The sequence below is a fragment of the Acinetobacter sp. YH1901141 genome (assembly GCF_013416935.1).
Taxonomy (GTDB): domain Bacteria; phylum Pseudomonadota; class Gammaproteobacteria; order Pseudomonadales; family Moraxellaceae; genus Acinetobacter; species Acinetobacter towneri.
Genome location: NZ_VPEY01000010.1, coordinates 57672 through 98910, shown reverse-complemented (window position 1 = coordinate 98910; position 41239 = coordinate 57672). Strand labels below are relative to the sequence as shown.

The following is a 41239-nucleotide window of genomic DNA, read 5'->3' as shown; positions in this document are numbered from 1 at the left end:
GCACAAACCAGATTGGCTAAATCAGTGCTAGATGCCAGTTGGACAACACTAAGAACCATGCTCAAGTATAAATGCGAGAACGCAGGGGTATGTTATGAAGAAGTCAATGAAGCCTATACCACCCAAACTTGTTCGTGCTGTGGCTCACGCTCCAGTAGTCCGGAAGGTAGAGCAGGACTTGGAATAAGAGAATGGCAGTGTGTGGAGTGTGGTACGCTCCATGATCGGGATGTAAATTCCGCACTGAATATTCTTGCGCTCGGACATGAGCGTCTAGCAGTAGGAATCTCCGTCCTTTAGGTCGGGGAGGATGTCAACTAAATCCTATATTGTTTTTTGTGCTTGCACAGCCACAATTTTTAGCTAAGGTTTAAATAGCTTTGCGTAGGCATCTTCCTACTTTGGCAAGACCCAAAGTAGGCAAAAGTCTTTTGTTACCCATACACGACATCCTTGTCGTGATGGGTAACGTGGGGCATCCGTGCCCCACATTCGCGTATCGGAAGTTTGTCAAAATTTAATTGGAAAAGAACTCATTTTTAAATTTTTGGGTGATATTTCAGCAGAAATAGAATGAGGTTGCTGTAAAAGTAAACATTTGCACTGAAAAGCGAAAAAGACTATTGACGATTTACAGCTGAAACTGTTTAATACGCGTCATTGGCGTGATAGCTCAGTCGGTAGAGCAACGGATTGAAAATCCGTGTGTCCCCAGTTCGATCCTGGGTCTCGCCACCATATTCAAAACGGTTAAACGTTTTCAATCCCTGATCCCATCAGGGATTTTTTTTGCATAAAATTTATGCGATCAAATAAAAAAGTGATGATTTTTATTGACTATTCAGCCGAGATACGGCTTAATACACGGCATTGGCGTGATAGCTCAGTCGGTAGAGCAACGGATTGAAAATCCGTGTGTCCCCAGTTCGATCCTGGGTCTCGCCACCATATTCAAAAAGCCTCAAACACTGTTTGAGGTTTTTTTTTCGCCTCTAGGTTGGTCATAGAGAATTATAATTACATGCAAAGCGCATTAAAATTCCAAGAAAAATTGCATACCCATAATAGATTTAAGAAAGTGAAAAAGACCGTTTATCCGAGTCAAGGTGAGCCAAAATTGATTTTCAGGTAGGCTATAAAACGTATACGGTTGCAGTGAAAAATTTTTTTCTTGCATGGTGTAAAACTGCATTGTCCTGAAATTACGTTGCGAGACAAGTTTATGAAATTTATAAAAATATATCCTTTGCTGCTGATATTGGGCTGTCCATGGAGCATGATGGTCCACGCGGATGACGCGGATGACGCGGTGACCTTACCCACCCTGCACGTACTGGCCGAGCCAGAGTTACGTACAGAAACCGGGATTGTGCCGTATCAGAATGATGAAAAAAATCTCCGTGCTTTACAGCATCAAGTTATTCGTAATTCACGTGAAGCACAAAACTTTATGATCGACAGCTATGTGGTTGCCAATCTGGAAATTCAGCCCTTACAAGCACAACCCGACCTAAATTCGTTATCGCCCTTTCTACAACAGTATGTATTGAGTATTGCTCAGGGTTTACAGTCGAGTGATCCTACACAAGGCTTGTATATTATGTTGCAACCCTTTGGTATAAACCGTAGCAACAGTATGCAGCATATTGATCGTAGCAATAGCAACAGTATGCAGCCCATCGATCGTGATATGCATATACAGCTCGACCTGAAAAATGTCAGCATTGGTACGATTGAACCTTCTATAAATAATTTTTCTGTACCTGAGCTACCGACACCGAAAAAGTAATCATTTTTCTTTTGAAAAAATCCTTAGCTTTGCCAGCGAAGCCTATATTTGCCGCCGCGAGAAAGTGGCAAATGCCTGCGCAGTTGAAAATTGGGGCTGTTTTCAGCCTGTGAGCTAGTCATGTTCTTCAGAGATCATTACTCCGTTATATGCTCAGCCAGTCGGGAACCACCGGGTCAGTTTTAATCCTGCCCAGAGCTGGAAATTGGCTCCATACGATGTTAAATATTATCAATTGAATGATCAGCGGGTGCTCATTGCCCAGACCAGTTTTAGAATTGATCAGGTCATTGATTAAATTTATAAATATTATGAGCATCGTTAAATGAAAGATCTGTTTTCTGATGACAGCTTGCGCTATAAACAGGCCCGTCCGGCTTATTCTGCAGAAATTGTCCAGGAAATTTTAAAGCATGTACCTGAACGAACTTTTGCCTGGGATTGTGGTGCCGGTTCGGGGCAGTTTACCCAGTTATTGGTACCACATTTTCAGCAGATTTTAGCCACAGATTTAAGTCAAGCACAGTTGGATTTGGCACCGCAGTGGGCAAATGTGAGTTATCGTATCTGCTTGGCGCAAGACAGCGGATTGGCAGATGCGAGTGTGGATTTAATTACCGTTGCACAAGCGATTCACTGGTTCAAGTTTGATGCCTTTTATGCCGAAGTGCATCGGGTGCTAAAACCGAGTGGAATATTTGCTGCGGTGGGCTACGGTCTGATTCAAGCTGTAGATCCTGAGGTGAATACCGCAATTCAACGCTTGTATTTTCAGACCTTAAAAGGTTGTTGGGATGCTGAACGTCGTTATATTGATGACTTATATCGCACGATTCCTTTCCCATTTCAAGAAATCGTGACACCCGAACTTTGCCTGAAATATCGTTGGTCGGCAGCACAATTGCTGAATTATTTAAACACTTGGTCGGGACTGCAGCATTATTTAAAGCAACATACTGATACGCCCTTGCTTGAATTACAACAATTGTTGCAGCAGCAACCTGCTCAGGGCTTGGAAATTCAGTTTCCAGTTTTGCTGCGTTTAGGTCGCTTGGTATAAAAAGTCAATGTATTGAGTGATTTTTGAACTTAAAATATAAGTTGGTGAAAAAAGGATGTTTCTCCACAGGTGTAATTTACCTATGTGCGAGGTGTCCAATGTTAAAATTTTCTCTCCCTATTTTATTCAGTCTTGCGCTGAGTCTCCCTGCGACTGCTTTTGCCAATCTTGATCAGCCTTTACAGGTCTTGGATGATTGTGCATTAAGTGCAGAATATGGGCAATCCAACAGCTTAAATTTGCTGCATGATCAATACCGTTTTACCGCGCAAGATGTGGTGAATCAAGTTCGAGCTGAACAAAACCTAGACTTAGCAAGCAAATTTGCAACTTTGGGTTCTCGTTTTTATATCAACCCGCAAGGTCAAACTGTGCTGCAAATTCAACGTGATGTGGTGTCTTTGGGTGTGATTGAAACCACACTCAGTGTGGATGGTTTACGCCAGTTAGGGCAGCATTTTATAGATGAATTTAAAGCTTTGGCATTTGAGTAAAATGGAGTGCGTTGTCGCAAATGACCTTGTGACAATCTAAGACATAAAAACTTAAGACATAAAAAAACGCCCTGAAAAATCAGGGCGTTTTTTTATTGCACGCGAATTATGCTGGTTGCGCAGATTCTTGTTGTGCAGGAGTCAACATGTGACCGTGTTCTTCGAAGTTTGCATGCCAAGATAATGCTTCACGAAGTAGGTGAGGAGTGTGACCACCTTTTGCACATGCACGCTCAAAGTAATCATTCAATGCATTGCGGTACATTGGGTGTACACAGTTGTCGATAATCGCACGAGCGCGTTCACGTGGTGCAAGACCGCGTAAATCTGCTAAACCTTGCTCAGTAACCAAAATGTCAACGTCGTGTTCGTTGTGGTCTACGTGCGCAGCCATTGGAACGATAGATGAAATGTCACCGCCTTTCGCAATTGATTTAGTCACGAAAATCGCCAAGTGTGCGTTACGCGCGAAGTCACCTGAACCACCAATACCGTTCATCATTTTGGTACCGCATACGTGGGTTGAGTTCACGTTACCGTAAATATCAAACTCAAGTGCAGTGTTAATGCCAATGATGCCTAAACGACGTACTAACTCAGGGAAGTTAGAGATTTCTTGTGGACGTAAAATGAATTTGTCTTTGTAGTGTGCAAGATTACCAAATACGCGATCGCCACATTTTTCAGACAAAGTCATTGAACAGCCAGAAGCGAACTTCATTTTGCCTGCATCAATCAATTCAAACGTACAGTCTTGGAGTACTTCTGAGTACATCACCAAGTCTTCAAAGTTAGAGTGTTTGAAGCCTGTTAATACTGCATTTGCAATTGAACCGATACCTGCTTGTAAAGGTGCCAAGTTTTTCGGTAAACGACCTTGTGCTACTTCGTTTTCAAAGAATGCGATCAAGTGATCTGCAATTGCTTGAGTTTCGTCATCTGGATCGGTCACGTTAGATGGAGAGTCAAGCAAGGTATCGTTAAATACAATACCCACAACTTTTGCAGGGTCTAACTGAATACCTTTGGTTCCAATACGTTGTTCAACGTGAGTTAATGGCACTGGACCACGTGTTGGACGTGCTTCAGGAATATAAATGTCGTGTAGGCCTTCAAATTCTGTGCTTACAGTGGTGTTGATTTCGATAATGACTTTATCTGCATATTCAACAAAGCTTGCAGAGTTACCTACAGAAGTTGTTGGAATAATTAGGCTGTCTTCAGTAATTGCAACTGCTTCAACAATCGCGATGTCTGGGCGTTTTAGCGTATTGTTACGCATTTGCTCAACAGTTTCAGACAAGTGTTGGTCAATGAACATAACTTGACCTTGGTTAATTGCTTTACGCAAAGTGTTGTCTACTTGGAACGGCATACGACGAGCCAAAACACCTGCTTCAGTCAATTGCTTGTCTAAATCATTACCAAGACTTGCCCCAGTAATTAAGTCAATTTTTAAAGGATTGGTTTTAGCGCGTGCCACCAATGCAAGTGGAACAGCTTTTGCTTCACCCGCACGAGTAAAGCCACTCATACCTACGGTCATACCATCTTGAACGAATTCAGCAGCTTGTTCTGCGCTGATTACTTTGTCGTGGAGGGAGGCTAAACGGATGCGATCTAAAGACATGGCGAACTCTCGTAAAATACTAGACTGATACCGATTGTACCGATCAAAAAAGGTATTTTGCATAGGTGTTAGGCTAAGGTCTAATTTTTTGCCTAAATGGTGGTATAAAAATATAAAATAATACATAAATAATTGAATTTAATCGTTTATTTATATATCAAAAGGTAAATATTACAATTTGTTTGATATATTTTTATACAATTTTGATATGCACCATCTGAATTTTTTACTTTGATCGTCCATCCGATTTGCTGTTGGTCTGAAATTGGTATATAGCAAGCCAGATAGAGATCAAAAGCGTCAGCCGTTTAGAAGTGTTCACTCAAACTTTGTTTGATTTTTTCCAGCGTGCCAACATTATTTTTTTCTTCAACGATTTCAGGTTGTAACGGCAGGGTAATGATGGCTTCAAGACCACCGTGTTCACGGTTTTGAATGGTGAGCTCGCCCTGATGAATATCGACAATACGTTTTACAATTGCCAAACCTAAGCCACTGCCTTGTACAGTACGTGCTTCATTGCCGCGTACAAAAGGCTGCATTAAATCGGCAATTTGGTCTTCTGGAATGCCTGTACCGTTGTCTGCCACGCTAATCCGAATGTGTTCATCCAGCACTTCTGCAGACAACTCAATTGGCTCTGCACCATAGCGTTTCGAGTTATTAATCAGGTTGCCAATCAGACGTTTCAGCGACAAACTGCGCGCCTGAATTAAAGGTAATTCTTGTGCGTTAAAGCGAATATCCAACGGTTTAAATTGAATAATCAATTCCTGCAGCAAAACATTTAAATCGGTTTCTTGTAATTCTTCATCGGAACCATCACGCATATAAGAAATGAATTGATTTAAAATCGCATCCATATCTTCTACATCGTAAATTAAGCCTTCTTTTAAAAAATCATCATCGGGCATCATTTCGGCACTTAAACGAATCCGTGTCAGTGGCGTGCGCAGGTCGTGTGAAATACCTGCCAACATGATACGACGGTCACGTTCAGTCTGTTCCAAGGTATAAATCATGTGATTAAAGGCTTGGTTGACCTCACGAATTTCCTGCGGACCGTGATTGGTTTCTAAATAAGGTGCTTTGCCTGTTTTACTGTAGCTATTGGCGGCATTTTGCAGACGACGCAAAGGACGATTCAGCTGACGTACTAGAGTTAAAATAATCGCTGCAGCAAAAAGCGGAATACCCAAAAGCCAGCCAAAGACCAGTTCAGGGCTGTAGTTGGCATAGGTTTTAAGGGGTTCACGTACCCAGTTGCCATTCATTTCTGGGGTTTGAATCCAAATACGCGGGCTTGGTTTGAACTGGAAATAGACCGTGACATCCTGCATTTTTAATTCAGTTGCCAGTTTCTTTTCTATTTGTTGGGTAAAAAACTCTGCAATGACTTTTTCCCGTACATTAGGAAACTCACGTGGATCGGTTACATATTCAATGCCGACCCGATTTTTAAGCCACGCATCGACATCGACTTCGGCTTCATTGTGAAAAATGCGCAAATCTGGATTGTTTAAAATTTCCAGTTCAACCGCTAAATAGCGGGCGTGTTGTTGAATTTCAGGTAAATACAAGGTGCGCCAAAAGAACCACAACGACATAAACAGGCTAAACAACACCACAAAAACCACCAGTACCGTGGTGCGCATGGCTGCAGAGCGTGGTTTGATTTTGTCCAGAAAACGCTCCCAGCGGGTACGTTTCTTTTCAGAATACGCCACATAGTCGGTAAATTCTTGTGGGTCGATGGGTTCGAGTTTCACATCTTGTCCTGTGGCAGAGGTTGTAAAGCGAATTTAGTAAGTGAAATTTTATGATGAATATACTTGTTATTGGAATGTCTGTTCTTTAAATCTAGCACAATGATCGGTGTGCATAAATGTTGATCATTGCATGAAGATGTGAGGCTGAAGCCTCACATCATTTTCAACTTATTCCGCACCATCTGGAACAAATACATAACCGACACCCCAAACCGTTTGAATATAACGTGCACGGGCAGGGTTTTCTTCAATTAAACGACGTAAACGTGAAACCTGAACATCAATCGAACGCTCCATCGCACCCCATTCACGACCACGCGCCAAATTCATTAACTTGTCACGGGTTAAAGGCTCACGAGGATGTTGTACCAACGCTTTGAGTACTGCAAATTCACCTGTAGTTAGGGTCACGACCTGACCTTCACGTGTCAAAGTACGGGTCGATAAATCTAGTGACCATGGGCCAAAACCAACCACTTCCATTTGCTGACTTGGTGCACCTGGTACCTCGCGCACTTGACGACGCAATACAGCACGAATACGCGCTAACAGCTCATTTGGATTAAACGGTTTTGGTAAATAATCATCTGCACCTGCTTCAAGTCCTGCAATACGGTCAGAGTCACTGCCGCGAGCCGTCAGCATAATAATTGGCGTGTCGATGTTAGATTGACGTAAACGACGGCAAATACTTAAACCATCTTCAACAGGCAGCATAAAATCAAGCACGATTAAAGAGAACAGTTCACGCTGTAACAAACGATCCATTTGTGTCGCATCGTGGGCAGTTTTGACCACAAAGCCCTTATCTTCCAAGAAACGCTGTAACAGGGTACGTAAACGCACATCATCATCGACAACGAGAATGCGTTCAACGCGGTCAGTTTCGCTGTGTACGGTATCTGTTTTTTCAGCAGGTACAACTAAACTCATGATGTGCTCCTTTATTCTTTATTGTCATCGTAAACAAAAAGTTGAGTTGGCTTTGAGTATACGATTCATTGGTATCTATTGCCTATGCTCTAAAGCAACAAATATTGCAGATAAAATCAAGACATAGATACCAAATATATACAGCATTCCCATGCGAAAAACTGACATATTTGTCCGTTTGAGTCTAACATAAGCCTGAATTTTATTTAGATTTATAAAATTTAGCCGAATTGGCAAAAATCGCCAAAAAACCACCATTTATAAAATTCATAAAACAATTGTGGATTTTATAGTCTTGGTCTTTATAATCATGGCTTTTAGTACTTATCCTTGTAGGATCACACACGATGACTGACTTAGTTCAGCAGTTAGCAAAAGAACTTGCCGTACGACCAAATCAAGTAGAAGCTGCCATCAAACTTATTGATGAAGGTGCTAGCGTTCCATTTATTGCACGTTACCGTAAAGAAGTGACGCAAGGTTTAGATGACACGCAGCTACGTCAGCTCGATACACGTTTATCGTATTTACGTGATTTATATGAGCGTCGCGAAAAAGTAATAGAATCACTCAAAGAACAAGATAAATTATCTGATGATTTATTGGCACGGGTTAACGCTGCTGAAACCAAAAATGCTTTAGAAGAAATTTACGCGCCTTACCGTCCAAAACGCACCAGTAAATCGTTTAAAGCTAAAGAAGCAGGTTTAGGCTCAATTGCAGCGCAAATTTTTGCAGAACAGGTTGAGCCAAGCGAAGCTTTAGCAGGCTTTAGTCATGCAGACTATCCTGATGCAGACAGTCAGCTAGATGCGGTACAACACATTCTGATTGATGAATGGGCACAAAATATTGCCTTAACCACAGAATTAAAAGAAATTTTTGCCAAAACAGCGGTATTAAAAAGCTTGGTTGCTTCTGAAGAGAAAAAAGAAGTGGGCAAAAAATTCCGTGATTACTTCGATTTTTCAGAAAACCTCAACAAAGTACCATCACATCGTCTATTGGCGATGTTGCGTGGTCGCCAAGAAAACGTCTTGGGCTTAAAAGTTGATGGTGAAGACAGTGCGCCTTTGGCACGTATTGAAACTGAATACAATTTAGATCAGATTCAGCCGCAAGCACGTCAGGACTTTTTAAAGCAAACGGCAAAATTGTTCTGGTTGGGCAAAGTGCGTCCACAAATCGAACATTCATTATTGACTGAAAAGCGTTTGGCTGCTGAAGCTGAAGCGATGGATGTCTTTGCAGAAAACTTGCGTCATTTATTGCTTTCTGCACCTGCAGGCGCACGTTGTACGCTGGGTGTAGACCCTGGTATCCGTACAGGTGTCAAACTGGCTGTGGTGAACCAATCTGGCGATGTGGTTGCACATAGCACGGTTTATCCATTTGCACCTAAAGAAGACAAAGCAGGCGCGATTGAAGAACTTGCTCGTTTATGCCGTGAGCACAATGTTGATTTAATCGCGATTGGTAACGGGACTGCAAGCCGTGAAACTGAAGCGGTTGTGGCAGAAATGATGGCGGCGCACAGTGACTTGAAATTAACACGTGTGTCTGTATCTGAAGCGGGTGCATCTGTGTATTCAGCTTCTGAATTGGCATCGCAAGAGTTGCCAGAACTAGATGTGTCGATTCGTGGTGCAGTGTCGATTGCACGTCGTTTGCAAGACCCATTGGCAGAGTTGGTAAAAATTGATCCAAAATCAATCGGTGTGGGTCAGTATCAACATGACGTGAATCAGGCAGGTTTAGCAAAAACCTTAGAAGCTGTGGTAGAAGACTGTGTGAACTCGGTCGGTGTCGATGTCAACACGGCATCTTCAGCAATTTTGGGTTATATCGCAGGTTTGAATAAAGCCATTGCACAGCAAATTGTTGAATACCGTAAAGAACATGGTCGTTTTGACAATCGCCAAGCTTTGAAAAACGTACCGCGTTTAGGCGAACGTACTTTTGAACAAGCAGCAGGTTTCTTACGTATTCAGGCAGGTTCTGAGCCTTTGGATGCTTCTGCAGTGCACCCTGAATCTTATGGTTTAGTAGAAAAAATTGTGGCTGCCAAAGCGACCACGGTTAAAGATATTATTGGTAATACTGAAATTATCCGTTCGGTGAATGCTGAAGAATTTGTGGATGAGCAAGTCGGCTTACCAACTATTCAGGATGTTTTGTCTGAATTGGAAAAACCAGGTCGTGACCCACGTCCTGAATTCCGTACGGCTAAATTCCGTGAAGATATTACTGAAGTGGCACAGTTGACTGAAGGCATGCAGCTTGAAGGTGTGGTGACCAATGTGACGAACTTTGGTGCATTTGTAGATGTTGGCGTGCATCAGGATGGTTTGGTGCATATTTCTGAGTTGGCCAATGAATTTGTGGCCGACCCGCATAAAGTGGTGAAACCAGGTCAAATCGTGCAAGTGCGTGTGTTACAGGTTGATGTAGAACGTAACCGCGTGAATTTATCGATGCGTCCTGAAGGTTCGGCTGCACCTGCAAAAGCGGCGCGTGCGCCACGTCGTGATCAAGAGCAACGTACAGAGCGTAAGCCACAGGCGAAACGTCCACAGCAGTCACGTCCTCAGTCAGACCGTTCACAAGTGAAAAAACCACAAGCCGCTAAACCACAAGAAAATAAAATTGGTGGTTTAGGCGCATTGTTGTTACAAGCAGGGATTAAAGGTTCGAAGTAAGTTTTAATTACGCAAACAAAAAGCTCCCGAAATTCGGGAGCTTTTTGTTTTGCAGGAACATTTTTATATACAGATTTTTTGATGGATTTTAAATCAACGGTACAATCCAACTCACCAAAATCAGCATAATTCCCAAATGTCCAAGTTTACGAGTCACTGCGACTAGTTTTGATGGTGGTGCTTCAAGTTGGCGAGCATATTCCTGAAGATTTAAACCTTGTGAGGCTTTGCTGCTAAATAAAAATACGCCCAAATCAATACAAATTAAAATCGTGCCGACATCGGCAACAACCTCTAAAAGTTCATATTCTTGCTGATAAAGCGCCGTTGCAACCTGATAACTCAGAAACAAGGCAAAGGCAAAACAGCCATATTGTAAAATGAGGGCTAGGGCTCGCATAATTCATTCAAACGACTTAAAACAGCTGTGTTATAGCATAAAACAATCCATCAATTGAATGTTTTGTCGGATTACACGTGGTGGTTTAGATTGTTGGAGGAATTGTTTTAAGCCATCCAGCTTTGCACAATAAAACAGGTAGCAATACTGCTTGCTGCCAATTTAGAACACAGATAAGCATAGTCTGTTGGAGCATCTGCTTGTGTTGCAGAGCTTGCAGGAACAGAAGTTGTAAGTCGACTGCGATAGCCGAGCTCCGATAGCACCACAATTAAACCTGCCAAAGTAATCACTTGGAAAATATTTATAGGATTGTGCATCAGCTCAGTATATAAGTGATAAAAACTTAAGCCCGCAGCAGAAAAACAAAATAGCTTAAACAGATACAGAGTTTTCATGTGTTGTACCTTTCATTATTGTAATGTCATTTTGAATGCTATTTCTTAAACCAATATTAAAATCACATGAAAAGTTGCGGCTGCACAATTTAAAAATTGTTGAAGTGATGTTGTATTGTTGTGCGCTGTTCAACCTAAGCTGTAAAAACAAATAGGCGACCCGTAGGTCGCCTAAAGCAAAACTTGAATTGTGTATAAATTACCAGTGTTCACCTGGGAACAAGCGCGCATACGCTTTTTGTACCCAGTTCAGTTTTTGCTGCTCGCCCACAGACGCGGTAGAGCTTGGGAATAAGTTATAACCAATCGACATGAGTTTGTTGTTAATGTCTGGTGCAATCGCATAAGTGATTGAAGCCAAACGACCCAAATGTGTCGCAATTTTCTTCGGACGTTTCACAATCGCATAAGCAATTAAATCTGCCGCTTGCTCAGGTGAAAGGGTGGGCACGTACTTATAAATTTTGGTTGGTGCGATCATTGGGGTACGAACCAATGGCATATACACCGAAGTAATCGCAATTTTGTGTGTATGCGCTTCTGCAGATAGACAGCGACTAAACGCATCCAATGCGGCTTTAGATGCCACATAAGCCGAGAAACGCGTTGCGTTGGCTAATACACCAATCGAGCTGATGTTGATGATGTGACCATCTTTACGGTGCATCATCTGCGGCAAAATATTGAGTACCAAACGCACAGCACCAAAATAGTTGAGCTGCATGGTACGTTCAAAGTCGTGGAAACGATCAACCGACTCATGTACTGCACGACGGATTGAGCGGCCTGCGTTGTTAATTAAAATATCAATATGATCGACAGAGGCAAGAATTTGTTGCGATACAGCATCAATAGAGTCCATATCGTTTAGATCACAAGGGAAAACTGAAGCCTTGCCACCACGTGCTTCAATTTCAGCTTTGACTTGTTCGAGCGTTTCCTGAGTACGTGCCACCAAAAGCACATGCGCACCTGCATCGGCTAGCTTATGTGCCACGGTTAAACCAATACCACTCGATGCACCTGTAATAAGGGCAACTTTACCATTTACACGCTGTTGAAAAAGTTTCTCTAATTTTGGCTTCACGCTAATATTCCTGATTTAGATTCCTGAGTTGTCATTTTTATTGAGATTGACGATTCAAATTTCAGACTGAATTTGAACTGTTTTACTTGGCTTTATGATAGCCGATTGCACAAAAAAAGCTATGGAATAAGTGGTTGAATTTAAAAATGAATTTAGAGTAATTGCTCTATTTTTGTGAGCTGTATATCTTTATTTTTACCATGAAATAAAGCTAATGCAAAGACATACAAAGAAAAATTAAAATAAAAAAGCATCCTGTTGAAATTAATCAGCAGGATGCCAGTACAAAGTTTGAACTGATGAGTTTTATACGGCTGCTAAAGCTTGCTCTAAATCGGCAATTAAGTCATCGGCATGTTCAATCCCGATGGATAAACGCACCATATCTTCACTCACACCAGCCGCTTTGAGTTCATCTGCACTCAACTGACGGTGAGTGGTGGTTGCAGGGTGGCAAGCCAGACTCTTGGCATCGCCAATATTGACCAAGCGTGTGAATAATTGCAGTGCATCAATAAAGCGGGTTCCGCCTTCACGGCCATCTTGCACACCAAAAGACAGAATTGCAGAAGGTTTGCCTTTCACATATTTTTGTGCCAACGCATGTTGCGGGTGATCTTTCAAACCTGCGTAATTGACCCATTTCACTTTTGGATGTGCCTGTAAATATTCCGCTACTTTTTGCGCGTTTTCAGTATGGCGTTCCATACGCAGGCTTAAGGTTTCTAAACCTTGTAAAATTAGGAATACGTTATGCGGGCTAATCGCTGCACCTGTATTGCGTAGTGGTACTACACGTGCACGTGCAATAAATGCTGCAGCGCCTAAGGCTTCTACATAGTTCACACCATGGTAACTTGGGTCAGGTGTATTTAAGGCTTTAAAACGCTCAGGATATTTGCCCCAAGGGAATTTACCGCTATCGACAATAATGCCGCCAATAGACGTACCGTGACCACCAATATATTTGGTCAGTGAGTGAATGATGATGTCTGCGCCAAAATCAAATGATTTTTGCAAGACAGGCGTGGCTACAGTGTTATCCACCACCACTGGAATGCCGTATTCGTGCGCAATTTTCGCAATCGCTTCAAGGTCAATAATATTGCCCAATGGGTTACCAATGGATTCTACAAAGACCAGTTTGGTTTTGTCATCAATCAGGTCGCGTAAGCTTTCAGGCTGTTGATAATCGAAGAAACGTACTTCAATGCCTTGTTTAGGCAAGGTGTGGGCAAATAAGTTGTAAGTACCGCCGTATAAAGTTGATACTGAAGCAATGTTATCGCCTGCTTCGGTAATGGTCTGAATTGCGTAGGTAATTGCAGCCATACCCGATGCTAAAGCCAATGCGCCAATCCCGCCTTCAAGTGCTGCAACACGTTGCTCCAATACTGCAGTGGTTGGGTTCATAATACGGGTGTAAATATTGCCTTGTACTTTTAAATCAAATAAATCGGCACCATGTTGCGTATTATCAAAGGCATAAGAAGTGGTTTGGTAAATAGGCACAGCCACGGCTTTGGTGGTTGGTTCTGGGCTATAGCCTGCATGAATGGCCAAAGTTTCGTCTTTATAGGTCATGTTTACTTCATCTTCGTGAGTTAAATTAGTTTGAGTCTAGCACTTTTAAATATGAAAGAAAGTGTAAAAATGCTGCAATATTTAGCTGTTAATTTGATATAGCAGGCAAAAAGTCCTGTGCTTATCCGCTGATCGCTAGAGTTGTAACAAAGCATGCAAGATGTTTGTGGTGTCTTATTTTTTCTCCGTATTCAGGTATAATACCCGATTATTTTTTCGCTCATTAGAGCAGGGGCTGCTCATCTGAGCCCCAGATTTGGTTTTCTATTGAGGAGTCCTACGTGGCCCAATATATTTATACGATGAACCGAGTGTCGAAAATGGTTCCGCCTAAGCGCGAAATCTTGAAAGACATCTCCTTATCATTTTTCCCAGGTGCGAAAATTGGTGTGCTTGGTTTAAACGGTGCAGGTAAATCGACTTTGCTCCGTATTATGGCGGGCGTAGATAAAGATTTCTCTGGTGAAGCTCGTGCACAGCCAGGCATCAAAATTGGTTATCTTGAGCAAGAACCACCACTAGACCCGAGCAAAGATGTACGCGGCAACGTGGAAGATGGTGTGCGTGAAGCTTTAGATGCTTTAGAGCGTTTAGACCAAGTTTTTGCAGAATATGCAGATCCAGATGCAGATTTCGACAAACTTGCAAAAGAGCAAGAGAAGTTAGAAGCGATTATCCAAACTTGGGATGCACACAACCTGAACAATCAGCTTGAACAAGCAGCGGCAGCATTAAATTTGCCAGCTTGGGATGCTGATGTTAACAAATTATCGGGTGGTGAGCGTCGTCGTGTGGCTTTATGCCGTTTGTTATTGTCTAAACCAGACATGCTGCTTCTAGACGAGCCGACGAACCACTTGGATGCAGAATCTGTATCTTGGTTAGAGCGTTTCTTAAAAGACTTCCCGGGTACGATTGTGGCAATTACCCACGACCGTTACTTCTTGGATAACGTTGCAGAATGGATTTTAGAACTTGACCGTGGACATGGTATTCCATATCAAGGTAACTACTCTTCATGGTTAGAGCAGAAAAATAACCGTTTAGAGCAAGAACAGAAGCAAGAAGAATCTTTTGCTAAAGCCTTGAAAAAAGAATTGGAATGGGTACGTTCTAATGCGAAAGGCCAGCAAAAGAAAAACAAAGCGCGTATGGAGCGTTTTGAAGAGCTTAACTCGCGTGAATTCCAACAGCGTAACGAAACTTCTGAAATTTATATTCCACCTGGCCCACGTTTAGGGAACAAAGTGGTGGAAGTGGAAAACATCAGCAAGTCATTTGGTGATCGCTTACTTTACGAAAACCTTTCCTTTACTGTGCCGCCTGCAGCGATTGTGGGGATTGTCGGTCCAAACGGTGCGGGTAAAACGACTTTATTCCGTATGATGACTGGCGAGCAGCAACCTGATACGGGCAGCGTGACTTTAGGTGACTCGGTAAAAGTGGCTTATGTCGGTCAGATTCGTGACACTCTAGATGATGACAAAACTGTTTGGGAAGAAGTTTCTGGCGGTTTAGACATTTTGAAAGTGGGCGATTATGAAATTGCATCGCGTGCTTATATTGGTCGCTTTAACTTTAAAGGTCAGGATCAGCAAAAACGCGTTGGTGAATTGTCGGGTGGTGAGCGTAACCGTTTACAACTGGCAAAAATTCTACAGCAGGGCGCAAACGTGATCTTGCTGGATGAGCCATCAAACGACTTGGATATTGAAACTTTACGTGCACTGGAAGATGCAATTTTAGTCTTCCCAGGTACAGTGATGGTGGTATCGCACGACCGTTGGTTCCTAGACCGTATTGCAACGCACATCTTGTCATTCGAAGATGAGCAACCAGAATTCTTTACAGGTAATTATACTGAGTTTGAAGAATATCGCCGTAAGAAATATGGTGATGATCTGGCAACCAAACGTAGCAAATACCGTAAAATTGGCGCTTAAGTCTAAAAACTTGAGTTCTCATTAAAAAAACCAGCCGAGAAGGCTGGTTTTTTTATATTTGCTCGATGATGTGGTCTTGTGATCAACCTAGCAACATTTTTCTTAATCTAGATGTAGACCAGTGAGGTTTAAACTTCCCACTCATGTGCACATTCACGGCACTTCCATTTTTTTTGTGACTGCATAAAGGCTTGCATAGAAATTTTGAAATCAGGCAAATCACGATAAAATAAGAAACCTGCAATTACACACAGCACAAATACCGCCACAGTAATGCTTTGTAAGGTTGTGCCTGCACCATCACCAAAAATCCACATGGCGATACTGATCAAGACAAGAAGTAATAAGACAAATACCGCTGGAATAAGCATCACCAAGCTTTTTGGCACCACAGGACGCGGTGTTGTTTGACCTGCCTGCGCAACAGGCATGATTTTTGGGCTTTGACATTTAGGGCATCGGTATTGCATTACAACTCCAAAATTCTAATCTGATCGTTATTCTAACCAAATGTACGGCAAATCAAAAACAGTCTGTCAGAAAACAGGGCAATAAAAAAGCCCAAGTCATTGCTTGAGCTTCTTTATAAGATGAAGATAAGTGCTTTATATTCATCTTGAATATGGCGTCCCTACGGGGATTCGAACCCCGGTTACCGCCGTGAAAGGGCGATGTCCTAGGCCTCTAGACGATAGGGACTTGATGAGGCAACACAGGTAAAGCCTTATTTAAACTTGGTGGAGTCAAGCGGGATCGAACCGCTGACCTCTACAATGCCATTGTAGCGCTCTACCAACTGAGCTATGACCCCAGTCTGTGTGAGCGCAATATTAGGGCTATTGCGCTCACACGTCAACAAAAAAATGAATTAAGCTGGATCAATTGCATCATTTTTCGGCAATTTGATGCTTTCATTCAGTTTTTCCCAGACTTTAACTTCTTTTTTGCTTGGTCCGCCAACCACTTCTAAGGCATGACGCAAACGCGCAAAGGTCAGGTCTGGACCAATGGTGACCATGGTTTGCATCACAGGTGTAGATGCGGTTGAACCTGCAATTGCAATAAAGAACGCAGGCATGAAATCACGCAATTTGATTTCCATTTGGTTGGCTAAATCCATTAGGGTTTGGCTCACCGTGTCGTTGTTCCAAGTAAATAGACTTTCTAAACGCCAAATTGCAAATTGTAGGCTTTGACGCACTTGTTCTTCAGACAGTTTTTTACTTTCAAACTGTTCCTTGCTTAAGCTTGGGAAATGGTTGAAGTAATGTGCAGACCAATTGACCGCTTCTGAGAGTAAATTAATACGCGGTTGAATCGCGGCAGCAATCTCTTCCAATTTGGCACGATCTGCTTTCCAAGCCAATAAGGTATCTAACAGCTCAGCAGGTGAAAGCGCTTTAATCCATTGACCATTCAGCCAATTGAGTTTTTCCACATCAAAGATAGGGCCGCCTAGTGAAACACGTTGAATATCAAAGTATTCAATCATTTCGGCTAAGGTGAATTTTTCACTTTCATCTGGCATTGACCAACCCATGCGACCTAAATAGTTCAGCAAAGCTTCAGGTAATACGCCAATGTCTTTGTAGTAGTTGATTGAAGTTGGGTTTTTACGTTTAGATAATTTTGATTTGTCTGGGTTACGCAACAATGGCATGTGGCATAACACAGGCATATCCCAACCAAAATATTGATAAAGCAATTGGTGTTTCGGTGCCGATGGAATCCATTCTTCACCACGAATCACGTGAGTGATTTGCATCAAATGGTCATCGACCACGTTGGCCAAATGGTAAGTTGGCAAGCCATCTGTTTTCAGCAAAATTTGCATATCGACTTGCGCCCATGGAATTTCCACTTCACCGCGCAGCATGTCATTAAATTTACATACGCCTTCGGTTGGCACTTTCATACGAATAACATGCGCTTCGCCTGCCGCTAAACGACGCTGCACTTCATCTGCAGACAAGTTTAAACCACGACCATCGTAGCGCGGGCTTTCACCACGTGCTTGTTGTTCTGCACGCATTTGATCTAGTTCTTCGCTAGTAGCGAAGCAATAGAAAGCATGCCCTTGTTCAACCAATTGCAAGGCGTATTGCTTATAAATATCCATACGTTCAGATTGGCGATACGGTGCATGTGGGCCGCCGATATCTGGACCTTCTGCCCAATTTAAGCCTAACCAACGCAATGAATCCAAAATCATTTTTTCAGATTCAGGGGTTGAGCGCAGTTGGTCAGTATCTTCAATACGAAGAATAAATTCACCACCGTGTTGTTTGGCAAAACATAAGTTAAACAAGGCGATATACGCTGTTCCCACGTGCGGGAAACCAGTAGGAGAAGGCGCGATACGAGTACGAACAGTCATAAGCAAAAATTAATTCAAAATGTAAATTGCAACCATTATAACGAAAAAGCCCAAGTACTTAATGTTAAATTCAACATTCTGTACTTGGGCGTTTCAACTGCATTTGAAAAGGGGATCAAAGGCAGTGAATTTAATGCGGAGTTATGAGTTATCTTGCGGGAATAAGGCTTGTACAAAACGGCTAAAACGCTGATTTTGCAAGGCAAAGAAATTTTGAGTTGGAGCGACATGAATGGAAGTCAGCACTTTTAAATCATTATTTGATTCAAACTTTTGCTTGTCTGCCTGTTTTTGTTGGGTAAGGGCTTTTTCAATTAAAGACCCCTTTTCCGCAGTTAAATGGGTTTTACTTTCAGCAGATTTGATCACTGCACTGTGACCGACTGTACTTAAGCTGAGTAATACTGCGAACATGAGTTTAGATTTCATTTTGATTCCCCCTTTCCTTTATGAGTGAACTCACAATTTATAAATTGTTTTAATCACTTTAATATTTAATCACAAAAATCATAACAAAAGTAGATTTGCGTCACACTCTTAATAAGATCTTTATCATCATTTACTCACTATATACCGATTTTTCAGATGATCTTTGATTTAGAACATGTTGTAACAAACAACTGTGGAGATATCGTGAAGATTGTTACAAAAGTCACAATAAAATAGTTTTGAAGCGGGTTTGATTGCTGTGATGTCGCTTATTTTACCGTTGAGTCTAAAAACGGATCAAAGTTTTATTCACTTTTTATATATCTAATCCATAAAAAGGTATAAATTTGGAATAAACGCCGCATCTTGAATTAAATTGATTAAAAACAATTAATTAAAGCTAAATTATTTGAATTTAATCATTTTTTGCATGTTTTTTACAAATTGCGCAGCGCCTGAGCATTGCATATATTGAGCGACAGATTAAAGGTGATGTGTGCTGTAATGAAAACTCAATTGAAAGCTTTATTGGCTGCTGCGCTATTGGCAACAGGTTTTGCTGCAACGACTGCTCAGGCTGCAGATCGTCAGTTTTTAAATGTATCGTATGATGCGACCCGCGAATTTTATGATGAATTTAACAAGTCGTTTGGTCAGTACTGGAAAAAACGTACAGGTTTAGACGTCAACTTTAAACAATCACATGGTGGTTCAGGCAAGCAAGCGCGTTCTGTGGTCGATGGTTTAAAGGGCGATGTCGTAACTTTGGCATTGGCGAATGACATTGAAGAAATTGTAAAGTCAGGTCAAATCCAAGCAGGTTGGCAAAAAGAATTTCCTCATAACTCTGCGCCTTATACCTCGACCATCGTCTTTATGGTGCGTAAAGGCAATCCGAAAAACATTAAAGACTGGAATGACTTAACCAAACCAGGCGTACAAATTATTACCCCTAACCCGAAAACAGGTGGTTTGCCACGTTGGGTGTATTTATCGGCTTGGGGTTATGCAGAAAAGCAGCCAGGCGGCTCTAAGGCCAAAGCGCAAGAATTTGTGGGCAAGATGTACCACAATGTAAAAGTGATGGATTCGGCAGCACGTGCGTCGATGACTACATTTGCTGAACGTGGCATTGGTGATGTGTTGTTGACTTGGGAAAATGAAGCCCTTGTAACTTTAAAAACCTTAGGCAAAGACAAGTTTGATATTGTTTATCCATCTATTTCTATTTTGACTGAACCTTCGGTGGCAATCGTAGACCGCACAGTAGAAAAAAATGGCAATAAATGGTTAGCGACAGGCTATATCAACTATTTATATTCACCTTTAGGTCAGGAAATGGCGGCTAAGCATTTCTACCGTCCACGTAATGAAAAAGTCCTTGCAAAATATGCAGCACAATTCCCGAAATTAAAAACCTTCACGATTGATGAAGTGTTCGGTGGCTGGGAAAATGCACAAAAAACACATTTTGTGAATGGTGCGATTTTCGACCAAATTTATAATACTAAGCGTTAAACAGATATCCATTTTCGGCTAATCTTTTATTGGATTGGCACACAAAAAAATCTCTACGGAGATTTTTTTGTGCTTTAAAAAAGTCAAAAACGGTTTTCCCTATGGAAAGTAATATTTATCTACAAAAAGACGTTTGGAGCTTTGCCAAAACAAGGTAATAATGTGCAGTTACATTTTAGCTGTATTGATTGAACCTTATGTCGCATATTTCTGTATTACTTCATGAAACTGTTGATGCCGTGTTGGCAGATCGCAATACAGGAATTTATGTCGATGCCACCTTTGGACGAGGTGGACACACGCGTTTGTTGTTATCCAAATTGGATGCGCAGGCACGAGTCTATGCCTTTGATAAAGATCCACAAGCTTTGGCCGTGGCAGCAGAATTGGCGCAGCAAGATTCGCGCTTTCAGATTATTCATGCCAGTTTTGCCGATATGCAGCAAGCGTTGAATGATTTGGGCGTCACTCAGGTCGATGGTGTGATGGCCGATTTAGGCGTGTCGTCACCACAGCTAGATCAGGCAGAACGCGGTTTTAGCTTTATGAAAGATGGCCCGCTTGATATGCGTATGGACAACTCACAAGGCCCGACTGCGGCAGAATGGCTGGTGGATATTGAAGAAGAAGCCTTAGCCAATGTGATTTTTCAATATGGTGAAGAGCGTTATAGCCGCCGTATTGCCAAAGCCATTAAACAGGCGGGTTATATTGAAACTACCGCACAATTGGCTGAAATTGTAAAAGTTGCCCATCCGAAGTGGGAAAAAAACAAACACGCTGCAACACGTACTTTTCAGGCAATTCGTATTGCGATTAATAAAGAATTAGAAGATATTGAAAACTTCTTGCCGCAAGCCGTTGAGGTGTTAAAACCCGAAGGTCGTTTGGCGGTAATTAGCTTCCATTCTTTGGAAGATCGTTTAATTAAACAGTTTATTCAAAAAGAATCGAGCCTGCCTGAAGATTCGGGTTGGGGCTTGCCACAACAGCAACAAGATACACGTCGATTGAAAAAAATATCACGTGTGCGTGCCAGTGATGAAGAAGTCAAAGCCAATCCACGCTCACGCAGCGCATGGCTACGTGTTGCAGAACGATTAGCTTGAAAAGGCCAATAATGAAAACTGAAAGCGTTGAAAAAAATCAATCTCAAGTGCGACTGAAAAAAATGGTCGCCTATTTTATTTTATTGGCGCTGGTGTTTATCAGCGCGATTATGGTGGTGTTTCAAGTGTTTGAATATCGCCATGATTATCGTGAGCTGAGTTCTTATATGCGCGAGCGAGATGACTTAAATGCCGAATGGGGACGTTTGTTAATTGAACAGCAGACCTTTGGTGCAACTGCACAAATTGGCACCCGTGCGGTGACGCAACTGCGTATGTATTCACCGCCTGCACCGCAAACAGTGGTGATTTCTTTGCCGACAACCTCAGAACAACAATAAGGCGAGTTGCACATGGTCGATACGCGTAAAAAGCAAACCCGAAAGAAACAGCAATCGGTAACTGGAAAAAATGCCATTCATGTAGAAATGTGGCGTTTTTACTTAATGTGGGCTGTGGTACTGCTGGTGTTCGTGGCACTGGTGGGACGTGCTTTTTATGTGCAAATTGTGAACCATGACTTTTTACAAAACAAAGCCAATGCCAATATTTTAAGAACAGAAAAGCTCAAAGCTATGCGCGGGGTGATTTATGATCGCCACGGTGTGCCTTTGGCAATTAGTACTCCTGTAATGAAAGTGGTGATTGATCCACGTGATTATTTTGACAATAAAAAACTGTTTGAAGAAATTACAGCCGAGTTGGAAAAAAATCCGACCGGTCGTAAATTGCAGCGTCAATTGCCAGATAAAAACTTGAATTTAGATGAACTTGCCGATGCAGTTGGGATGGATCGCCAAGAACTGAAAAATAAAATGAACGAGCGTCCGCGTTCACGTTATTTGGTTTTACAAAAAGAAGTGCCGCCGCAACAGGCAGAGCTGATTCTAAAACGTAATTTCCAAGGGGTATATACCGAGAAAAACTATAAGCGTTATTACCCGCAGCCACAGCCGAATGCACAAATTATTGGTTTGACCAATAGTGAAGGCACAGGCATTGAAGGCTTGGAAATGCAGCTAAATACCCGCTTGGCAGGCGTGGATGGCGAACAGCAAATCGTGCGCGATAAAAAGGGTAACCGTGTCAAAGACCCAGAAGTGGTGAGAGAGGTTGAACCAGGCGAAAATATTACCCTGAGTATCGACTCACGTTTGCAATACATTATGTATCGTGAATTGACTGCAGCAGGGGTGGCAAATAATGCCCGTTCAGCCACAGCAATTGCGGTAGATGTGAAAACGGGTGAAATTTTGGCGATGACCAGTTGGCCGTCGTATAACCCGAATGACAAAAAAAGTTTGTCCAATAAAGATGCCATGCGTAACCGTGGTGCGGTGGATTCTTTTGAACCGGGTTCGACCATGAAGCCTATGACGGTGGCAATGGCACTAGAAAGTGGCAAATATTCACCGAATACCGTGGTCAATTTAAGTGGTGGTTCAATGCGGGTGGGTAATCATACCATTCGTGATACTCACAATTATGGCTCACTGACTTTGGCGGGAATCATCCAAAAATCGTCAAACGTGGGTGTGGCGAAAATTGCCTTATCTTTACCGTATGCGACCTTGCCGACTTTTTATAAGCGTTTAGGGTTTGGTGCGCGTTCTGCAGTGAAATTTCCGGGTGAAAGTGCAGGTTTAATTTTGCCGCCAAGCAAGTGGAATGTGTCGGAAGTGGCGACCATGTCTTATGGTTATGGTTTGAACGCCACTGTGCTGCAATTGGCAGATGCCTATGCCATGCTTGCCAATAAAGGCGTAAAAATGCCGCTGAGTTTATACAAATTAGAAGAACAGCCTAAAGGCGAACAAATTGTTGATGCTAAAATTGCCGATCAAGTTCTACTGATGATGGAAGCCGTAACGTTACCCGGTGGTACGGCACGTCAAGCCAATATTCCAGGCTATCGGGTTGCAGGTAAAACGGGAACAGCGCATAAACTTCGTGCAGACCGCAAAGGCTATTCACAGACTGAATATCGTGCCTTGTTTGCTGGGGTTGCGCCAGTCAGTGATCCGCGTTTAGCCATGGTGGTCGTGGTGGAAAATCCAACAGGACAGTATTATGGTGGTTTGGTGGCAGCGCCTGTATTTGCTCGTGTGATGCAAGAATCTTTACGTTTAATGAACGTACCTTTAGATAAACCTTTAGAAACTCCCAACATCCAATAACAGGTGACGCATGTCTATCAGCTTTCAAAATATTTATCGCAGTTCCCGCGTTGCAGATTGGATGATACAAGACTTTCAGGGCTTTCAACTTGACAGCCGCCATGTGACAGCAGGGCAAATTTTTATTGCCCTGACCAGTTTGTCGCAGCCTGAAAAAACCGCACAATTTGCACAAGCAGCTTTAGATCAAGGTGCTTTGGCGGTGATTTCGGAAACTGAACTGGCAGTTGCCAATAATTTGGTGGTGCCAGATGTGCGTCAGCGCATGGGACAGTGGCAAAAACAATATTTACAAGCACGACAGCCTGTACCTTTAGCGCGTATGCTTGCAGTCACGGGCACCAATGGTAAAACCACGATTTCCCGCTTAATTGCTGAGTTGTTAATGTTACAAGCCCAACGCTGTGCGGTAATGGGCACCACAGGCAACGGAATTTTGCCTAATTTGGAAGCTTCAACACATACCACTTTAGATGCCTTACAACTGCAAAATGCTTTATACAGCTATGCACAACAGGGGGCAAAATTTGCCGCAATTGAAGCCAGTTCACATGGTTTGGAGCAAGGGCGCTTAAATGGCTGCGATATTGAAATTGCGGTATATAGCAACCTGAGCCGTGATCATTTGGATTATCACGGTACTTTAGAGGCGTATGCTGCAGCCAAAGCCATGCTGTTTCAGTTTGCCAGTTTAAAAGTTGCAATTGTCAATTTAGATGATGAATATGCTGGGATCATGTTGCAAGCGGCGCAACAGAACCCTGCGCAACCGAAAATTTTGACTTATTCCACGCAGCAAGCGGCAGACTATCAAGTACAGCAGATTGAATACAGTCTGAATGGTGTACGTTTCCATCTACAAACTGCTACGGCAGAATATGTGGTGCAAAGTCCGTTGCTCGGACATTTTAATGTTGAAAACTTGGTCGCGAGTTTAATCGCAGCAGAGCAAGCAGGTTTTGCATTACAGGATTTAATACACACGACTGCACAACTCAAAGGCGCACCGGGGCGTATGCAAGTGTTGCGTGATGCAGAGCGTTTATTTGTGGTGGATTATGCACACACGCCAGATGCCCTAATTCAAGTGTTGCAAACCTTAAAACGCCATGTTAGCGCACAGCTTTGGGCGGTGTTTGGCTGCGGTGGAGATCGGGATCGTGGTAAACGCCCACTGATGACCCAAGCGGCATTGGACTATGCCAATGTTGTGCTTTTGACTTCTGATAACCCGCGTACAGAAGATCCTTTGCAAATTTTTGCCGATATGCAGACAGGTGTCGATTTGTCGGTGGCACAGAGCCATGAAATTCATGATCGTCGTGAAGCGATTAAATATGCAGTCAAACATGCACAGTCAGGCGATATTGTCTTGATTGCAGGCAAAGGTCATGAAAACTATCAAGAAATAGATGGGGTAAGACACTGGTTTGACGATGTGGTTGAAGTGCAATCTGCGATAGATGCACAGCATTGTTCACCTTCTGCTTATCCTGCCCAATAAGGAATTTGTATGCACACTTCCACCACCAGTACCGCAATTTTAGAACCTTGGACTGCCGAACAACTCAAACAGGCAACACAGGGTTATTGGTTCAATGGGCAAGCACCGCAAGGCGAGATTAAACGTATTTTAACCGATTCACGCCATGCTGAAGCAGGCGATGCCTTTTTGGCTTTAAAAGGTGAGCGTTTTGATGCGCATGATTTTGTGGCACAAGTAGCGACTCAGGGCTGTTCTATGGCAATTGTCAGCCAGCCTGTAGACGCAGATATTTGCCAATTGGTCGTGCCTGATACCCGTTTAGCTTTAGGACACTTGGGCGCATTTCGTCGTCAGCAACATCCTCAATTAAAAGTGATTGCGTTAACAGGCAGTAGCGGTAAAACCACCACTAAAGAAATGCTCGGTAGTATTTTGTCACGTTTGGCACCGACTTTAATTACCCGTGGCAACCTGAATAATGACTTGGGTGTGCCGATGATGTTGTTGGAGTTGAATGCAAGCCATCAATATGCAGTGATGGAATTAGGCGCCAGTCATCAAGGTGAAATCGATTACACCTCAAACTTGGTGCAGCCGCAGGTGGCAGGCATTATCAATATTGGTACTGCGCATTTGGGTGAGTTTGGTGGACGTGAGGGCATTTGTCGGGCTAAGTCTGAAATTTATGCACATATTGCCCCACAAGGCACGGCCATTGTCCCTGCTGCCGATGATTTTGCCGAACAGATTCAGCAAGCGGTTCAGTCGGAACATCGTCTAAGTTTTGGTGCAGGCGGTGATGTGTTTGCGACAGACATTCAGTTGCAGCCACAATCGGCAAGTTTTTGTTTAAATACTGCCCAAGGTGTGCGTCAGATTCACTTGCCATTCGCGGGTGAACACAATGTACAAAATGCTATGGCTGCTGCTGCTTTTGCACTGGCAATTGGTGTGAGTTTAGATGATATTGTCGCAGGCTTGGAACAGGCACAGGGGGCAAAAGGCCGTTTGAACTTTATTCAGCAAGGCACACATTTATTCATTGATGACACCTATAATGCCAATCCAACCTCTATGCGTGCTGCAGGTGAAGTCCTTGCACAGCAAACAGGTGTGCGAGTTATGGTAATTGGTGATATTGGTGAGCTGGGCAATAGCGCAGCACAACAGCACTATATGTTGGGGCGTGATTTGGTGTCTATTCGTGGCATCAACTTTGTGGTGGCAGTCGGTGAATTTGCACCTGCGACCCAAGAAGGTGCGCGCAGTACCCAATATGGAAAAAAATTACAGGCTTTTGTCACTCAAGAACAAGCCTTGCCGTTTTTAATTGATCTGGTAAAAACACATCAACCTCAGTCCATGAGTTTCCTATTTAAAGGTTCTCGTTATACCCATATGGAAACGTTGATGGCTGCATTGATGGAGAAAATTTAAATGCTGTTATGGTTATTTGAGCAGCTGGCGGGCTATAATAGCTCGTTTCAGGTGGTTCGTTATTTAACATTACGTTCATTACTGAGTGTATTGACTGCGCTTGGCATCGGTTTGGTGCTAGGCCCTGTGATGATTCGTAAACTGCAAGCATTAAAATACGGTCAGGCAGTCAGCTCTTATGCACCTGAAGGGCATGCCAAAAAAATGGGTACGCCAACCATGGGCGGGGTATTAATCCTGCTTTCCATTGGTATTTCGACCCTATTATGGGCAGATTTATCTAACCCTTACGTCTGGATTGTACTGGCGGTCATGGTCATTTTTGGCGCTGTAGGCTGGGCAGATGATTGGATTAAAATTCGCTACAAAGACAATGCGGGTTTGCCTGCGCGTAAAAAATTCTTCTGGACTTCGGTAGCATCATTGGGTGCGGGTATTGCGTTGTATGTGATTGCAACCCAACAGCCAAATCCTGCACAAACCGCAGATATGCTGGATGTGTTGATTCCATTCTTTAAAGATTTCAGCATTCCATTGTCGTCGATTCCACTCGGTATTGGCTTCATTATCTTTACCTATTTGGTAATTAACGGTGCCTCAAATGCGGTGAACCTAACTGATGGTTTAGATGGCTTGGCAATTATGCCAATCGTGTTGGTTGCGGCAGGTTTGGGCGTCTTTGCCTACTTGGCGGGGGATGTTCGTTTTGCTGATTATTTGCATATCCCTTATGTGAAATATGCGTCTGAGTTGGTGGTAATCTGTGCCGCGATGATTGGAGCAGGCTTAGCCTTCCTGTGGTATAACGCGCATCCTGCACAAGTCTTTATGGGCGATGTCGGCGCATTGTCTTTGGGGGCAATGCTGGGTACGATTGCCGTGATGGTACGTCAGGAAATCGTGTTTGCGATTATGGGTGGGGTGTTTGTAGTTGAAGCAATTTCGGTATTTCTGCAAATTGGTTCACTACGTATGCGCAATAAACGGGTATTCTTAATGGCGCCGTTGCATCACCACTATGAAAAGAAAGGCTGGCGTGAAACTCAAGTGGTGATTCGTTTCTGGATTATCACAATTATGCTGGTGGTTTTAGGTTTAATGACTTTAAAATTACGTTAAGCCTATCCAACCGAAAATTTTAAAAGTCGGCACTCGCCGACTTTTTTATGTGGTTCACTCTGGAGAAAATGATGAATTTGCTGATGTGTCCTGTGTGTCGTCAGGTATTGCAACTGCATGATCGAACGTGGCGTTGTGCCAGCAATCACAGCTATGATGTTGCGAAACAAGGCTACGTCAATTTACATGTGGTGCAGCATAAGCACAGTAAAAATCCAGGGGATACACCTGCTTCAGTGCAGGCACGTCGTGCATTTTTAAGTGCAGGGCATTATGCGCCCTTGCAACAGGCGGTGGTGCAAAAAATTCGTGCCTTACGCATCGAAAATTTGTTGGATATTGGCTGTGGTGAAGGCTATTACACCGCAGCCATGCAAGGCGAAGTGTTGCAGTGTGTCGGGGTGGATATTGCCAAGAATGCCGTACAAGTAGCGGCAAAATTGAATTCCGCAGTGACTTGGGTGGTGGGGACAGGAGCAACCTTGCCTGTTTTGGAGCATTGTATTGATTTATGTGCCAGTCTGTTTAGCCCAATTCCACAACAGGAAATTTTACGGGTTTTAAAACCACTAGGTTATTTGTTGGTGGTGACGCCTGCGCCTGAGCATTTATTGGCGATGCGTCAAGCGTTGTTCGAAGAGGTAAAGCCACATGAACCCGAAAAATTTATCACCCAATTACAAACTACTTTTGATTTGATTGATGCCAGCGTGGTGGAAACACCATTACAGCTCAATCAAAGCGATTTAATTCATTTAATTGCTATGACACCTTATGCCTATAAAGCCAAAGCAGAGCGCCGTCAGGCATTGGAACAACAAACCCAATTTGATGTGACAGCACAGCATCAAATTTATCTGTTTCAGAAAAAGTAAGTTTGAGTGCTTCTGTCAAACTCATACTTTTGAAAAACTGACTGTCAGTAAAGTTTAAGTTGTACCCATAAAAAAGCCCTTATTTTTGTAAATGAGGGCTTTTTTCTGACTGCTTATCTGCGGTTATAAGACTTCATCAATTAAGTTTTCTAAAGCATCGGGAGCAGGTTTAGGTGCTGCATTTGGTTTGGCAGGGCTGTTGTTTGGCGCGTGCATGGCAGGCGGTGCAGCGTTTTCAGGAATTAATACCTCATCGCCTGGTAAATCGTCAAAATCTCGCTCAGGCGCACGTGCTGGCGCAACAGGTGCAGGTCGATACAGTGGACGTGCCAATGGCGGTGAAGCACGATAATCCTGCTTCTGTTCTGCATTCATTTGATTGAGTTCACGTTGTGGCGCTTTGGCTTTGCTGTCTAAACTGACCCATGCTTCAGGTGTGCCTTTAAGTGCATTGCCCATAAAGTCTGTCCAAATTGGCAGCGCTGCAACCCCCCCATATTCACGACGTCCTAAAGTTGTTGGTTGGTCAAAGCCCACCCAAGCCACAGTCACCAGTTTGCCGTTGAAACCTGCGAACCAAGCGTCTTTTGCATCGTTGGTGGTTCCTGTTTTACCGCCAATATCACCACGACCAATTCTGAGCGCAGCACGTCCAGTACCATGTTGAATTACGTCACGTAAAATATTGGACATATCATACGCCGAGCTAGATTTTAAAATACGTTGTGCCTGTTTGTACTGACTACGCTCTGCCAATAAGTTCGGATATTGTTCAGCTTGTGCCAGTTTTTTATTGGTCACTTCAATCACTTCATCATCTGGTGTAGTGGCTTCGGCACTTTCAAGCGTTTGTTCTTTGGCATTAATACAAGCAATACACGCATATTCAGGATTAGCTTGATAAATCACTTTGCCATAAGCATCTTCAATACGGTTAATGAAGTGCGGTTGGATACGGTAACCCCCATTGGCAAAAGTGGCATAGCCCGTGGCCATTTGAATAGGAAGAACTTGTGGCGTACCCAATGCAATAGTGTAGTTACGTGGAATCTGATCTTCCTGTAATCCAAAATCCATGAACAGTTGGCGGGTACGCTCAATTCCCACATTTTGCAATAAACGCACCGAAACCGTGTTACGAGATAAATACAGCGCACGACGCAATGGAATCATACCTAAATGACGACCATCGGAGTTACGTGGCGTCCATTTGCCAATGGTGATTGGACTGTCATTGACCATGGTGTGTGGCGTCATACCACGCTCTAAAGCCAGTGCATACACAAAAGGTTTAATGGTAGAACCCGGTTGACGCCAACCTTGTAAAGTACGGTTGAACTTAGATTGATAGAAGTTATAGCCACCAACCAACGCTTCAATGGCGCCATTATTCGGGTTAATTGCCACCAATTGACCTTGTACTTTTGGGACTTGTACCAATGACCAAGCGGTTTTATTTTCATTTGGACGTAAACGGACAATATCTTTGACTTTTACAATCTGTGCCGCACGACTTGGCGCATTGCCTACACTATTGGCGTTGCGATAGGGACGCGCCCAAGACATGCCTGACCACGGTACAGTAACCGTTGTGCCATCTTGCATTAACGCTTCAAAAGAATTATTCAGCACTTTGCTGACTTGCGCAGGGTAGGTGTTGGCATAAGCACGAAACTCATTCAGTGGTTTGTCGTGTGCCTCTGCACCACGCCAGCCGTGGCGACGGTCATAGGCTTCTAAGCCTTCTTGTACCGCCTGTTCTGCATACATCTGACGTTTGCTGTCTACCGTGGTGTAAACTTTATAGCCCGAATCAACCGCTTGTTCGCCAAATTTACTGACCAGTTCAGCACGCACCATTTCACCAATATACGGATGTTTATTGCTGATGCTGCGGTCTGGCATATCTAAATTAATCGGTTCAGCAATGGCTTTTTGGTATTCATTTTGGTTGATATAGCCCAGTTGCAGCATACGTCCCAAAATCCAGTTGCGACGCTCCAAAGCACGCTCAGGATTCACCACTGGATTGTAGCGTGAAGGTGCTTTAGGTAAGCCTGCAATCATCGCCATTTGTGCAATTGTCAGCTCTTCTAAGCTTTTGTTGTAATAAATTTTGGCAGCTGCCGCGATGCCATAGGCATTTTTACCCAAAAAGATTTTATTGACGTATAAAGTCAAAATTTCTTCTTTGCTCAGGTTCTGTTCAATTTTACGCGCTAAAAAGATTTCGGTGAGTTTACGCTTTAAAGTACGATCAGGGCTGAGATAATAGTTTTTTGCCACTTGCATGGTAATGGTTGAGCCGCCAGTTTGCACATTGGAGCCTGTTACCGCCTCGCTCAACGCGCGCCCTAAGCCTTTGAAGCTAATCCCACTGTGTTCAAAAAAGGCAGAATCTTCTGCAGCTAAGAATGCAAAAATGAATTTTTCAGGAATATGTTCATAATCGACAGGCACAGAAAGCTTGCCGCCATACTCGGCAATTAGCTCATTATCGGCACTATAAACCTGCAATGGTTTTAATAATGGCGCTTTTTTTAAGGTGGTCATTTCTGGCAAAGATGGGGCAATATAGAGATACATGCCATAGAAACCCATCGGTATTGCGACCAAAATTATAATTATGATCAAAAAAAATGGATGAACACGACCCGAACAAGATAGCTTTTTCATAACAAGTGCGTTTTAATAAGCGCTAATAGCAAACTAATTGCTGGTCAGTATAGCGAGTAGATTTACGGATTGTTAGATGAATTATTGTATCCGTAAAAAATTATAGACCAGCGCAGATTAGTAGGTTAAATTTTTTTGGGGATAAAAAAATAATAGGAATGGTACTATTGTGCGTAGGTTATATCGTAAGCCAAGTAAGGGGTTAATAGGTGTAGATATTAGTTCTACTTCTGTTAAGTTATTAGAACTCTCTGTTAAGAATGGTAGATACTGGGTCGAGAGCTATGCGCTGGTCCCACTTCCAGAAGGCAGTGTGGTTGAAAAAAACATTCTCAATCCAGAAGCAGTCGGGGATGCGCTTGAACGTGCATTGAACTTAGCAAACACGCAATCTACATCTGCAGCCTTAGCAATTCCAACATCAATGGTGATTACCAAAATCATTGAAATGGATGCAGATATGACTAGCGATGAGCGTGAAGTTCAAATTCGTATGGACGCCGAGCAATATATTCCATTCCCATTAGATGAAGTCATCCTAGACTTTGAAGTCCAACCAGACCGTTTAGCCAATCCAAACCGAGTCAATGTGTTACTGGTGGCCACCCGTTTAGAAAACGTAGAAGCACGAGTAGAAGCATTGGAGTTGGGCGGCTTGACAGCCAAAATTGCCGATGTCGAAAGTTTTGCCATCGAAAATGCCTTTAAAGTGTTCTCCGATACCCTGCCAATGGGTGTGAACACCATTGGTATTTTAGACATTGGTCACACCATGACCACATTGTCGGTTCTGCAAAATAACAAAATTATTTACACGCGTGAGCAAACCTTCGGCGGTAAACAGCTGACTCAAGAAATTCAAAACCGTTATGGTTTATCGTATGAAGAAGCGGGTCGTGCCAAAAAGAGCCGTACCTTGCCAGATGACTACGATGTAGAGGTGCTCGAACCGTTCTTAGAAGCGGTGGTACAACAAGCCGCACGTTCATTGCAGTTCTTTTTCTCATCTTCACAATTTAACGAAATTGATCACATTTTATTGGCAGGGGGGAATGCCAATATTCCAGGTCTTGCGAAATTATTGCAGCAAAAACTGGGCTACCGTGTGACCATTGCCAATCCATTCTTGCAAATGGGCTTCTCTCCACAAATCGACATTAAAAGAATTGAAAGTGATGCGCCGTCATTGATGGTGGCATGTGGTTTAGCAATGAGGAGTTTTGATTAATGGCAAAGATTAACTTACTCCCTTGGCGCGATGAGCTAAGAGAAAAACGTAAAAAAGAATTTATTGTATTTTGTATTGCAGCGGCTGCTGTTGGGGTGTTATTGGTGGCTTTGGCGTGGTTCTTCTACAACGCGAAGTTACAAGATCAAGAACAAGCCAATCAATTGGTGATCAGTACCAACCAAAACCTAGATGTACAATTAAAATCTTTAGAAGGCTTGCAAGAACAGCGTAATGCTATTGTTGAGCGCATGAAGCTTATTCAGGGCTTACAAAGTCAGCGTCCAATTGCCGTGCGTTTGGTGGATGAATTGGTGCGTGTGACACCAAGCAATATGTACTTAACCAAAGTGAGCCGTACAGGCAATAAATTCACTTTTGAAGGCAAGGCTGAAAGTCCAAATACTGTGGCTGAATTCTTGCGTAATTTGGAAGCATCGCCGTGGTATCGCAATGCATTTATGAATTCATTCTTAGCCAAAGAAGAAAATAAAGATAAAGCACCAAGCTCTGTGGTTCCTCGTGTAGAGGAAAGTTACGGTACTTTTGTAGTAACTTCAGATTTAGAAGAAATTGCAATTCCAGTAACACCAACAGAATCTAATTCAACATCAGCAGCGGGGGCAGCACAATGAGTCTCGATGAATTTGATGAAGTAAATCAGGATGCTGCTGTTGCTCCGAAAAAGAAAATGACAGTTGAAAAGTTTTTTCAACAGTTCAATACCCTAGATCCTAACAATTATGGTTCTTGGCCACTTTCGGTCAAAATTACCTGCTGGATTTTTATTATTTTCCTGATTCTAGCTTTAGGTTACTTTGTCGTAATCAAGCCAAAGTTAGATGCCATTGCAGCAGCACATACACAAGAACAAAACTTGTTAAATGAGTTTCGCGAAAAAGATTCTAAATTACGTAATTTGCAGCAATACCAAGCGCAATTACAAGAAATGGAAGCGAACTTTAACCAACAACTTGAACAATTGCCAAAAGAAACTGAAATTCCAGGTTTAGTTGAAGATATTAACGTGACAGGCGTGAATTCAGGTTTGAAGTTTAAAAACATTCGTTTAGAGAACGAAATTAAACAAGAGTTCTTTATTGAACAGCCAATTTCAATTGAAGCGACAGGCGATTATCATGCCTTTGGTTCATTCGTAAGCGGTACAGCAGCATTGCCACGTATTGTGACCATGCACGACTTTGAAATTGTGGCGACTGAAAATAAAGACAAGAAAACCGATATTCCGCAAGTGACCTATAAAGCACAAGCAAAAACTTATCGTTATGTGGGCAGTGCAGATGCGCAAACTACAATGGAAAGCGGTGCAACCGATACTGCTGCGAATAGCGAGAAGAGTAATAAAAGAGTAAATAATACTGCGAAAAGGGGTAAAAAATGAAAATTGAAAAGCTTTCGTTAGCCCTGTTGGCAACTGTATTAATGGTTGGTTGTGATTCGCGTATTGATGCGGTAAATGCACAAATGGCTGAAATTCGTAATCAGCCACCACTACCCATTGAACCTGCACCTGTGTTTGAGCCTGCACCAACCTTTAACTATGCAGCACACCAGCTCAAAAGCCCATTTATGCCAAGTTCATTGGCGGCAGAGCTTAAAATTATGGCAGGGAAGCGCGTTTATCCGAACCTTGCTCGCCAGTTACAACCACTGGAAAATTACGCACTTGAGTCACTGACTATGAAAGGCAGTATGCGTCAAAATGGTCAAATTTTGGCATTGATTCAAACACCTGATGGTGAAATTGAGCGTATCCAGCGTGGTAGCTATATGGGGGTAAATCATGGTCGTGTGGTGAATATTACACCTACACAAATTGATTTAATCGAAATTATTCCAGATGGTCGTGAAGGTTATGTAGAACGTCCAAGAAGTTTAGTTTTAATTGGGCCTGCGCCATAAATTAAAGGAATAAAAATGAATAACAGTGTGAAAGATTTTATTTTTGGGGATGGTAATACAATGAACAATTTGTTCCGTCAGTTTTCAATAGGCGCAGTCGCAATGGCAGTGATGCAAGTTGCCAATGCCCAAGTCAGCATTACCAACATCGTACCCATGCAAATTCCGGGACAGGGCACCGAAATTCGTGTCATGTTTAATGGTTTGCCACCTCAACCTGCTGCATATCAGCTGGAACAACCTTCCCGCCTGATTTTAGATTTTGACAAAGCGCAACAAACGCTGAAGCAAAACAGCGTTGCAGTCGCGACCAAAGAAGCCAGCTCTGTAGAGGTAAGCTCAGATGCACAGCGTTCACGTTTAACTGTGAACTTGGCCGATGCGGGTGCATTTACCACGCGTGTTGAAGGCAACACCTTTATTTTAAAAATTAACTCAACTACGGCAACGCCTATGGCTGCCGTGACTGCTCAACGTAGCGCACAAGGCGTATCCAATATTGGTTTCCAGCGTGGCGGTGAAGGCGAAGGTCAGGTGGTGATTGATCTACTCGGTAGCAATACGCCTGTAGATGTGCAGCAGCAAGGCAGCAAAATTGTGGTGCGTACTTTAGGCAATAAAGTACCAACACATTTGGCACGCCGTTTAAATGTAAATGATTTTGCAACACCTGTGTCGACCATTGATGCACATAATGATGGCAGCAATGGCGTGATTACCATTCAGGCTGCGGGCAGCTATGAATATATGGCATATCAGGCAGAAGACAAGCTAACCATCAGCTTAAAACGCCCTGTCGATAAAAACCCGTTTAAACCGCGTGCAGCGCAAAGCTATACAGGCAAAAAGATTTCACTGGATTTCCAAGACATCGAAGTGCGTCGTGTATTGCAGTTATTGGCTGATTTTACAGGCATTAACATGGTGGCAGCAGACACCGTGCAAGGCAACATTACCTTACGCTTAAAAGATGTACCTTGGGATCAGGCGTTAGACATTATCCTGAAAACCAAAAACTTAGATAAGCGTCGTAATGGCAACGTGATCTGGATTGCGCCTGTTTCTGAATTGATTAAAGCCGAAGAAGAAGAAGCCAAAGCGATTGCACAAAGTGTCAAACTGGCGCCACTACAAACTGAATATATTCAATTGAACTATGCCAAAGCGGCAGATATTGAAAAGTTGATTACTGAAGGGCGTAACTCGAAAAATAGTAGTAATACATCTAATAGTAACAATAATGCAAATAATACAGTAGATCCGCTTGGTGATAGTGTTGGTAGTTTGCTTAGCCCAAGAGGAACAGTATCGGTAGACCCACGGACCAATACCTTAATCATTAACGATACTTCAGCAAAAATTGATCAGATTCGTCAAATGATTGATTTGCTGGATGTGTCTGTGAAGCAAGTGATGATTGAAGCGCGCATTGTTCGTGCAACCACAGATTTCACCAAGGAAATGGGGGTGAAGTGGGGCATCTTGTCACAAGGGATTACCAATAATAATCACTTGTTGGTGGGTGGAAGTGATACAACTCTTTGGGATTTGCGTACACCAGAATATAAGCAAGAAGCAGGTGTAGGAACTTGGAAGTATGAAATTGAGCGTCCACAAAACTTGAATGTCGATTTAGGTGTAACTGCTGAAGGTGCGAGTCGTATTGCATTTGGTTTGATTAGTTTGTCTGACTTTATGCTAGATTTGGAATTGTCTGCTCTGCAAGCAGATGGCTATGGTGAAGTGATTTCAACACCAAAAGTTCTGACTGCAGATAAACAAAAGGCTAAAGTTGCATCAGGGCAACAAATTCCATATCGATCGACTGGTGATAATGGTCAGGCAACGACTGAATTTAAAGATGCATTATTGAGCTTAGAAGTAACCCCGAGTATTACTCCTGATGGTAGAGTTCAGATGAATTTGGATGTAAATAGTGATTCACCTGGTCAAGTTACTCCAGATGGTAATATTGCGATTAATAAAAACTTCGTGAACACTAATGTCTTGGTAGATAATGGTGAAACTGTGGTCTTGGGGGGGATTTTTGAGCAACAAACTGCCAATGCACAAACCAAGGTTCCATTCTTGGGCGATATTCCTTATATCGGACGTTTATTCCGTAAAGATATCAAGTCGGACAACAAACGTGAGTTGCTGATTTTTGTTACACCACGAATTGTTAATGACAGTGTTTCAAGAAATCATTAATATATTTTCAATTTAAACAAAATTTATAGGTGACTCCTTGCTAAGCAAAGAGTTTGACACCCTACCAAATATCTATTTGGTAGGGCCGATGGGGGCAGGCAAGACCACTGTAGGACGCCATTTGGCGGAATTGTTAGGGCGTGAATTTCTAGACAGTGATCATGAAATTGAACGCAAAACTGGCGCTACGATTCCTTGGATCTTTGAAAAAGAAGGCGAACAAGGGTTTCGTAGTCGTGAAACAGCGGTCATTGATGAGTTAACCACACGGCATAAACTTGTACTTGCTACAGGTGGTGGTGCGGTGACTCAAGCCCCGAATCGAGACTTCTTAAAACAACGTGGTATTGTTGTTTATCTATATACCCCTGTCGAAATTCAACTTCAGCGAACCTATCGCGACAAAAACCGCCCTTTACTTCAAGTCGAAAATCCCGAACAACGACTACGTGATTTGCTTGCAATACGTGATCCGTTGTATCGTGAGGTAGCACATTATATTATTGAAACCAATCAGGGTGCTGCGCGAGATTTGGCGCAAAAAATCTTAAATACGATTGTTTCAGAGCAAATATCTTAGGTAGAAAGCGACTCTTTTCATGCAAACTTTACATGTTGAACTCGGCGATCGCCGTTATCCCATTTTCATAGGCAGTGACCTTCAACCCAAAGACTTATTGGCTCCTTATATTAAGGGGCAGCAAGTGATGATTGTCACCAACACCACAGTTGCACCCTTGTATTTGAGTCATTATGTGACTGCCGTTGAAGCACTTGGAAAGAAAGTGGCAACATGTATTTTGCCTGATGGGGAAAAATACAAAGATATCCAGCATTTGACCCTTATTTTTGATGCGCTGTTGGAAGCAGGCTTTAACCGTGATTGCACCGTGTTGGCTTTAGGCGGTGGCGTGATTGGAGATATGGCAGGTTTTGCTTCGGCAAGCTTTCAGCGTGGGGTGTACTTCGTTCAAGTACCAACTACTTTACTGTCACAAGTTGATTCCAGTGTCGGTGGCAAAACAGGGATTAATCATCCACTTGGTAAAAACATGATTGGTGCATTTCAGCAGCCCCAAGTGGTGCTGGCCGATATGTCGCAACTGAATACTTTACCTGAGCGTGAGTTGTCTGCAGGCCTAGCCGAAGTCATTAAATATGCGCTTTTGGGTGATGTCGAGTTTCTAGAATGGCTTGAAACGCACATGGAAGCATTAGTGGCGCGTGATCCTGCTGTACTGGCAGAAGCGGTATATCGTTCATGTGCACATAAAGCGCGTATTGTTGCCAATGATGAAAAAGAGCAAGGTGAACGCGCTTTATTGAATCTTGGGCATACTTTTGGGCACGCAATTGAATCTTATTTGGGTTATGGTGAATGGTTACACGGTGAAGCTGTTGCGACAGGGATGGTAATGGCAGCCGATTTATCACAGCGTATGGGCTGGATTTCTGCCGAAGATGTAGAGCGTACAAAAAATATCATTTCTCGCGCCAATTTACCGATAGTATGTCCGCAAATTCCACTGGATCAGTTTTTGGCTTATATGGCACACGATAAAAAAGTGCTGAATGGTCAATTACGTTTGGTGCTCATGAAGCAATTGGGTCAAGCCATCATCACCAAAGAGTTTGACTTAGAATTGATGAAACAGGCGATTTTAGCCAATCAAGCATAAAAGGCAGCATATGACAGCACTGCGTACACACTGGCAAAAAATTCAACAGTCAATTTGGTTGCTGGGCGCGGTGCTGTGTTTATTGGCGGCACTGATTTTTTGGGCGGTGACTGACCGTGAAGAACTGGTTGAAATTGAAAAACAACCAGAGTCTGAAATTGAATTACAAATTCAACCCGAAAAGGTTGCTGCAACCACCTATTTGGGTGGCTTGCAAGAAGAAGTCCGCCCTTTGGAACTCACCACGCGTTTAACGGCTTCTGGTTTGCATGAGGCTGAGTTTCGCGGTACTAAATTTATTCAGGAACAAAAAAATAACAGCACGATTGAACTGTTTCGAGTTAATGATGAAAATATCATTAAAAGTTTTATTAAAAAGCAAACAGATCGTAGCAAGCTGTTTTATATTCGTTTAAGCGGTGAGGGGCAGGCAGAACAATATGTGATGTTATATGGCAGTTTTGGCAATAAACGTGACGCTGCACAGACCTTGACCGCACTGCCATTCAAATTTCCTGAAACGATTCAGCCTGTTGTGGTGCAATTTGCTGACTATCGTCCTTATGTCAATGACTTAGGGGCGGATGAAATTGGATTGAGCACCAAATTATATGCAGTAAATTTACGTCCTGCAGTTGTGCCTAAAATAGATGAAAGTGCTTTGGCACGTCCACCTGCAACCACAACGACTGCACCGACTACGCAGGCAGTTGCACCGCAAAATAGTACCACCAGCACTACAATTACCCGCCGTGATCAGGAGGGTAATGTCGTTGATGTACAAAAATCACAAAGTGGTACAGCACCTGCTCAGCCAGATGCACCTGAACCTGAAGTGCGCGATCCTTTTAACTAATCATAAACACTTCCAATATTCTTTTAGCTTCATTTTAGTCATTCAAACCATCGCTTGCCTTTATTTGTTCTATTCTTTTTGTCTATGATTCGCATTGAGCTATTCTGGCTCAGTTGCACCAATTTGATCTAAAAATACTATTCTTCTCATACATAAATGCGTTCTAAAATGGCGCAGCATGGTGTATAAAAATAATGAAGTGCACAAAAACAGTGCGAATTTGACTTAAAAATGTGATCTGATTTTACATTTTTAGGGTTAAAGCTGAGATTTGGCTCATGTGCGAATAAAAAATAAAGTTGGCATTGTTTTTGCTTTTATTGGTGCGAGAATTGAGTTGTTGTCCCTATTTTGGCGCAAAAAAGATTCAATGATTGTGCGAAACTGTCAAATTTGCCTGCTACATTAAAGTGTAAAAGTTGCGTAAATGATGAATCGGTCACTCAGGCTTTTTAATCGGTATTGATTGAAATAAATGTGTGACATTTCATTTACCCAAGGTTGATGTTTAGAGTTGTAAATTGAGTTAAATCGCAAAAACAGATTGTTTAATTGGCCCAATTGGGCAAGTAAAAGAAGGGTACGCTATGCACATGCCATCGCCTAATACTGTAGCTCCCGCTCAAGGTTTATACCAACCGGATGAGTTTAAAGATAACTGTGGTTTCGGTTTAATTGCCCATATGCAGGGTGATGCAAGCCATGATCTCGTCAAGACTGCCATTCATAGTTTAAGTTGCATGACCCACCGTGGTGGTATTGCCGCAGACGGTAAAACGGGCGATGGATGTGGTTTGCTGTTGGCGATGCCAAAGCAATTTTTCCGCGAAGAAGCAAAACGCTTAAGTGACATTACCCTGAGCGAAATTTTTGCAGTGGGTACGGTCTTTCTGAACCTCGACCCTGCCTTAGCGACACATGCTAAAAATATCCTGACCAAAGAAATTGAAGCAGAAGGCTGTAAAGTATTGGCTTGGCGTGTGGTGCCAACCAATAATGAGGCATTGGGCGAAATCGCCATGCAGTCTTTGCCTGCTTTTGAGCAAATTATTGTCAATTGCCCATTGGGTGTGACTGAGGTTGAATTTAACCGCAAATTATTCTTGGCGCGTCGTCGTGCCGAGCAGCAATTGACTGCTGATCCATATTTTTATGTGACCACGTTATGCTCAACCGTGATCAGCTATAAAGGTTTGATGATGCCTGCAGCGATTGCAGACTTCTATACCGACCTTGCCGATGCGCGTTTGGCATCACATATTGTGGTGTTCCACCAGCGTTTCTCGACCAACACCTTGCCACGTTGGCCATTGGCGCAGCCGTTCCGTTATTTAGCACACAATGGTGAAATCAACACCATTACCGCGAACCGTAACTGGGCAATGGCACGTACTCCTAAATTTGAAAATCCATTATTACCGGGTTTGACTGAGCTTACGCCAATTGTAAACCGTACAGGTTCAGACTCATCTAGCTTGGACAATATGCTGGAAATTCTGGTGGGTGGCGGAATGGATTTATTCCGTGCCTTACGCATGTTGGTTCCGCCTGCATGGCAGAACGTCGAAACCATTGATGCCGATTTACGTGCCTTCTATGAATTTAACTCTAAACACATGGAAGCATGGGATGGCCCTGCAGGTTTGGTGATTCAGGATGGTCGTCATGCCATCTGTATGTTAGACCGTAATGGCTTGCGTCCTGCACGTTGGGTGATCACTAAAAATGGCTACATCACTTTGGCCTCTGAAATTGGGGTGTGGGGTTATGAACCTGAAGATGTAATTTCTAAAGGACGTGTTGGCCCAGGGCAAATTTTGGTGGTGGATACCTTTACAGGCAAAGTGCTCGATACGCAGGATGTAAATAACCATCTGAAAAGAATGCGTCCTTACCGTGAATGGTTGCGTGAAAATTCAATCCGTTTACAAGGTAGCCCAGAGCTTGAAGAATATTTGTGTGATCAGGGTCTAAAAGGTGATGCCTTAAAAGCTGCACAAAAAATGTTTATGGTGACCTTTGAAGAGCGTGATCAATTATTGCGTCCAATCGCAGAAAGCGGTCAAGAAGCCGTGGGTTCCATGGGTGATGATACGCCAATGGCAGTATTGTCGCGTCAGGTACGCCATGTGTCGGATTATTTCCGTCAGCAGTTTGCGCAGGTGACCAATCCACCGATTGACCCATTGCGTGAATCGATCGTGATGTCTTTGGAAACCTGTTTAGGGCGTGAACAAAACGTATTTGAGCAAGGTCCAGAACATGCAGACCGCTTGATTATTTCAAGTCCTGTGTTGACCAACTCCAAAATGCACCAAATTCGCACTTTGGGCCGTAAAGGCTATGAAATTGC

34 protein-coding genes and 4 tRNA genes (1 of these 38 running past the window's edge) are annotated in these 41239 nt (G+C 42.9%); 25 read left to right on the top strand and 13 right to left on the bottom strand.

Annotation, left to right across the window (positions count from 1 at the left end):
• The 6 genes from FTV52_RS07700 to FTV52_RS07675 all read left to right on the top strand — a co-directional run.
• Positions 1 to 300 (top strand): RNA-guided endonuclease TnpB family protein (locus FTV52_RS07700; RefSeq protein WP_179989758.1); only part of this gene is annotated, 300 nt, incomplete at its 5' end.
• 362 nt (positions 301 to 662) lie between these two features.
• Positions 663 to 738, top strand: a tRNA-Phe gene (locus FTV52_RS07695).
• Positions 739 to 872: 134 nt separating this feature from the next.
• Positions 873 to 948 (top strand) — tRNA-Phe (locus FTV52_RS07690).
• Between the two features lie 331 nt (positions 949 to 1279).
• Positions 1280 to 1789 carry a hypothetical protein gene (locus FTV52_RS07685; protein ID WP_257221692.1) on the top strand — a complete coding sequence of 170 codons (510 nt, stop codon included), beginning with the start codon at positions 1280 to 1282 and terminating at the stop codon, positions 1787 to 1789.
• A gap of 325 nt (positions 1790 to 2114) precedes the next feature.
• Positions 2115 to 2849 (top strand): class I SAM-dependent methyltransferase, encoded by a 735-nt coding sequence (locus FTV52_RS07680; protein WP_179990467.1) that lies wholly within the window; start codon positions 2115 to 2117, stop codon positions 2847 to 2849.
• A 98-nt stretch (positions 2850 to 2947) separates the two neighbouring features.
• Positions 2948 to 3343, top strand: coding sequence for a hypothetical protein (locus tag FTV52_RS07675; RefSeq protein ID WP_004974410.1), 396 nt, complete (start codon positions 2948 to 2950; stop codon positions 3341 to 3343).
• A gap of 106 nt (positions 3344 to 3449) precedes the next feature.
• On the opposite strand, the gene FTV52_RS07670 is transcribed toward FTV52_RS07675, so the two are convergent.
• The 3 genes from FTV52_RS07670 to ompR form a co-directional block, all read right to left on the bottom strand.
• Positions 3450 to 4973: an acetyl-CoA hydrolase/transferase family protein gene (locus FTV52_RS07670; RefSeq protein WP_004974412.1), complete on the bottom strand. Its 1524-nt coding sequence runs from the start codon at positions 4971 to 4973 to the stop codon at positions 3450 to 3452.
• Positions 4974 to 5281: 308 nt separating this feature from the next.
• Positions 5282 to 6742 (bottom strand): ATP-binding protein, encoded by a 1461-nt coding sequence (locus FTV52_RS07665; protein WP_131260650.1) that lies wholly within the window; start codon positions 6740 to 6742, stop codon positions 5282 to 5284.
• A 168-nt stretch (positions 6743 to 6910) separates the two neighbouring features.
• Positions 6911 to 7675, bottom strand: a complete 765-nt coding sequence (ompR, locus tag FTV52_RS07660; RefSeq protein ID WP_004974415.1) for a two-component system response regulator OmpR — start codon at positions 7673 to 7675, stop codon at positions 6911 to 6913.
• 347 nt (positions 7676 to 8022) lie between these two features.
• On the opposite strand from ompR, the gene FTV52_RS07655 reads away from it, so the two are divergent.
• A complete protein-coding gene (locus FTV52_RS07655; RefSeq protein ID WP_179990465.1) occupies positions 8023 to 10374 on the top strand; it encodes a Tex family protein in 2352 nt (783 codons plus the stop codon).
• Between the two features lie 88 nt (positions 10375 to 10462).
• On the opposite strand, the gene FTV52_RS07650 is transcribed toward FTV52_RS07655, so the two are convergent.
• The 4 genes from FTV52_RS07650 to FTV52_RS07635 form a co-directional block, all read right to left on the bottom strand.
• Positions 10463 to 10774, bottom strand: a complete 312-nt coding sequence (locus tag FTV52_RS07650; RefSeq protein ID WP_019838218.1) for a hypothetical protein — start codon at positions 10772 to 10774, stop codon at positions 10463 to 10465.
• Positions 10775 to 10881: 107 nt separating this feature from the next.
• The gene (locus FTV52_RS07645) at positions 10882 to 11172 is read right to left on the bottom strand and encodes a hypothetical protein (RefSeq protein WP_179990463.1); all 291 of its coding nucleotides are present in this window, start codon (positions 11170 to 11172) and stop codon (positions 10882 to 10884) included.
• 199 nt (positions 11173 to 11371) lie between these two features.
• A complete protein-coding gene (locus FTV52_RS07640; protein ID WP_004974423.1) occupies positions 11372 to 12259 on the bottom strand; it encodes an SDR family NAD(P)-dependent oxidoreductase in 888 nt (295 codons plus the stop codon).
• A gap of 306 nt (positions 12260 to 12565) precedes the next feature.
• Positions 12566 to 13843: an O-acetylhomoserine aminocarboxypropyltransferase/cysteine synthase family protein gene (locus FTV52_RS07635; protein ID WP_004974425.1), complete on the bottom strand. Its 1278-nt coding sequence runs from the start codon at positions 13841 to 13843 to the stop codon at positions 12566 to 12568.
• Positions 13844 to 14124: 281 nt separating this feature from the next.
• Here FTV52_RS07635 and ettA point away from each other — a divergent pair, with 281 nt between their 5' ends.
• Positions 14125 to 15786, top strand: coding sequence for an energy-dependent translational throttle protein EttA (gene ettA, locus FTV52_RS07630; protein ID WP_004974427.1), 1662 nt, complete (start codon positions 14125 to 14127; stop codon positions 15784 to 15786).
• A 128-nt stretch (positions 15787 to 15914) separates the two neighbouring features.
• Here the strand turns inward: ettA and FTV52_RS07625 are convergent, their stop codons facing one another.
• The 5 genes from FTV52_RS07625 to FTV52_RS07605 all read right to left on the bottom strand — a co-directional run bounded on the left by FTV52_RS07625 (position 15915) and on the right by FTV52_RS07605 (position 18592).
• On the bottom strand, positions 15915 to 16256 hold the full coding sequence (locus tag FTV52_RS07625; protein WP_004974430.1) for a hypothetical protein: 342 nt from the start codon (positions 16254 to 16256) through the stop codon (positions 15915 to 15917).
• Between the two features lie 153 nt (positions 16257 to 16409).
• Positions 16410 to 16485, bottom strand: a tRNA-Glu gene (locus FTV52_RS07620).
• Between the two features lie 36 nt (positions 16486 to 16521).
• Positions 16522 to 16597 (bottom strand) — tRNA-Ala (locus tag FTV52_RS07615).
• A gap of 57 nt (positions 16598 to 16654) precedes the next feature.
• The gene (gltX, locus tag FTV52_RS07610) at positions 16655 to 18163 is read right to left on the bottom strand and encodes a glutamate--tRNA ligase (RefSeq protein ID WP_179990461.1); all 1509 of its coding nucleotides are present in this window, start codon (positions 18161 to 18163) and stop codon (positions 16655 to 16657) included.
• Positions 18164 to 18304: 141 nt separating this feature from the next.
• Positions 18305 to 18592 carry a hypothetical protein gene (locus FTV52_RS07605; RefSeq protein ID WP_154320244.1) on the bottom strand — a complete coding sequence of 96 codons (288 nt, stop codon included), beginning with the start codon at positions 18590 to 18592 and terminating at the stop codon, positions 18305 to 18307.
• Positions 18593 to 19096: 504 nt separating this feature from the next.
• Between FTV52_RS07605 and FTV52_RS07600 the strand changes: the two genes are divergently transcribed.
• The 8 genes from FTV52_RS07600 to FTV52_RS07565 all read left to right on the top strand — a co-directional run bounded on the left by FTV52_RS07600 (position 19097) and on the right by FTV52_RS07565 (position 28313).
• Positions 19097 to 20110: a sulfate ABC transporter substrate-binding protein gene (locus tag FTV52_RS07600; protein WP_096901291.1), complete on the top strand. Its 1014-nt coding sequence runs from the start codon at positions 19097 to 19099 to the stop codon at positions 20108 to 20110.
• A 197-nt stretch (positions 20111 to 20307) separates the two neighbouring features.
• Entirely contained in the window at positions 20308 to 21219 is a 912-nt protein-coding gene (gene rsmH, locus FTV52_RS07595) for a 16S rRNA (cytosine(1402)-N(4))-methyltransferase RsmH (RefSeq protein WP_004974437.1), read from the top strand.
• An 11-nt stretch (positions 21220 to 21230) separates the two neighbouring features.
• Positions 21231 to 21560 (top strand): cell division protein FtsL, encoded by a 330-nt coding sequence (ftsL, locus tag FTV52_RS07590; protein WP_373683414.1) that lies wholly within the window; start codon positions 21231 to 21233, stop codon positions 21558 to 21560.
• Positions 21561 to 21572: 12 nt separating this feature from the next.
• Entirely contained in the window at positions 21573 to 23396 is a 1824-nt protein-coding gene (gene ftsI, locus FTV52_RS07585) for a penicillin-binding protein PBP3 (RefSeq protein WP_179990459.1), read from the top strand.
• Positions 23397 to 23406: 10 nt separating this feature from the next.
• Positions 23407 to 24900 (top strand): UDP-N-acetylmuramoyl-L-alanyl-D-glutamate--2,6-diaminopimelate ligase, encoded by a 1494-nt coding sequence (locus tag FTV52_RS07580; protein ID WP_004974444.1) that lies wholly within the window; start codon positions 23407 to 23409, stop codon positions 24898 to 24900.
• A 9-nt stretch (positions 24901 to 24909) separates the two neighbouring features.
• Complete coding sequence (murF, locus tag FTV52_RS07575) at positions 24910 to 26319, top strand: UDP-N-acetylmuramoyl-tripeptide--D-alanyl-D-alanine ligase (RefSeq protein ID WP_179990457.1); 1410 nt, start codon at positions 24910 to 24912, stop codon at positions 26317 to 26319.
• Positions 26320 to 27438 (top strand): phospho-N-acetylmuramoyl-pentapeptide-transferase, encoded by a 1119-nt coding sequence (gene mraY / locus FTV52_RS07570; protein ID WP_004974448.1) that lies wholly within the window; start codon positions 26320 to 26322, stop codon positions 27436 to 27438.
• Positions 27439 to 27509: 71 nt separating this feature from the next.
• A complete protein-coding gene (locus tag FTV52_RS07565) occupies positions 27510 to 28313 on the top strand; it encodes a putative RNA methyltransferase (protein WP_179990455.1) in 804 nt (267 codons plus the stop codon).
• A gap of 123 nt (positions 28314 to 28436) precedes the next feature.
• Here the strand turns inward: FTV52_RS07565 and ponA are convergent, their stop codons facing one another.
• A complete protein-coding gene (ponA, locus tag FTV52_RS07560; RefSeq protein WP_179990453.1) occupies positions 28437 to 30989 on the bottom strand; it encodes a penicillin-binding protein PBP1a in 2553 nt (850 codons plus the stop codon).
• 169 nt (positions 30990 to 31158) lie between these two features.
• Here ponA and FTV52_RS07555 point away from each other — a divergent pair, with 169 nt between their 5' ends.
• The 9 genes from FTV52_RS07555 to gltB form a co-directional block, all read left to right on the top strand.
• Entirely contained in the window at positions 31159 to 32217 is a 1059-nt protein-coding gene (locus FTV52_RS07555) for a pilus assembly protein PilM (RefSeq protein WP_179990451.1), read from the top strand.
• Positions 32217 to 32852 carry a PilN domain-containing protein gene (locus tag FTV52_RS07550; RefSeq protein ID WP_004974461.1) on the top strand — a complete coding sequence of 212 codons (636 nt, stop codon included), beginning with the start codon at positions 32217 to 32219 and terminating at the stop codon, positions 32850 to 32852. Before FTV52_RS07555 ends, FTV52_RS07550 begins: the two co-directional genes overlap by 1 nt.
• A complete protein-coding gene (locus FTV52_RS07545; RefSeq protein WP_179990449.1) occupies positions 32849 to 33619 on the top strand; it encodes a type 4a pilus biogenesis protein PilO in 771 nt (256 codons plus the stop codon). Before FTV52_RS07550 ends, FTV52_RS07545 begins: the two co-directional genes overlap by 4 nt.
• Complete coding sequence (locus FTV52_RS07540) at positions 33616 to 34140, top strand: pilus assembly protein PilP (RefSeq protein WP_104852650.1); 525 nt, start codon at positions 33616 to 33618, stop codon at positions 34138 to 34140. The genes FTV52_RS07545 and FTV52_RS07540 overlap by 4 nt, the downstream gene beginning before the upstream one ends.
• A 60-nt stretch (positions 34141 to 34200) precedes the next feature.
• A complete protein-coding gene (locus FTV52_RS07535; protein ID WP_171501118.1) occupies positions 34201 to 36351 on the top strand; it encodes a type IV pilus secretin PilQ in 2151 nt (716 codons plus the stop codon).
• Positions 36352 to 36388: 37 nt separating this feature from the next.
• The gene (gene aroK, locus FTV52_RS07530; protein WP_178319363.1) at positions 36389 to 36931 is read left to right on the top strand and encodes a shikimate kinase AroK; all 543 of its coding nucleotides are present in this window, start codon (positions 36389 to 36391) and stop codon (positions 36929 to 36931) included.
• 19 nt (positions 36932 to 36950) lie between these two features.
• Complete coding sequence (gene aroB / locus FTV52_RS07525; RefSeq protein WP_179990447.1) at positions 36951 to 38030, top strand: 3-dehydroquinate synthase; 1080 nt, start codon at positions 36951 to 36953, stop codon at positions 38028 to 38030.
• A gap of 10 nt (positions 38031 to 38040) precedes the next feature.
• Complete coding sequence (locus FTV52_RS07520) at positions 38041 to 38886, top strand: hypothetical protein (protein WP_179989028.1); 846 nt, start codon at positions 38041 to 38043, stop codon at positions 38884 to 38886.
• 593 nt (positions 38887 to 39479) lie between these two features.
• Positions 39480 to 41239, top strand: the start of a protein-coding gene (gltB, locus tag FTV52_RS07515) for a glutamate synthase large subunit (RefSeq protein WP_179990445.1). 2716 nt of this gene lie beyond the right edge of the window; only the first 1760 of its 4476 coding nucleotides appear in the window; its start codon is at positions 39480 to 39482; its stop codon lies beyond the right edge, outside the window.

What these genes read in the sequence shown, in the direction of transcription:
- FTV52_RS07685 (WP_257221692.1), top strand. Translation starts at nt 1,280, where the DNA reads ATGGTCCACGCGGATGACGCGGATGACGCGGTGACCTTACCCACCCTG.
- FTV52_RS07680 (WP_179990467.1), top strand. Translation starts at nt 2,115, where the DNA reads ATGAAAGATCTGTTTTCTGATGACAGCTTGCGCTATAAACAGGCCCGT.
- FTV52_RS07675 (WP_004974410.1), top strand. Translation starts at nt 2,948, where the DNA reads ATGTTAAAATTTTCTCTCCCTATTTTATTCAGTCTTGCGCTGAGTCTC.
- FTV52_RS07670 (WP_004974412.1), bottom strand. Translation starts at nt 4,973, where the DNA reads ATGTCTTTAGATCGCATCCGTTTAGCCTCCCTCCACGACAAAGTAATC.
- ompR (WP_004974415.1), bottom strand. Translation starts at nt 7,675, where the DNA reads ATGAGTTTAGTTGTACCTGCTGAAAAAACAGATACCGTACACAGCGAA.
- FTV52_RS07655 (WP_179990465.1), top strand. Translation starts at nt 8,023, where the DNA reads ATGACTGACTTAGTTCAGCAGTTAGCAAAAGAACTTGCCGTACGACCA.
- FTV52_RS07650 (WP_019838218.1), bottom strand. Translation starts at nt 10,774, where the DNA reads ATGCGAGCCCTAGCCCTCATTTTACAATATGGCTGTTTTGCCTTTGCC.
- FTV52_RS07645 (WP_179990463.1), bottom strand. Translation starts at nt 11,172, where the DNA reads ATGAAAACTCTGTATCTGTTTAAGCTATTTTGTTTTTCTGCTGCGGGC.
- FTV52_RS07635 (WP_004974425.1), bottom strand. Translation starts at nt 13,843, where the DNA reads ATGACCTATAAAGACGAAACTTTGGCCATTCATGCAGGCTATAGCCCA.
- FTV52_RS07625 (WP_004974430.1), bottom strand. Translation starts at nt 16,256, where the DNA reads ATGCAATACCGATGCCCTAAATGTCAAAGCCCAAAAATCATGCCTGTT.
- gltX (WP_179990461.1), bottom strand. Translation starts at nt 18,163, where the DNA reads ATGACTGTTCGTACTCGTATCGCGCCTTCTCCTACTGGTTTCCCGCAC.
- FTV52_RS07605 (WP_154320244.1), bottom strand. Translation starts at nt 18,592, where the DNA reads ATGAAATCTAAACTCATGTTCGCAGTATTACTCAGCTTAAGTACAGTC.
- FTV52_RS07600 (WP_096901291.1), top strand. Translation starts at nt 19,097, where the DNA reads ATGAAAACTCAATTGAAAGCTTTATTGGCTGCTGCGCTATTGGCAACA.
- rsmH (WP_004974437.1), top strand. Translation starts at nt 20,308, where the DNA reads ATGTCGCATATTTCTGTATTACTTCATGAAACTGTTGATGCCGTGTTG.
- ftsL (WP_373683414.1), top strand. Translation starts at nt 21,231, where the DNA reads ATGAAAACTGAAAGCGTTGAAAAAAATCAATCTCAAGTGCGACTGAAA.
- ftsI (WP_179990459.1), top strand. Translation starts at nt 21,573, where the DNA reads ATGGTCGATACGCGTAAAAAGCAAACCCGAAAGAAACAGCAATCGGTA.
- FTV52_RS07580 (WP_004974444.1), top strand. Translation starts at nt 23,407, where the DNA reads ATGTCTATCAGCTTTCAAAATATTTATCGCAGTTCCCGCGTTGCAGAT.
- murF (WP_179990457.1), top strand. Translation starts at nt 24,910, where the DNA reads ATGCACACTTCCACCACCAGTACCGCAATTTTAGAACCTTGGACTGCC.
- mraY (WP_004974448.1), top strand. Translation starts at nt 26,320, where the DNA reads ATGCTGTTATGGTTATTTGAGCAGCTGGCGGGCTATAATAGCTCGTTT.
- FTV52_RS07565 (WP_179990455.1), top strand. Translation starts at nt 27,510, where the DNA reads ATGAATTTGCTGATGTGTCCTGTGTGTCGTCAGGTATTGCAACTGCAT.
- ponA (WP_179990453.1), bottom strand. Translation starts at nt 30,989, where the DNA reads ATGAAAAAGCTATCTTGTTCGGGTCGTGTTCATCCATTTTTTTTGATC.
- FTV52_RS07550 (WP_004974461.1), top strand. Translation starts at nt 32,217, where the DNA reads ATGGCAAAGATTAACTTACTCCCTTGGCGCGATGAGCTAAGAGAAAAA.
- FTV52_RS07545 (WP_179990449.1), top strand. Translation starts at nt 32,849, where the DNA reads ATGAGTCTCGATGAATTTGATGAAGTAAATCAGGATGCTGCTGTTGCT.
- FTV52_RS07540 (WP_104852650.1), top strand. Translation starts at nt 33,616, where the DNA reads ATGAAAATTGAAAAGCTTTCGTTAGCCCTGTTGGCAACTGTATTAATG.
- FTV52_RS07535 (WP_171501118.1), top strand. Translation starts at nt 34,201, where the DNA reads ATGAACAATTTGTTCCGTCAGTTTTCAATAGGCGCAGTCGCAATGGCA.
- aroB (WP_179990447.1), top strand. Translation starts at nt 36,951, where the DNA reads ATGCAAACTTTACATGTTGAACTCGGCGATCGCCGTTATCCCATTTTC.
- FTV52_RS07520 (WP_179989028.1), top strand. Translation starts at nt 38,041, where the DNA reads ATGACAGCACTGCGTACACACTGGCAAAAAATTCAACAGTCAATTTGG.